Origin of the sequence: Georgenia satyanarayanai (assembly GCF_900116375.1) — a bacterium.
Classification (GTDB): Bacteria; Actinomycetota; Actinomycetes; order Actinomycetales; family Actinomycetaceae; genus Oceanitalea; species Oceanitalea nanhaiensis.
In genome coordinates this window covers 54,386-109,928 of sequence record NZ_UETB01000011.1, presented here as the reverse complement: position 1 = coordinate 109,928, position 55,543 = coordinate 54,386, and the positions used below count along the sequence as shown (strand labels likewise).

Sequence of the window (55,543 nt, the reverse complement as noted above, 5' to 3'; positions counted from 1 at the left end):
CGCCGATCCCCGGTTCGCCGTGGATCCCCACCCCGATGCCCATCCGTCCCTCGGGCACGGTGAACAACGCGCTGCCCTGGCCCGGCAGCGTGCAGCCGTCGAAGGCGACCCCGAGCGTGCGGGTGCGCTCGTTGGCGTGGCGGGCGAACCCCTCCACGGCGTCGAGGGGCTCGCCACGCTCCGCGGCGGCGGCCGCGACCTTGAAGACGACGAGGTCACCGGCGATGCCGCGGCGCCGGTCCTCCTCGCCGGCGGGGGCGCTGGCGAGGTCGTCGGTGACCACGAGGTAGCGCGCGTCGACCCCCTCGGCGCGCAGCTGGTCGCACGCCGTCGTGAAGTTCATGACGTCACCGGCGTAGTTGCCGGTGAGCATGAGGACCCCACCGCCGCGATGGGCCTGCCGGCCCACCTCGGCGGCGTCGGCCGCCGAGGGGGAGGTGAAGACGTTGCCGACCACCGCGCCGTCGGCCAGCCCCTCCCCCACGAGCCCGCAGAAGGCGGGGTAGTGCCCCGAGCCGCCCCCGACGACGACGGCGACCTTGCCCGGCGGGCCGGGGCGGCGGCGGACGACGCCGCCGGGCACCCGTCTCACCGTCGCGGCGTGCGCGTCGACGAAGCCGCGCAGGGCGTCCTCGGCGAAGTCGGCGGGGTCGTCGTGCAGGATGGTCATGGTCCCTCCTCGGGGCCTCGTGCCGAGAGCAGCGTCGTGGTCACGGAGTCGTCGGCGGCGCCCATGCCGGCGGCCTCGGCCAGCCGGTAGAGCTGGTCGGCCGCCGCGGCGACCGGTGTGGCGACCCCGAGCTCGTGGGCCAGCCGGGAGACGATCCCCATGTCCTTGGCGATGACGTCGAGCCGCGAGCGCAGCGGCGGGTCCGTCCCGTGGAGCTGCTGGGCCATGCGCGGGCCGCGGTCGGCCAGCATGAAGGACGCCGCGGCGCCGCGCCCGAGCACGTCGATCGTCTGGTCGAGGTCCAGGCCGAGCGCGTGCGCGAGCGCGAGCGCCTCCGCGGCCGCGGCCGTGTGGATGCCGCACAGGAGCTGGTTGACGGTCTTGAGCCGCTGGCCGTCGCCCTCGCGGGGACCGACGACGACGACCGAGGACGCCAGCGCGTCGAGCACGGGGCGCGACCTCGCGAGCGCGTGGTCGCTCGCACCGACGACGACGAGCAGGTCCCCGGCACCGGCGCGGACGGGTCCCCCGCTCACCGGTGCGTCGACGAGGAGCACCTCGTGCTCCTCGAGGCGGCGTGTGACGGCCTCGACGACGTCGGCGCCGACCGTGGAGGTCAGCACGACGACGCAGCCCGGGCGCAGGCGTCCGACCGCGCCGCCCGCCCCGAACAGGGTGTCCTCGAGCTGCCCGGCGTGCCGCACGCTGACGAGCACGGCGTCCGCGTCGGCGACGCACTCGCCGGGCGAGCGTGCGGGCCGCACCCCGGCCTCCCGGGCGAGGCGCAGCCGCTCCGCGCTCACGTCGAAGCCGGTCACCCGGTGCTCCTCGTCGAGGCGGGCGGCCATGGGCAGGCCCATCGCGCCGAGCCCGAGGACGGCGACGTCGAGCCCGCTCATCGCCCGTGCCCGCTCACGCGCCCGCCGGTGACGGCGGCGAGGAGACGGCGGACGTAGCGGTGGTTCTCCGCCATGACGGCGAGGCCGTCCCCGCCGTAGTGCTCCACGCAGACCGGCCCGGTGAAGCCCACCTCGACGGCGGTGCGGAAGGCGGCCCGGTAGTTCATCGACCCGGCGTACATCGGTGCGGGGACGGTGTGCGTCCCGCCGGTCAGCGGGTCCGTGCTGCGGAAGTAGCTCTTGACGTGCCAGTAGTTGGACACGGGCAGGCACCGGGCCGCCGCCTCGAGGAAGGGCTCGACCTCCCGGTGGAGCCGGTAGAGGTTGCCGAGGTCGGGGTTGAGGCCGACGGCGGGGTGGTCGATGTCCTCGAGGAGTCGGACCGCAGAGTGCGAGGAGCCGAGGAGGGTGTCCTCGTACATCTCCAGGGAGAGCGCCAGACCGACGGACGCGGCGTGCTCGCCGAGCTCGCGCAGACGCCCCACGGCCAGCTCCCAGGTCTCGGCGGTGTCGTCGTCCCGGGGCCCGTCGACGGTCCAGAACCACAGGGCCGCCCGCTGCGCCGCGGTGAGCGGGCGGTGCAGCCCGACACTCACCACCGAGCAGCCGAGCTCGGCGGCCGCGTCGATGGTCCGGTGGGAGTAGGCGAGGTTCTCGGCGCCGGTCTCGGGGTCGATGACGCTCCGGCGGATGGCCGAGACCGCCTCCGGCCGGAGGGCGGCGTCGTCGAGCACGCCGGACAGCTCCGCCAGCCGGGCGCTGTCGAGATCGCCCACGCGCAGCCAGGAGTCGGTGAGGTCGACACCGCTGAACCCCTCAGCGGCGACCTCGGCGAGCTGGCCCCGCCACACCGGTGCCGGACTGTCGTGGGACTCGGGGAAGGGCAGCATCGCGGCCACGACGGGCCAGGACTCGGGCGACGGTCGGTGCGCGCTCATCGGCGGCCCTCCTCGGGCGTGACGGTGACGGACATGAGACGGGTGCCGGCCGCGGCGGGGTCGGACACCTCGCCGGTGAGCGTGAGCGTGCGGCTCTCGAGCAGCTCGGCGCAGGACCGGCCGAGCGACACGGTGACCTCCCCCGGGCGGACGGCACGACGCAGGTCCGCGCCGGTCCACGCCAGCCGCACGGCCGGCACCCGCAGCTCCACCTGCGCCGCGGCGCCCGCCTCGAGGGGGACGCGTGCGAAGCCGAGGAGCTGGACGGTGGGGCGGGTGGTGCCCCGCGCCCTCGTGCGGGCGTAGACCTGGACGACGTCGGCTCCCGAGCGGTCCCCGACGTTGCGCACCGTCACGCGGGCGGTCACGGTGCCGTCCGTCCGGACCTGCTCCTCGACGAGGTGGAAGTCGCTGTGCTCGAAGGAGGTGTAGGACAGCCCGTGGCCGAAGGCGGCGACCGGGCGCGTGTCGAGGTTGCTCACCGAGCTCGGCCCACCGAGCGGCGGGTGCAGGTAGCTGTAGGGCTGGCTGCCGGGCGAGGCCGGCAGCGAGACCGGGAGCCGGCCGGACGGGTTGACCCGCCCGGAGAGCACACCCGCCAGGGCCCGCGCGCCCTCCTGCCCGGGGAAGAAGGACTGGACGACCGCCGCGCACCGCTCGGCGGCCCAGCCGACGGCGTAGGGCCGTCCGGTCACCAGCACGAGGACGACGGGCTTGCCGAGGTCGAGGAGCGCCTCGAGGAGGTGTCGCTGGACGCCGGGCAGCTCGAGGGAGTCGACGTCGCACCCCTCACCGGAGGTGCCGCGACCGAACATCCCGGCGAGGTCCCCCATGACGGCGACGACGACGTCGGCCTTCTCGGCGGTCGCGAGCGCCTCGGCGAAGCCGCCCGTGTCCTCCTCCCGGACGTCGCAGCCACGGGCGTAGCGCACCCGGTCCGCCCCGAGCTCGGCGACGAGAGCGTCGCGGACGGTCGCGACGTCGAGCCCGAGCTCCGCTTCCGGGTGCCGGGCCAGCACGTGGTTGGCGAAGCTGTAGCACCCGAAGAGCGCGTGCTGGGAGTCCGCGTTGGGCCCCACCAGCGCGACGGTCCCGTCGCCCAGCGGCAGGGCGCCGCCGTTGGCGACGAGGACGACCGACTCCTCGGCGAGCCGTGAGGCGATGTCGCGGCTGGCCGGCGGGTCGAGGTCCACCTCGGCCGGGGGCGTGGAACCGGCGTCCTCGTCGAGGAGGCCCAGCTCCCGCTTCTGCCGCAGGACGCGGAGCACCGCGCGGTCCACGTACCGCTCCTCGACCGCGCCCGAGCGCACCAGCCCGGCCAGCGGCCCGACGTAGCCGGCGCCGGTGGGCAGCTCGACGTCCACACCGGCGACGAGCGCCTGCGCGGCGGCGTCGCCGAGGTCGGCCGCGGAGCCGTGCAGCGTGTGGAGGAAGGCGACGCCGAAGTAGTCGGCGACGACGGTCCCGGGGAAGCCCCACTGCTCGCGGAGCAGACCGGTGAGCAGAGCGGCGTCCCCCGTGACGGGCACCCCGTCGATCTCGTTGTAGGAGCTCATCACCGAGCCGGCACCGCCGTCGCGCACCGCCATCTCGAAGGGCGGCAGGAGCACGTCGGCCACCTCGCGCGGCCCGGCGTGCACGGGGGCGAGGTTGCGGCCCGCCCGGGACGCCGAGTAGCCGACGAAGTGCTTGAGGGTCGCGACCACGCCCGCCTCCTGCAGGCCGCGGACGTACGCCGTGCCGAGCTCACCGACGAGGGACGGGTCCTCCGCGAGGCACTCCTCGACCCGTCCCCAGCGCGCGTCGCGGACGACGTCCAGGACCGGTGCCAGGCCCTGGTGGACCCCGAGCGCCCGCATCGTCCCCCCGATGGCCCGGCCCATCTCCTCGACGAGCGCACCGTCGAAGGTCGCGCCCCACGCGGGCGGGGCGGGGAAGGTCGTCGCCTGCCACGTGGCGAGGCCGGTGAGGCACTCCTCGTGGACGAGCGCGGGGATGCCGAGCCGGGTGCGGGTGCGCAGCCACCGCTGCTTCTCCGCCAGCGCCCGCGCCTGCTCCACCGGGTCGACCGGCCGCGTGCCGAAGACCCGCGTGAGGTGCCCGAGCCCGTGGGCGGCGAAGTCCTCGAGCCGGTCGACGTCGGACTGCATGGCGTCCTGCATCGGCGCGACCTCACCACCGCCGTCGCCCCCGCGGCCCTCCCACAGCCCGACGAGCTGGGCGAGCTTCTCCTCCAGGGTCATGGCCGCGAGGAGCTCGGCGTCGGTGAGCGTGCCGGGCGCGACCGTCCCCTGCTGCCCGGTCATGCCGGCCCGACCAGTGCGCGGGCCCACGACGCCGGCGGCAGCGTCAGGTGGAGCACCCCCTCCTCGAGGTCCGCGGCCAGGGGCTGGGGGCGGACGCGGTCGGGGTGGTCGGCGCTGTTGGCCGCGGTGAGGTCGTCGTCGTGCAGGACGACGGCGTCGACCGCACCCGCCGGGGACAGCTCGGCGATGTCGACGTGCACGGTCACCGGCTGGTCGGGGCTGCGGTTGACCGCGAAGACCGCCACCGTCCCGGCGTCGGCGTCGTGGGTGGCGACGCAGTCCACGACGGGGACCTGCCCGTACCGCTCGGTCGCCATGGTGGGGACGGTGGTGCGGGGCCGCAGCACGCGGCCACGGGCGTGACGTGCCGTCTCGGCGAAGGGGTGGAAGGTGGCCTGCCGCCAGGCCGGACCCCCGGCCTCGGCGCGGATCGGGCTGATCGTGTTGACCAGCTGCGCCTGGCAGGCCGCGGTCACCCGGTCGGCGTGCCCGAGCAGGGTGATGAGCAGGGACCCGACGACGACGGCGTCGACCACCGTGTAGTCGTCCTCGCTCAGCGCGGGCGCCTCCGGCCAGCCGGGCGGGATCTCCAGCTCACGCTGGTACCAGACGTTCCACTCGTCGAAGGAGATGGTGATCTTCTTCGACGAGTTCAGCCGCGCCCCGACGTGGTCGGCCGTGGAGGTGACGTCGTCGATGAACCGCGCCATGTCGACCGACGAGGCGAGGAAGCTCGCGTCGTCGTCCCCCACCCGCTGGTAGTACGCATGTGCCGAGATGAAGTCGACGAGCTCGTAGGTGTGCTCGAGGACCGTCGCCTCCCAGGCCCCGAAGGTCGCCATGCCGCGGCCCGAGCTGCCGCACGCGACGAGCTCGAGGTCCGGGTCGAGCTGGCGCATGGCACGGGCCGTCTCGGCGGCGAGCCGGCCGTACTCCTCGGCCGTCTTGTGACCCAGCTGCCAGGGTCCGTCCATCTCGTTGCCCAGGCACCAGAGCCGGATGCCGTGCGGCTCGGCCACCCCGTGCGCGACGCGCCGGTCGGACAGCTCGGTGCCCGCGGGGTGGTTGGCGTACTCGAGCAGGTCGAGCGCCTCCGCGATCCCTCGGGTACCGAGGTTGACGGCCATCATCGGCTCGACCTCGGCCACCCGCGCCCACGCCATGAACTCGTTGAGACCGAAGGCGTTGGTCTCCGTCGAGCGCCACGCGAGGTCGAGGCGGCGGGGGCGCTCCTCGACCGGCCCCACCCCGTCCTCCCAGCGGTACCCGGACACGAAGTTGCCGCCCGGGTACCGCACCATCGACACCCCCATCTCCCGCACGAGCGCGAGCACGTCCCGGCGGAAGCCGTTCTCGTCCGCCTCCGGGTGGCCCGGCTCGTAGATGCCCGTGTAGACGCAGCGCCCCATGTGCTCGGCGAAGGAGCCGAAGAGGCGACGGTTGACGGGCGCGACGACGTCGTCGCCGTGGAACTTAACGTGTGCGTCGAGCACGAGCCGGCCCTCCGGTCGTCGCGGTGCGGGCATGCCCGGTGACTCTCATTCCTTGCTCCGTTCGATGGGGGTGGTGGACGTCGGCCGGGGTCACCGGCCGAGCTGGTTCTCCAGGTCGCTCTGCGCCTGGGCGAGGGCGTCCGCGACGGGGACGCCGTTCTCGAAGATCTCCGTGAGGGTGACGGTGGTGAACATGCTGTCGACGGTCGGGAAGTCGGGGTGGGTGAAGCCCTCGAAGTGGCCGATGTCGTCGCGGACCTCGAGGAGGACGTCGAAGAGGTTCGTCTGGAAGTACTGGTTGAACTTGTTGTCCTCGTCGCGGGTGACCTCCTCGTCCTCCCAGACCGCCATGCTCACCGGGTCGAACCCGAGTGTCTCCCACACGGCGACGTTCGCCTCGGGGGAGAGCTTGGCGAAGGCGAGCCAGTCGGCGGCGATCTCGGCGTGCGGGGAGTCGGCGAGCACCGAGGTGCCCGTCCCACCGCCGCCGATGGTCGCGACCTCGCCGCCCTCGAGGACGGGGGCCGGGGCGATCGCGATCTTGCCGGCGAGGTCGGGCATGTAGTCGACGAAGCGCGAGGTGTACCAGGCGGGGTAGACGATGGCGGCGTACTCGCCGTCGTTGATGACGCCGAAGGCCTCCTCGGTGTCCGGGCTCCCGCCGGGGATCGTCGAGGTCGCCCCGGCCTCCTGGAGGCCGCTGAGCAGCTCGAGCGCCTCGGTCACCTCGGGGCTGTCGACGGCGACCTCCCCGTTCTCGTCGAAGAGGTTGCCACCCACCTGGGACAGGGCGAGCGAGGAGACGAAGGAGACCTCGGTGGGCGCCACGCCGAAGCTCTTGCCGGTGCTCTCGCTGTAGGACGCGCCCGCCTCCTCGAAGTCCTCCCACGTCTCGATCGTCGTGTAGTCGATGCCGGCGCCCTCGAGCAGCTCGGTGTTGTAGAACGCGACCATCGCGCCGACGTGCGTGGGGAAGCCGTAGACCACCCCGTCACGGCTGTAGAGGTCGAGCCGTGCCTGCACGACGTCCCCGGCGTACGGGTCGGCGGCGGCGGTGAGGTCGGCCAGCGGCGGGTTGGAGCCGCGCACGAAGTTGGAGAACTTGCTCACCTCGATGTCGACGACGTCGGGCAGCCCCGAGCCGGAGTTGACCGCCAGCTGCAGGTTGTTGTGCATGTCCTGGTAGGGGTAGACGGTGATGTCGAGGTCGATCTGCCGGTCGGGGTTCTCCTCGTTCCACCGCTCGGCCATCTCCTCGTAGTAGGTGCCGTGCAGCTCGGCGAAGACCCACATCTCGAGGGGAACCGGTCCGTCGCCGACGTCCGCGCCCTCGGTGTCCCCGTCACCACCGCCACCGCAGGCGGCGAGCATCATGCCGGCGAGGCCCGCAGCGGCCACCGTCCGCAGACTCTGTCGTGTGGTCATGTCATGACTCCTTGTGTTGGGTCAGCCCTTGAGGGCTCCGGCTGTCATCCCAGCGATGAAGAACCGCTGGAAGAGGATGAAGAGCACGAGGATCGGGAGCACCGAGACGAAGGCGCCGATGATCAGCAGCTCGTAGTTGTTCCCGTGCGGTGTGAGCAGGGTGTTGAGGCCGATCGGCAGGGTGAACTTCTCCGGCGAGCGCAGCACCAGGAGCGGCCACAGGAAGTTGTTCCACACGATCATCCCGTTGAGGATCGCCATCGCCGCGAATGCCGGCCGCGCGATCGGCAGCACGAGGCGGAAGAAGATCCCGAACTCCGTCACGCCGTCCACGCGCCCCGCCTCGAGCAGCTCGTGAGGGATCCCGAGGAAGTACTGACGGAAGAAGAAGATCGTCACCGCGGCAGCGAGGAAGGGGATGACGACGACGGCGTAGCTGTCGACGAGCCCGACGTCGTTCACGAGGATGTACAGCGGGAGCATCATGATCTCGAACGGCACCGTCATGAGGAGCAGGACGGCGACGAAGCCGACGTTCTTGCCCCGGAAGTCGTACATGGCGAAGCCGTACGCCACGAAGGAGCTGACGAGCAGCGTCCCGACGACCTGCACGACGGTGAGCACGAGGCTGTTGAGGAACCAGCGGAAGTACCCGCCGGAGTCGGTGAGGAGCATGACGTAGTTGTCGAGCGACAGGGAGCTGACGTCGATGCTGAAGGTGATGCCCTTGCGGATGACCTCGTTGCCGTCCTGGAACGTCCCCACGAAGATGGCGACGAGAGGGACGAGGACGATGACGGCCAGGGTGACGAGGAAGAGCGTCTGGATCGTCCGGTACAGGCCCCTGGGGAGCGGGTGCTTCTCTCTGCGCCGAGCCGGTGCACTCATCGGACCCGCTCCTTGCGGAACACGCCGGACAGCGTCAGGTTCGTCATGTTGATCGCCATGATGACGACGAGGAGCACGACCCCGACGGCGGAGGCGAAGCCGATGTCGTTCTCCTCGATGCCGCGCCGGTAGAGGTATCCGACGACCGTCAGGCCCTGGTTGTTCGGGGAGCCGTTGCCGGCGTAGAGCATGAAGCTCTCGAGGAACATCGCCAGGCCGCCGTAGATGCTGATCGTCGTGACGTAGACGAGGGTGGGCTTGAGGTTCGGGACGGTGATCCGGAAGAACTGCTGGACCTTGTTGGCGCCGTCGATCGACGCGGCCTCGTAGTACTCCGTGGGGATCGACTGCATCCCGGCGAGGAAGTACATGACGTTGACGCCGGTGTACCGCCACATCGCGAGCGACAGGAGGGCGACGAGGCCGGGAATGTCCTCTCGCAGCCACCGCACCGGCCCGAGGCCGAAGAAGCCGATGACCTGGTTCATCAGACCGGTCCCGGTCTCCGCGAACATGAGCCGGAAGATGATGCCGGCGACGACGACGGAGGTCAGTGCAGGGACGAACATCGAGGCCTTGAAGAACGACTTGACCCGAGGACTGCCGATCCTGGAGTTGATGACCGCTGCCAGCACCATCGGGATCGGGATGAGCAGGACGAGCGTGAGCACCATGTACCGCACGCTGTTGTACATGGCCTGCCAGAAGACGCGGTCCCCGAGGAGGCGCCGGTAGTTGTCGGCGCCGACGAAGGTGGTGTCCCCGTACAGCACCTCCTGCGTGCTCAGCGTGAACGCCCGCACGAGCGGCACCGTCCAGAACACCGCCAGGGTGATGACGAACGGGGCGATGAAGAAGTAGGGCGCCAGCTTCTGCGAGTACAGCAGGCGCTTGAGGCCGGCCAGCCCGCGTGGTCGCGGCGGGACCACCGCAGCCCGGCTCACCGGCGGCGCCGCCGGCGCCGTGCTGGTCGTGTCGGTGCTCATGCAGCACCCGCGCCCGGTCCAGCGACCCGCTGGTACGTGCGTACCACCTCGCCGCCCGTGCTGACGATCGTCGTCATCCCGCCGTCCTCCCCTGTGAGGTGGCCATTTCCGTGTCTACGACGTTGCAGGTCCGTCACCAGGCCTTTTACGACGTTGTAGAACTGTGTTGCCGAAATGCTGCCGGTCACACCCGAGCCTGTCAAGACCCTTGACACGGGGATGTGACCGCCACCATCCTGTGTCGCGGGGGCAATTTACGACGTTGTAGATCGGCCGACACCCACGGTTGCCGAATGACACGTGGCCCTCTCCAGCTTGGCGCCTCAGCGCCGTACCTGGCGCACGGCCCCGGGCGACACACGCGTGCAGCGCACGCGTCGACACTGCGTGCACCGACGCACGCATCGACCGATTGGGAGTAACCGTGAGACATCACGACGTGCGGCACCGTAGTCGCACCCGCAGAGGAGTCGGAGCACTGGCATCGGCCGCACTGGTCGGCGCGGGGCTCGTCGCGGCCGGCTCGGGGGCCGCCGCGGCCGAGGACCCGTGGATCTGGGAACCGGCCGAGGACCTGCACCGCTTCTCCATCCCCGACGCGGCCGTCCAGGAGGCGACCGGGCAGGCGACGCCGGACGTCGTCGCCGTCGCCGGCAACTTCGGCCCCGGCAAGACGTGGGCCCAGCTCAACACCGGCCTCAGCGGAGGCACGTGGAACGCGACGATCGGCCCGCTCGAGCCCGGCCTGTACTACTACCAGTACGAGGCCGTCGTCGACGGCGAGGTCATCGGCTTCGACAACCCCGACGTGCCGCAGCAGGTCACGTCGAAGCCGACGTGGAACACCTTCTTCGTCCCCGGGGAGTCAGCGCAGTGGCTCGCCGACGTCCCCACCGGCGGGCAGGTCGAGACGATCGGCTACGAGAGCACGGTGACCGAGGACGAGCGGTCCGCCCTCGTGTGGACGCCGCCCGGGTACGACGCCGAGCGCACCGAGCCCTACCCCGTCCTGTACCTGCTGCAGGACGAGGGCCAGAGCCACCGCGAGTGGGCCGAGCTCGGACGTGCCGTCCAGATCCTCGACAACCTCGCCGTCGAGGGCGAGATCGAGCCGATGGTCGTCGTCATGGGCGACGGCTCCGTGGGCGACGCTCGCGCCGAGGTCCTCGACAACCTCCTGCCGGCCGCCCGGGACGGCTTCAACGTGTCCGACGACCCGGCCGACCAGGCGATCGCCGGGATCGGTCGGGGGGCGTCCCAGGCCCTCAACCTCCTGCTCACCGACACCGGGGAGTTCTCCCACGTGGGTTCGCTGTCCGGCAGCCTGGTGAGCAGCATCAGCGCCCGCAAGGCCGAGCAGGTCAACGAGAGCACCGACCTCCTGCGCCTGTACGTCGGCAACACGACCGACCCGGCCTACAACCGGACGGTCAGTCTCCTCGACAAGCTCGACGCCGCCGGCGTCGACCACCAGTTCGACGGCGTCACGCCGGGGAGCGGCGGCACCTGGGACACGTGGCAGCAGAACCTGCACGACTTCGCGCCCCGGCTCTTCCAGGACGTCGCGGACGACGGCCCGAGCGAGGGCCACCTCCCCGTCGACGGGCTGCACTCCCTGCCGGAGCCGGGCACGACGCCCACACCCTGGATCGACGAGAACGGCATCGTCACCTTCGAGACGGGCACCGAGTTCGCCGACGCGAAGGACGTGCGGATCTGGGCGAACTGGGGCGCGCAGGGCAACTGGTTGCGCATCCCGCTCGTCAAGCACGGGGACCGCTGGCGTCTGACCCTCGGCCCCCTCGAGGGTGGCTCGTACTACTACAAGCTCATCGTCGACGGCGTGGACCACAAGGACACCGCGAACCCGACGAGCGTCGTCTCGGAGCCGAACTGGAGCACCTTCTACGTGCCGGGTGACGGCATCCGCGGCGAGTACACCGGCAACGTCCCCGCCGACCAGCGCGGCGACGTCGAGGTCATGACGTACACGAGCACCGCCGGTGAGCAGGAGCGCTCGGCCTACGTCTGGACCCCGCCGGACTACGACCCCGGCCGCGAGGAGCCCTACCCGGTCTTCTTCCTCCAGCACGGAGGCGGCCAGACGTGGGCGGACTGGGTCGAGGTCGGCTTCGCCCCCCAGATCCTCGACAACCACTACCGCAAGGGCACCATCGTCCCGATGGTCGTCGTCATGGCCAACGGCAACGGCGTCAACTACCCCAACGAGATCCTCCAGCGTCTCGTCCCGGCGGTCGAGTCCGAATACCACGTGAGCTCCGACCCCGAGGACCGCGCCCTGGCGGGGCTCTCGATGGGGTCCGGGCACGCGATGTCGACGCTGTACACCCACCCGGGCGAGTTCGCCTACATCGGCGCCTTCTCCGCGTTCAGCGCGCCGCCGGCGGACGCCGACGTCGAGGCCATCAACGCGGGCACGACGCTCCTGCGCGTCTACAGCGGTGACATCCAGGACTTCACCTACCAGGCCACCCTCGGGATGATCGCCGGGCTCACCGAGCGGGGCATCGACCACGAGTTCGCCTCGATCATCCCCGGCCCGCACAGCTGGGACGTGTGGCAGAAGTCCCTCATCGACTTCCTGCCCCGCCTCTTCGCCGCGGACACCAGCGCCGGGATCCCCGTCGAGGCGGAGATCCCCGAGCGGGAGGACGGCGTCCTGGCCCTCACCGTGGGCGACTACGGCGACGCCGTCGGGCTCTCGGAGCCGGACCACCGCGGTGACCGGCTGCGCCTGACGGGTGCGCTCCCCGACATCACGGTGAGCGACTCCCGCACCGCGCAGCAGGCCGGCGTGGGCGGCTGGTCCGTCACCGGGCAGGCGGACTCGTTCACCTCCGGCGGACGCTCCATCACGGCAGACCACCTCGGGTGGGTGCCCTCCGTGCTCACCCCGAGGCCCGGCGTGACGGCCGGCAGCCGGGTGGCCACGTCCCTCGACGACGGTCCCGGGCTCGCGGCGGCGGCGACGCTCGCGTCCGCCGACCGCGAGGGCCGCCACGGTTCCACCACCCTCGGTGCCGCGCTCGTGCTCGACACCCCCGTGGACACCGAGCCGGGTGCCTACACCAGCAGCGTGTACGTCTCCCTGTTCCCCGTGGACTGACGGCACCCGACCCGGCGCAGCCGGCCGGCCTGGCCGGCCGGCTGCGCCCTCGGAGCCCCGGTCGACGGCGCTCGTCCGGACCTGGGCCGGCGCGGCCGTCGCCGCGGCGGGACGCCGCCAGGTGGACATCCCCGCGGGACGGCAGGCATAGTCGACGCCACCTACAGCCGCCACGCCGTAGGGGCGGCAACGGCTCCAGGACCACGTCGTCGACGGTGCCCGACAGCCCGTCCCCGGCGGATTCGACCACAAGGGGCCCGACGTGAGTGTGACGATGCGAGAGGTCGCGCTGCTGGCCGGGGTCTCCATCAAGACGGTCTCGAACGTCGTCAACGACTACCCCTACGTGCGGCCCGAGACCCGGGCCCGGGTGCGGCACGCGATCTCCGAGCTCGGCTACCGCCCCAACCAGTCCGCCCGCGGCCTGCGCTCGGGCCGGACGGGGGTCATCGGGCTCGCCGTGCCGGAGCTGCGGCTCAACTACTTCGCCGAGCTGGCGGACGCCGTGATCAGCGCGGCCGAGGCCCGCAGCCTCAGCGTCATCATCGGTCAGCTCGGCGGTGACCGGGACCGGGAGATGGCGGTGCTCACCGAGGGGCTGCGCCAGGCGGACGGGCTGCTCTTCAGCCCCGAGCGCCTCGGCATCGAGGACCGCGACCTCCTGGGGCGGGTGAACTACCCGCTCGTCCTCCTCGGGGAGCGGATCTTCGGCGGACCGACCGACCACGTGTCGATCCACAACAGCACCGCCGCCCGGGCCGCCGTCGAGCACCTCCTCACGCTGGGGCGCCGCCGGATCGCGGTCGTCGGGACCCACCCGGACGGACGCGAGGACCAGATCCGGCCCGCGGACCTGCGCCTGGAGGGGTACCGGGAGGCCCTCGCGGCGGCCGGCATCGCGCGCGACCCGCAGCTCGAGCGTCCCGTCGCACCCTGGCACCCGCAGAACGGCGCGGAGGCCACCCGTGACCTCCTCGCGTCCGGCGTCGACTTCGACGCCGTCTTCGCCCTCAACGACATGCTTGCGCTCGGTGTCCTGCGGGCCCTGGGCGAGGCGCACCGACGCGTGCCCGACGACGTCGCCGTCATCGGCTTCGACAACGTCGACGCCGGACGGTTCACCGTGCCCTCCCTGACGAGCGTGGACCCGGGGCGGGAGGAGATCGCCCGGACCGCCGTCGACATGCTGCTGGAGCGGATGGACCCGGGCGCGCACGTCCGCCGCCCGCCACGCCTGCACAAGGCACGGTTCCGGATCGTCGTGCGCGAGTCGACCGGCGACGGTCCGCGACAGCCGTCCTAGCCCGCCTGGGCGGCCGTCAGCTCCTCCTGGTACGTCGGGGCGCGGTGCTTCTCGAGCGCGACGACGACGGCGGCCCGCCCCGGCCGTCGTCCGACGTGGACGACGAGCATCTCGGAGGTCTTGAGCCAGGGGTCGGACTCCGGCACCTGCTTCATGATCCGGTTGGGCGTGTTGATCGCGATCTGGTCCATGAAGGTCGGAAGCACCGGCCGGTGGGTGCAGATCGCCACGCCCGGTGCTCGCTGCTTGACCTCGACCTCGAGGAGGCGGCGCGCCCGTCTGGGCTTCTCGCGGTGGGCGTCCTCGGTGATCTCCGCGTGCAGCTCGACCTCGACACCGATGGTGTCCGCGTAGGGCGTCACCGTGTCCACGCAGCGGCGCCAGGGGCTGGAGAGCACCCGGTCGACGCCGTAGGCCGACAGCAGCGGGACGAGCCGCTGCGCCTGGGCCTGCCCCACCGTGGTGAGCGGGCGGGTGGACTCCCCGCCCTTCCAGGCCGTGCGCTTGCGCGCCCGGGCGTGCCGGACGACGAGCAGCGCCCAGGTGTTGAGCCGCTCGTCCTTCCACTGGTCCAGGAGCATGCCCAGCGGCTCGCGGTCGTAGGCGTGGGTGAGGAGCGCGCGGGCCTCCTTGGCCTCGACCCACCGCACCTCGTCGATCTCCCGCGTGCTCGCGGGGGAGGCGAGCGGGCGCGCGCGCAGGGACAGGTTGTCGGGCTGCGCAGGGCGCGCGGCCCAGTAGAAGACCTCCTTGCGCCGACCGTCACTCATCCGGTAGCTGACCTTCGGCAGCGGCTGGCCGAGGACGACGGCGACGCCCGTCTCCTCCGCCGTCTCCCGGACCGCGCAGGCGGCGAGCGTCTCGCCGCTGTCGAGCTTGCCCTTGGGCCAGGACCAGTCGTCGTAGCGGGGGCGGTGGACGAGGAGCACCTCGAGCTTCTTGCGGTCGTTGACCCGCCACACGAGCGTGCCGGCCGCGTACTGGGTCCGCGACGCGCTCATCGGCTGGCCGCCACGCGGCGCCGGGCGCGGGCGATGAGGAGCTCCTGGACGTCCTCGAGCGGCGTGCCGTCCTCGGTGACCTGGTGGCGCTCCCAGGTGCCGTCCGGGAGGAGGTGCCAGGACGACGTCGTCGGCGCGACGCACCGGTCGAGGAGGTCGGTGAGGAACTCCACCTGTTCCCTGTCCACGATCTGCACGAGCACCTCGACGCGGCGGTCGAGGTTGCGGTGCATGAGGTCGGCGCTGCCGATCCACACGTCCGGGAGCTCCTCGTCCCCGGCGAAGGCGAAGACGCGCGCGTGCTCGAGGAAGCGGCCCAGGATCGAGCGGACGCGGATGTTCTCGCTCAGGCCGGGGATGCCGGCGCGCAGCGCACAGATGCCGCGTACGACGACGTCGACCTGCACGCCCGCCTGGCTCGCCCTGTACAGGGCGTCGATGACGGTCTCGTCGACGATCGAGTTGACCTTGATCTTGATCCACGCGGGCCGGCCGGCGCGGTGCCCGGCGATCTCCCGCTCGATGCGGTCGACGAGCCCGGGCCGGATGGAGCGCGGCGCGACGAGCAGGCGGCGGAAGCGCGAGCGCGGCGCGTAGCCGGAGAGCTGGTTGAACAGGCGGGTGAGGTCCTGGCCGACGTCCGGGTCGCAGGTGAGCAGCCCGAGGTCCTCGTAGCCGCGGGCCGTCTTGGGGTTGTAGTTGCCGGTGCCCACGTGGCAGTAGCGGCGCAGCCCGTCCTTCTCGTTGCGCACGACGAGCGAGAGCTTGCAGTGGGTCTTGAGGCCGACGATGCCGTAGACGACGTGGACGCCGGCCTCCTCGAGCTTGCGCGCCCAGGAGATGTTGGCCTGCTCGTCGAACCGCGCCTTGATCTCGACGATCGCGAGCACCTGCTTGCCGGCCTCGGCCGCGTCGATGAGGGCGTCGACGATCGGGGAGTCCCCGGACGTGCGGTACAGGGTCTGCTTGATGGCGAGCACCTTGGGGTCCGCCGCGGCCTGCGCGAGGAACTCCTGGACCGAGGTCGAGAAGGAGTCGTAGGGGTGGTGGAGGAGGACGTCGCGGCGGCGGATCGCCTCGAAGATGTTCGTCGGCTGGGCGCTCTCCACCTCCGCCAGCGGGTGGGCCGTGACGGGCACGAACTTCGGGTACTTCAGCTCGGGCCGGTCGAGCTCGTGGATGACCTCGAGGCCGGTGAGGTCGAGCAGCGAGGGCAGCTCGTACACCTCGTGCTCGACGACGCCGAGCTCCCGGATGAGCAGGTCGCGCACGTGCGCGCTGATGCCCTGGGCGAGCTCGAGGCGGACCGCGGGCCCGAAGCGCCGGCGCATGAGCTCCTTCTCCAGGGCCTGGAGGAGGTTCTCGGCGTCGTCCTCCTCGACCTCGAGGTCCTCGTTGCGGGTGACGCGGAAGGTGTGGTGCTCGACGATCTCCATCCCGGGGAAGAGGTAGTCGAGGTGCTCGCCGATGATCTCCTCGAGCGGGACGAAGGCGGTGCGTCCGTCCTCGCGCGAGGAGGGGGTCTCCTCCGGGCGGTGGGGACGGCCCGCGGCGTCGACGGCGATGAACCGCGGCAGGAGCGGCGGCACCTTGACGCGGGCGAAGTGCTCCTTGCCCGAGCTCGGGTTGCGGGCGACGACGGCGAGGTTGAGGGAGAGCCCGGAGATGTAGGGGAAGGGGTGGGCCGGGTCCACGGCGAGCGGGGTGAGGACCGGGAAGATCTGCTTGCGGAAGTACTTGCGCAGGCGCAGCTGCTCGCTCTCGGCGAGGTCCGCCCAGTGGAGGATCTCGATGCCCTCGTCCGCGAGCGCCGGCTGGATGTCCTCGGCGAAGGTGCGGGCGTGCTCCTCCATGAGCTCGTGGGCGCGCACGCTGATGGCCTCGAGGACCTGCCGCGGGGAGAGGCCGGAGGCGGCCGGCACGGCGAGGCCGGTGGCGATGCGGCGCTTGAGCCCGGCCACCCGCACCATGAAGAACTCGTCGAGGTTGGAGGCGAAGATCGACAGGAACCACGCCCGCTCGAGGAGCGGCTGGGTGGTGTCCTGCGCCTGCTCGAGCACGCGCTGGTTGAAGGCGAGCCAGCTGACCTCGCGGTCCGCGAACCGCCCCTCGGGCAGCTCGACGTCGAGCGGGTCGGGCTCACGGCCGTCCTCGCCGGCCCCCTCGCCGAGCTCGTCGGTCTGCTCGGCGACCTCCTCCGCGACGTCCTCGGGGGGCGTCGCGGCCCCGGTCAGCGCGACGGTGTCGACGCCGTCGTCACCGGGCTCGGGTGCCTCGTCGACGGGTGCGTCGTCGAGGTGGCTGGGCGAGGTGACCTCAGACTCTGGCATGGGGCCAATGCTGCCACCTCAGCGCGCGTACTGAACGTCGAGTGACGAGCGGTCGTAACCGGCGCGCCGGTAGGTGCGGATCGCCGCCGTGTTCTCGCCCTCGACGTAGAGCGTGGTGCGGCGGAAGCCGCGGCGTCGCATCTCCGCGAGCGCCAGGGCGGTGAGGTGTCCGCCCAGCCCGCGGCCCTGGGCCTGCGGGGCCACCCCGAGGGCGTAGATTTCAGCGTCCTCGCCGTCGGGCTTGACCCACATCGAGGCGAGGAGCGCGTCCGGCCGTCCGGGCTCGTGCGCGAGCCACAGGAGGGAGGGGTCGAACCAGGGCTCGGCCTGCCGCTGGCGCAGGTCCGCCACGGTGAGGCGCCCCTGCTCGGGGTGGTCGGCGAAGGCGGTCCCGTTGAGCGCCACCCACGCCTCCTCGTCCTGCCCGACGGCGAAGGTCCGCACCTCCACGCCCGCGAGCTCCTCCACCGCCGGCGCGTCCGCCGCCGGGTCGAGGTCACGGGCCATCTGCCACAGCTCGCGGGTGACGCGCAGCCCGGCGGCGCGGGCCAGGCCCTGCGCGCCCGGCAGGTCGCCGTGCGCCCACAGCGCGACGGAGGGGACGTCGTCGAGCACGGCGTCCAGCAGCCGGCGTCCCAGGCCGCGCCGGCGGTGGGCGGGGTGGACGCACAGCTCGCCGCTGCCCTCGGCGTCGACGACGGCGTAGGCGAGGAGCTGCTCCCCCTCGCCGAGCCAGTGGTGACGGCACCCGTCCGTGCCGTGCCGCACGGCGAGGACGCTCTGCTCGTTCAGGGGCGCGACGCCGTCGGCGTCCGTCGCGGCGGCGGCGAGGCGCAGCACGGCGTCCGCGGAGGCGGGACCGGTGAGGCCGGTGCCCATCAGTCGAGCGTCCCCACGCGCCACATCTCGGCGGCCTGCTCGAGCTCCTCGGCGGTGCGCAGGAGCGCGGAGGCACGGCGGGTGAGGCGGGCGGCGAGCTCGTCGTCGTCGACCCAGTCGGCGTCGAGCGCCGAGCCGGTGGCGACGACGCGGATGAAGGCTGCGGCCCGGTCGAGGGCGACGTCGAGGTCGCCCTCGTAGACGCCCGCGAGGACGGCGTCGGCGAGCTGGGCGACGTCACCGGGGCCCGGCGGCTCGACGACGCCGGCGATGACCCCGGCGACCTCGGCCCGGTGGCGGCCGAGGGAGAAGCGGTCGGCGACCCGGGCCGGGTCGGCGCGCACCCACTCGCGCATGAGGTACAGGCGCCACAGCGCGCCCGGGAGGGTCGTCGAGGGGCTCTGCGACCACAGCGCGGCGATGGTGTCCAGACCCTCGGTGTCGACGAGCGAGACGAGGCGGGAGACGAGCTCGGGGTCCTCAGCTCCGGCGCGGCCGCGGCCGACGAGGACGGCGGCCGTCGTGTGGGCGGCCTGCGAGCGCAGCGCCGGGTCGACGTCGCCGACGATGCGCTCGGCGGTCTGCGCGTCGAGCATGGCCGGACGGCGGTGCTTGCGCTCCATCTGTCCCCCTCACGGTGGTCCGTCCCGGACGGACCGACCGGAACCTCCCCGATGCTACGAGACACCTCACCGGTCCGGCACGTGCGCGGCCGCTCTTCCGCGCGCCCCGCCGTCCGTGGTGTGCTTGGCGCGCCCACCCGAGGAGAGGCAGCACACCATGGACGAGACACCCGCGACCCGACCTGTCGAGACGGCCGGTGACGCGCTGCACGTGCGGCGCGTCTTCGGCGAGGCCTACGAGGTGGACGGCACGCTCGTCATCCCGGTCGCCCGGGTCGTCGGCGCCAGCGGCATGGGCTACGGCAAGGGCGCGCTCGGCAGCGCGGAGGAGGGCGGCACCGGCGAGGGCTCCGGAGGCGGGGGCGGCTTCGGTGTCCACGCCAAGGCGGTGGGCGTCTACGCGGTGCGGGACGGGGTGGTGCGCTGGCACCCGGCGCTCGACCTCAACCGGGTGATCCTCGGCGGGCAGGTGGTCGGCGCGATCGCGGTGCTCGCACTCGCCCGGGCTCTGCGCGCCCGGCGCCGGTAGTCAGTCGAGCCTGCGGGCCCTGGCTCGGGAGGCCGCGGCGTCGAGCTCGTCGGCCGTCGCCGCGAGCGCGTGGGGGCGGCGTGTCACCGGTCCGGCGGCGGCGTCGTCGTGCGTGTGCCAGCGGGGGTCGCTCGCCGCGCCGTCGGACAGGACCCGCAGGAACGCGGCGGCCTGCTCGAGGACGTCCGCGAGCTCGGTCTCGCTCGTCCCGCCGAACAGCTGGGCGAGCCGCTCGTCCAGGACGGGCGGCTGGGGGGCGGCGACGGCGTCGCGGGGCTCCCCGTCCGACGTCGTCTCCCCCGGGCCGGTCTGCGCGGTGCCGGCGCGGAAGCGCATCGTGATGGTCTCGGGGTCGCGCTCGAGCCAGGCGCGCACGAGGTAGAGACGCCACAGCGCACCGGGGAGGGTGGTGGCGGGGCTGCGCGACCACAGGCCGGCGATCTCGTCCAGCCCCTCGGCGTCGATGATCGCGCCGACACGCTCGGCGAGCCGCTCGTCCTCGGCCAGGTGGCTGGGCCCGTAGAGGACCGCGTTGGCCGTGGAGTGGGCGGCCTCGGACGCGAGCGCCGGGTCGGAGTCGCCCCAGATGAGCTCGGCGTCCTTGTTGTCGAGGATGGCGGGCCGTCGGGGCCGCTCGCGACCGTCCACTGCTCTGCGTCAGCTCGCCCTGCGGAGCGCGAAGCCCACGCCCTCGGGTCCGGTCTCCGCGTCGAGCAGGTGCTCGGCGAGCAGCGGCGAGGCGGCCTCCTCGACGAAGACGCGGGCACCGTCCTCCTCGATGACGTCGTCACCCGTCTCGGGCTGCGGCGACAGGCTCATCTCCACCTGGTCCGCGTCCGGGGCCAGCGAGATGCGCACCCCGCCGGACTTCGGCAGACCCGACTGGGAGGTGATGCCGGTGATCGCGGCCTTGGCGTTGTCGGTGAGGCTCAGCATGACTCCCCCTCTGAGGTGGTGGCGGTGCCTCGCAGCACCCCTATTACGGTGCGGCCCGATCCCGCTCCGCGCAACCGCAGCGGGGCCGCCGCGTACCCTGGTCCCTGGCGACGCCGGCCCCCAGCGGCCCGTGTCCCGGGCCTCTAGCTCAATGGGCAGAGCAGCGGACTTTTAATCCGTAGGTTGTGGGTTCGAGTCCCACGGGGCCCACGGCTTGGCGCGACGGCCGGTCCTGCCACATCCTGGGTGGGCGGGGTTTCACGAACCTGGCCCCGCCCGAGACCGCAGACAAGGGGCAGGGACGGGTCCATGGAGACGTACGACAGCACGGTGAAGCTCGCCCGGGCGTTGCGCCCGGGCGACGTGCTCGTCGGTGTCGGGCCGCGCGGTGAGCGGCTGGTCCCGGTCCGCGAGGCCAGCCGGACGGGCGGGGAGGTCGTCGTCGTCACCGACGAGCAGACCCTGCGGCTGCGGCCACGCGACGAGGTTCGTGTCGCGCACCCCGACGTGGCCGGGCCGCCCGCCCCCGAGGGGACGGACCCCGCTCGCGGGGAGGCGGACGCCACCGCACCGACGAGCACGGCGTAGCTCCCGCCCGTCTCGGCTGGCGCCCCCGACCGTCCACTCGTACCTTCGACGGCACGCCGACGAGACCCGCCGGCCGCGGAGACGAGGAGGCACGATGGGATTCCTGCGCAAGGCCATCCGTGGTGGCATCGCCATGAAAGCGCTTCAGATCGTCCAGCGCGAGGCTGGCAAGCCCGAGAACCAGCGCAAGGCCAAGGAGATGGTCGCCAAGGTGCGCAACGGCCGGAAGCAGCGCTGACGCGAGTACGCACAGACGGTCACCACGGACGCACGTGATGTGCGTCGAGGTGACCGTCTGTGCGTACTCGGGGGGAAGAGAGGGGCGTCAGACGCTGCGGACGCCGGACGTCGCACGCCGGCCGCCGCGGCTGCGGCCCTGGCCGCCGCCCTGCGCCGGGCGCGAGTCGACCGAGGCCTGCCCGGTCGTGGAGGAGTAGACCGAACGCGACCCGGCGCCGCGGCCGGCGCCGCCGCCGGTCCTGGCCCCGCCACCGGTCTTGGCGCCCCCACGGCCGCCGCCGCGGGGCGCGCCGGAACCGCCGGACCGGCCGCCGCCCTGGGGCGCGCGGCCGGTGGTAGCGGCGGAGCCGGAGCGGCCACGGCCGCCGCGACGACGGCCACTGCCGCCACCGGCACCGGCGCGCTGCTGCTGAGGCGCGCTCGGCACGGTCGCCGCGGCCTCGGCCGGGGACACGAGCGGCGCGAGCTCGCCGACGAGCTCGGAGACGACGCGGTCACCCGGGCGCACGCTCACCGGCTTCGCCGAGATCTTCGCCTGGCGGGTGAGGGTGCGCATGTCGCCGGCCTGCTCGGGGAGCATGATCGTCACGACGTCGCCGCCGGAGCCGGCGCGGGCGGTACGCCCGGAGCGGTGCAGGTAGGCCTTGTGCTCGGCGGGCGGGTCGACGTGGACGACGAGCTCGACGTCGTCGACGTGGATCCCGCGCGCGGCGATGTCGGTGGCGACGAGCACGCGGACGGTACCGGTGGAGAAGGCCGCGAGGTTGCGCTCACGGGCCGGCTGGGTGAGGTTGCCGTGCAGGTCGACGGCGGGCACGCCGGCCGCCGTCAGCTGCTTGGCCAGGCGCTTGGCCTGGTGCTTGGTGCGCGTGAAGAGCACGCGCTTGCCCGTGCCGGAGGCGAGCGCCTGGACGACGTCCTTCTTGTCGTCGGCGCCGGAGACGGCGAGGACGTGGTGGGTCATCGCGGCGACGGGCGACTCGGCGCTGTCGACGGCGTGGTGCAGCGGGTCGGTGAGGTAGCGCTTGACGAGGACGTCCACGCCGTTGTCCAGCGTGGCGGAGAAGAGCATCCGCTGACCGGTGCGCGGCGTGCGGTCCATGATCCGCTTGACCCCGGGCAGGAAGCCGAGGTCGGCCATGTGGTCGGCCTCGTCCAGGACGGTGACCTGCACGTCGTCCAGGGAGAGCATGCCCTGGCCGAGCAGGTCCTCGAGGCGGCCGGGGCAGGCGATGACGATGTCGACGCCGGAGCGGAGCGCGTTGACCTGGCGGGTCTGGTTGACGCCGCCGAAGATCGTCGTCGTCACCATGCCGAGCGACGTCGCGAGGGGCTCGACGACGGCGTTGACCTGGTTGGCGAGCTCACGCGTCGGGACGAGGACGAGGCCGCTGGGGCGCTTGGGGACGCGGCGGCGGCCGGCGAGCCGGGTGACGAGCGGGAGGGCGAAGGCGAGGGTCTTGCCCGAGCCGGTCCGCCCGCGGCCGAGGACGTCCCGGCCGTTGAGGGTGTCGGGCAGGGTCGCCGACTGGATGGGGAAGGGGGCCGTGATGCCGGTGTCGGTGAGGTGCTGGACGACGGGCGCGGGCAGGTCAAAGGACGCGAAGGAGGTCAAGGGTGCCTTTCAGGCTTCGAAGATCGGTCGGAGTTCGCCGTAACGGGATCCGCAGCGATGACCGCTGCCTCGAACTCGACGACGCCGGGCTCGCGAAGACGCGGTGCCCACCGCACCAGGGTAACCCCACGGGCGCGGTCCGTGCCCGGAAGGGACGTGTGACCTGCCGCGCGGTGGGCGGCGGTCGCAGTGGACTCCGGACACGACGACGCCGGCCGGCCCCCGAGGGGACCGGCCGGCGCAGGGTCGGACTCAGCGGCGCTTGGCGCCCTTGTTCGTGATGCCGAGGTAGATGCTGATGAAGAGGACCGCGGCGACGATCGAGATCGCCCAGCGGATCCAGTCGATACCGCCGGTGTCCTCCACGCCCAGCACGCCGGCCAGCCAGTAGCCGGCCAGGGCGCCCAGCACACCGAGGATGATCGTCCACAGGATGCCGAGGTTCTGGTCGCCCTTCATGAAGAGCCGAGCGAGCGCGCCGATGACGGCTCCGAAGATGATGAGACCAATGATCTCCATGGCATTCCTTCCTCTCACGGGGCGCCACCATCGGGGTGACGCCGGGTGTTCGTCCGGAATCGTGGCACGCGCCCGCAGTGCCCGCACTCCGAGAAGTGTCAGGCCGGTTCGACGTCGACGGCGAGGGCCAGGTGGTCCGACACGGGCAGGCGCACCGTGCTCGCCCCGCTGACGGCGCGCAGCCCGGGGCCAGCGAGCACGTGGTCGAGCTGCCGCCGGGGCCGGCGGGCGCTGAAGGTGGGTGCGTGGGCCAGCCCGCGCATGCCCGTCACGCGGGCGGCGTCGTCGGGGCCCATGTTGAGGTCACCGAGCAGGAGGTGGGGGCCGGGCAGCGCGCGCAGCGCCCACGCCGACTCCGCCAGCTGGCGCCGGGCCACGGGCGGGGCGACGGACAGGTGCGTGCAGCCCACCGTCACCGGCCCGGAGGGGGCCTGGACCACGGCGGCGAGCAGCACCCGCGGCTGGTCGAGCCGCACCTGGAAGCCGAGGCGGGTGTCCGCGGGCGCGATCCGCACCGGGCCGGGCCGCAACGGCCGCACGTGCCAGGAGCTCACCGGCCAGCGGCTGAGGAGGGCGACGCCGTAGCCGGAGTCGTCCGGGACGTCGGACGGCTCGGGGCGCCGGCGCAGCCCCCGGGTGGAGCCGGCGAACGCCGCGGCGAAGCGGTGCCAGCGGTAGCCGAGCGACTCGGCGATCACCGCCGTCTCGTCGATGCGGCCGCTGCGGGCCTGCCCCTTGTCGACCTCCTGCAGGGCGAGGAGGTCACCGGGCAGGTCCCGGAAGGCGGTGGCGAGGCGCTCTGCGGAGCTCGGGTCGCCCACGAGCGGGTGCCCGTGCTGGATGTTCGACGTCACCACCAGCACGGGCAGCCTCTCAGCGCTCCTCGAAGGTGAGGGCCACGGAGTTCATGCAGTAGCGGTCCCCGGTGGGGGTCTGCGGCGCGTCGGGGAAGACGTGGCCGAGGTGGGAGTCGCAGCGGGCGCAGCGCACCTCGGTGCGGACCATGCCCAGGGTGCGGTCCTCGAGGAGGGTGACCGCGTCGGACTCCTGCGGGGAGAAGAAGCTCGGCCAGCCGCAGTGGGCGTCGAACTTCGTGGTCGAGCGGAACAGCTCGGCCCCGCAGCCGCGGCAGCTGTACACGCCCTCGCGGTTCTCGTGGAGGAGCTCGCCGGTGCCCGGCCGCTCCGTGCCCGCCTCGCGCAGGACGTGGTACTCCTTGGGCGAGAGGCGCTCGCGCCACTCCTCCTCGCTCAGCGCCACCTTGGTGAACGCCACGCGCTGGTTCTCGGTGCTCATGGCTCCATCTTGCGCCTGCTCGGGGCGGGAAGTCACGTCGAGGGCTCGATGAGCTGCTTGCCGAAGACGTGCGTCACGTAGGGGTTGTCGTCGTACCGCTCGACGGGCTCGTAGCCGCTGGCCCGGTAGAGCCCGCAGGCCTCGACGAGGGACTCGTTGACGCCGAGGAGCACCCGGCGCCCGCCGAGCGAGCGCGCCCGGTTCTCCAGGGACGACAGGAGGAACCTGCCGAGCCCCCGGCCCCGGACGTCGGGCTTGAGCCACATCCGCCGGATCTCGACGACACCCGGTTCGAGCACGTGCACCGCCCCGAAGCCGACCACGGCTCCCGTCGCGACCTCGCTGACGAGCATGAAGTCCCCGCGCGGCGGGGTGACCTCGGCGGGGTCCGCGGCATGCGCGAAGGAGGGGTCGATGTCGACCCGGTCCCGCAGCTCGGCGAGGTAGGCACGCACCGCGTTCGCCGCCGCGTCACTGCCCGCCTGGCCCTCGAGGACCCGCACGGGCGGGGCTCCCGTGGCGCGACGCGTCCGGCCTGCCGTTGCCTCCATCGCCACAGTGTGCACCTATCCCCTGCGCCCTGTCCTGCGCGGTCCTAGGCTCTCGCCATGGAGCAGCAGGCGGCGCACCGACCCCGGCTGTGCGTCCTCGCGCCCACGCCCCTGCTCATGGTCGAGGTCGAGCCGGGCGAGGAGGAGGACTACGAGCACTCCGCCGACCTCCACCTGCACCCGGGCGGCCAGGGGCTGTGGGTGGCGCGGATGGCGGTCTCGCTCGGCGCGGAGGTCACCGTCTGCGGACCCTTCGGCGGCGAGGTGGGCGCCGTGCTCGCCCACATGCTGTCGGAGGAGAAGCTCACCGTGCGGGCCGTGCCCTACAACGCGGGCAACGGCGCCTACGTCCACGACCGCCGGGGCGGGGACCGCGCCACGCTCGCGCACATGGTGCCCCCGCAGCTGACCCGTCACGAGCTCGACGACCTCTACGGCACGGTCCTCGTCGAGGCGCTCGAGTCCGACGTCCTCGTCCTCACCGGCGCCGAGCCGGACAGGGTGCTGCCGGCCCGGTTCTTCTCGCGCCTCGTGCGGGACGTGCGCAGCGTCGACAAGCCGATCGTCGCGGACCTCTCGGGCGACGCCGCCCGGGCCGCGGCCGCCGAGGGCCCCACGGTCCTCAAGATGAGCCACGAGGAGCTGCAGGCAGCCGGCCTCACGAGCGGGGACTCCGTCGTGGAGCTGCAGGCGGCGGGGCGGCGGCTGGTGGACCAGGGCGTCGGCGCGATGCTCATCTCGCGCGCCGGGGAGCCGACGCTCCTCGTGACGGCGGAGTCCACCCGGCTGCTCGTCGGGCCCGTCGTCACGCCCCTGGACCACCGCGGCGCCGGTGACTCGATGACCGCCGGGGTGGCCGTCGCGCTGGGCCGCGGAGCCAGCATGGGCGAGGCCGCCCGCCTGGGAGCCGCGGCCGGCGCGCTCAACGTCACGCGCCGCGGGCTGGGCACCGGCCGGCGCGAGCAGATCGAGCGCTTCGCGGGCCGCATCGGCATCGAGGTCGTGACCCCCGGCGTGGAGGGCTGAGGCGTGCGGGTACTCATCACCAACGACGACGGCATCCAGTCACCGGGGCTCGTCGTGCTCGCGCAGGTCGCCCTCGAGGCGGGCTGCGACGTCGTCGTCGCCGCTCCGCACCGGCAGTACTCGGGTGCCAGCGCATCCCTGACGGCGAAGGAGGTCGACGGGCGCCTCGCCCTCGTCGACGCCCGCCCACCCGGCCTGCCCGACGGCGTCCTGGCCTTCGGGGTCAAGGCGGCTCCCGCGCTCATCACCTTCGTCGCGGCCTACGGCGCCTTCGGCGAACGCCCCGACCTCGTGCTGTCGGGGGTGAACCTCGGCGCCAACACCGGCCGGGCCACCCTCCACTCCGGCACGGTGGGTGCCGCGCTGTCCTCCGCCACCCAGGGAATCCCGGCGCTGGCCATGTCGATCGCCTCGGCCGAGCCGCAGCACTGGGAGACGGCCCGGCTCGTCACCACGCACGCCTTCGCGTGGCTGCGCGAGCAGGGCGCGGACGAGGAGCGGGTGCTCAACGTCAACGTCCCCGACATCCCGGTCGAGCAGCTGCGCGGCCTGCGCCCCGCCCGGCTGGCGAGCTTCGGTGCCGTCCAGGCCCGGGTGCGGGAGAAGGGCCAGGACTACGTCACCCTCACCTACTCGGGCGTCGACGCCGAGGACGAGCCGGGCTCGGACCACCACCTGCTCGCGCGTGGCTGGGCCACCGCGACCCTGCTCACCGCCCCCTACGACGAGCCGGGTGACACCGAGCTGCCGAGCTTCACCGGCCGCGGCGACGCACCGGTGTCCGTGGACGTCGGCTCCGGGACCGTGATGAGCGCGGGCGACGACCGACCCAGCGGGGAGATCGCCGAGGAGCACGTCGAGGACCCTGCGGCGCACTGACTCCTCGGGCGGCTGAGTCCTCGGGCGGTCAGTCCTCCTCGGGTGTGTCCTCCTGCGCCGGCGCGCCGCCGCGGGTCCGGCGGTGGTTCTGCACCGCCATCGCCACGGCCGCCACGAGGAGCCCACCGGCACCGCCGACGACGCCCCCCTTGACCATCGAGCCGAGCGCACCGGAGGTGTCGAGGGCGGGCAGCTCGAGCAGTCCGTGGCCCGTGAAGACCGTGACGGCCAGGGCCGCCAGGACGAGCGCGAAGCCTCCGAACGTCAGGGCACCGACCGTGCGCTTGATCCGCGGCTCGGCACGGAAGGCGAGCTCGGTGACGTCCACCCCGCGGCGCCCGGAGTACCAGATCGCCGACCAGCTCGGCAGGCCGACGAGGAGGAGGACGACGACCGGCAGCAGGAGCTGGCCGAACAGGGCCGCGACGAGCGCGACGGCGATGGAGACGTACGTCGTCACCATGTAGCCGAAGGTGGTGGCGGCCATGAAGACGGCCCGCTCGCGCTCGTCGCCGTAGCTCGCGCTGCCCAGTGCCATGAGTCGGTCGGCCGCGCGATCGAGCGCCCCGTTGGTGGTCCTCATCGTCGTGCCTCTCCTGTGGTGGTGTCCTCGTCCTGGCCGAACAGCTCCTCGACGGTCGCGCTCAGCGCGCGGGCGATCCGCAGCGCGAGGTAGACCGACGGTGCGTAGTCGCCCTGCTCGACGGCGATGACCGTCTGCCGGCTCACGCCGACGGCGGTGGCGAGCTCGGCCTGGGTCAGGCGCTGCTCACGGCGGCGTCGCCGGACGGGGTTGCCCGTGTCGCTCGGTGCGACGGCTCGTGGCGTCATGGCTCGATGTTAAGGATCGTTGACACGATATGTCAAGCCGCATTGACATTTTTGGTCAAGCCCCGTTGACATCCCGCTCGCTCAGTCGTGGAGCCGCACCTCGGTCGCCTTGTGGTCACGCGGTTCCAGCTGGAGCGTGGAGTGCTCGACGTCGAAGTGGCCCTCGAGGCACCGCTGCAACGCGTCGAGGACCGTGCAGAAGCGCTGGGGGTGGAGCACGTCGTCCTCGACGACGACGTGCGCGGACACCACCGGCACGCCGGAGGTGATCGTCCAGGCGTGGAGGTCGTGGACCGTGACGACGCCCTCGACCTCGCACATGTGCTCCCGCAGCCGGGCGAGCGACATGTCCTCGGGCGCCCCCTCGAGCAGCACGCGGGCGACGTCGCGCAGCAGGAGCAGCGCACGAGGGACGATGAACACCCCCAGTGCCACCGAGGCGACGGCGTCCGCCTCGGTCCACCCGGTCACCGCGATGACGGCCGCGGCGAGGAGGACCGCCACCGAGCCGAGCAGGTCCCCGAGCACCTCGAGGTAGGCACCACGCACGTTGAGGCTCTCCCCGCGCCCGCCGCCGAGCAGCCACAGGGAGACGAGGTTGGCGACCAGGCCGACGGCACCGACGGCGACCATGAGGCCGGTGCGGATCTCCGGCTCGGTCCCGAACCTGCCGACGCCCTCGACGATGACGACGACGCCGACGACGAGCAGGATGACGCCGTTGACGAGGGCGGCGAGGATCTCCGCCCGCTGCCAGCCGAAGGTCCACCTGCCCCGCGCGGGGCGCGAGGCGATCCACGTGGCCGCGAGCGCCAGGCCGAGCGCGGCGGTGTCGGAGAGCATGTGCCCGGCGTCCGCAAGGAGGGCGAGGGACCCGGCCAGCCACCCGCCGACGGCCTCGACCACCATGACGGTGGCCGTGACGAGGAACGCCGCGAGGAGCCGGGAGCGGTGCGCCGCGGCAGCGGTGCGGTGGTGGTCGTGGCCCACGTCAGCCCCAGCCGAGCTCGTGGAGGCGTTCGTCGTCGATGCCGAAGTGGTGGGCGATCTCGTGGACGACCGTCACGGCGACCTCCTCGATGACCTCCTCGCGGCTCTCGCAGAAGCGCAGCGTCGGACCGCGGAAGATGGTGATCCGGTCGGGCAGCGAGCCGGCCGCCCACCACGAGTCCCGCTCGGTGAGCGGGGTGCCCTCGTAGAGGCCGAGCAGGTCCGGGTCCTCCGCGTCGGCCGGTGGCTCGTCCTCGACGAGCACGACGACGTTGTCCATCTGCGCCGCCAGCTCGGGCGGCACGAGGTCCAGACCGTCACTGACGGCCTCCTCGAACTCGGCGCGGGACATCTCGACCATGGCCCCATCATCACCCACGCCCCTGACGGCCCGGCGGGCGTTCCACGGACGTGCCGCAGACCACACCGAGGCGTTTTGCTCCTACGCCGTTCTTCCCCCTATGCTTATGGAGGTCTTGGGGCGCCTCGGCGTCACGGGCGTCCGAACGGGCCCCCATCGTCTAGCGGCCTAGGACCCCGCCCTTTCACGGCGGTAGCACGGGTTCGAATCCCGTTGGGGGTACGAACCAGCACGACACGATGTACAGCAGGAAGCCTTACCACAAGGCCCCGTAGCGCAGTTGGTTAGCGCGCCGCCCTGTCACGGCGGAGGTCGCGGGTTCAAGTCCCGTCGGGGTCGCGGCGGAAGGCCCGGTCAGAGTTCTGGCCGGGCCTTCGCACACCAGGCTCTGTAGCTCAGTTGGTAGAGCGTTCGACTGAAAATCGAAAGGTCACCGGATCGACGCCGGTCGGAGCCACACCGAGAGACCCCCGCCTCGCGCGGGGGTCTCTCTTTTCTCCGTCGTCGCAGCCGCAGGCCGCAACGGGCGAGGGCCCCGCACCTGGTCGGTGCGAGGCCCCCGCTCGTGGGCTACCCGGTCAGGAGACCGGGGTGCGGCGCACGCCCAGGGTGTCCTTGCCGTCACCGTTCCAGTCACCGACGTACACGTCGTCACCGGAGCGGCCGTAGAGGATCGCGAAGTCGGCCGGGCCCCCACGCAGGGAGTTCTTCACGTGGAACTCGCGGTCCCGTCGGATCGCGAAGGTGTCCGTGCCGTTGCCGTCCCAGTCACCGGCGAGGGTGACGTCGCCCGGGCGGCCGTAGGTGAGGACCACGTCGGCGTCACCGCCGGCGATGCGGTCCTTCACGTGGTACGTCGCGCCACGGCGCACCGCGAAGGTGTCCGTGCCGTTGCCGTCCCAGTCCCCGACGAGGACGTCGTCGTTCGCGCGCCCGTAGGTGATGACGCGGTCCGCGTCACCGCCGCGCAGGGAGTTCTTCACGTGGTACTGCGCGCCACGGCGCACCGCCAGCGTGTCGACGCCGTCACCGTCCCAGTCACCGACGAGGACGACGTCGCCGTCCCGGCCGTAGGTGAAGACGCTCCTCGCGGGCCCACCCTGGGGCGCGTCGTTGACGAAGTACTGCTTCCCGCGACGCACGGTGATGGTGTCCGTGCCGTTGCCGTCCCAGTCACCGATGAGCACCTCGTCGGTGTGCCGGCCGTACTGGAAGGCGTAGTGCGCGATCCCGGACCAGTCGTTGGACAGGAAGAAGCCGTACTGCTGGGCCGGGGTCCGGCCCTCGACCGTCACCGGCACCTGGACGGTGGTGCCGCTGGGGGCGGCCTCCATCTCCAGGGTGTACTCGCCGTCGAGGTCGCTCGGCACGGTGAAGGTGACCGTGGCGGCGCCGTCGGTGACGGGAGCGGTGTGCGCGGCCTCGCCGCGCTCGCCGTCCTCCCCGACGAGGTAGACGGCCAGCTCGGTGTTGTCCGGGCTGCCCAGCGAGGTGAGGTCGAGCCCGCTGACCTCGAAGGAGACCTCCTCGCCCGCCACGAGCTGCGCGGGCAGCGGCGTGACCACGGTCGACTGCCGCGCGAAGTCCGGCGACAGCGGAGAGTTGGTCTCGATGTAGCTGATCCACGCGTCGCGGTCGAGCAGACCGGTCTGCTGGACGTCCGTCGCGTCCTCGAAGGCGGTGAAGTTGTCGCCGCCCTCCGCGAGGAAGGAGAACGTCCCGATCCGGTACTCGGCCTCCGGGTCGAGCGGCCGGCCGTCGACGGTCACCGAGGTGATGTGCTCACCGCGGTCGGCCTCCGGGTCGTAGGTGTAGGTGACGTTGTCCGACAGGCTCAGCTGGAGGTAGTCGCGCGAGGCGCTCTCCGGCTGCCACTGCTGCTCGAGCAGCTGGAGGAACTGCTCACCCGTGAGGGTGACCGTCCACAGGTCGTTGAGGAACGGCAGGACGGCGTTCGCCTCCGCGAAGGTGATGTCCCCCTCGTAGAGCTCGGCACGCAGGCCGCCGGGGTTCGCCACGCCGATCTCCGCGCCGCCGAAGTTCTCCGCGCTCAGCTCGGCGAGCAGTGCGTCCGCCACGAGGTTGCCCAGCGTCGACTCGCTGCCGCGGTCGTCGCGGACCTGCTCCCCCTCGTCGTCGGTCGTGTGCGCGGTCGTGATGTCGGCGGTCGCCGAACCGATGACCTCGCTGCCGATCTCCTCCGCCTCGGCGAGCGCGTCGTCGAGGATGTCCTTCACCTCGGCCACCCGCGGGTAGGTCTCCACGAGCTCGCCGAACGGCGTCTCGGTGACGGCGACGTTGCGGGCCGTGTAGTCGACGACGTCCCCGCCGTCCCGCTCCACGGTGAGGACGACCTGGGAGACGTACTCCCCGTAGCTCTCCCCCTGGATCACCGGGCGGAACTCACCCTCGGCACCCGGGACGGGACCGTCCCACGCGTAGACCTTGTGGGTGTGGCCGTTGAAGATGGCGTCGACCTCGGCAGTCGTGTCGTTCACGATGTGCGCAAAGACCTCGCTCGAGGCCACCTCCTCCTCGAGGGTCGAGGAGTCCTCGGCGAAGCCGGCCCCCTCGTGGTACGCCGCCACGATGACGTCGGCCTCGCCGTTCTCCGCGTCGCTGTCGCTGAGCTGGGCCGCGACGCGGTTGACCGCCTCCACCGGGTCACCGAAGGTCAGGCCCTCGATGCCGCCGGGGCGCACGAGCGTCGGCGTCTCCTGCGTGACCGCCCCGATGACGGCGACCGTGAGGCCGTCGACCTCGACCGTCTCGAACTCCTGGAGCACCGGCTCGCCGTCGGCGCCGTAGACGTTCGCCCCGAGGTACTCGAAGTCGGCCCAGTCGCTCACCTGGCCGGTGAGGTTGTCGAGACCGCCGTCGAACTCGTGGTTGCCGACCGCCGAGGTGGCGAGGTCGAGGGCACCCAGGATGTCGATCGTCGGCCTGTCCTCCTGCAGGGAGGAGGTGAACAGCGAGGCACCGATGTTGTCACCGGAGGAGAACAGCACGGTGTTGTCCTCGCCCTGCTCCGCGCGCAGCTCCTCGATCGTGCCGGCGAAGGCGAGAGTCGCGTTGCCGGTGACGTTGCCGTCGTCGTCGGTGTCGTAGTCGAACAGGCGGCCGTGGAAGTCGTTGAAGGCCAGCAGGTTGATGTCGACGGTCGGCTCCTCCACGAGGTCGAGCCCGGCGATGATCGGGTCGTGGTCGCTGGACCGGTACGGGGAGTCGTCGTGGAAGTCGGTGACGTTGTAGTTGTACCGGCTGTACTCGAAGGCGATCGACTCGTAGGCGTTGATGTTCCAGACGTCCGCGCCGGTCACGGCCGCGGTGGCCGCCTCGCTGGCGAGGACGTGGTCGAGCGAGCCGACCATCGAGCCGAAGGAGTACGTCGACTTCTCGGTGAGCTCGTCCCCGAGGTCCGTGTAGCCGCTGTCGTAGAAGACCTGCATCGGGTCTTCCCGGGTGTAGGAGTTGAAGTCACCCGCGAGGAGGACCAGCTCGGTCCCGGCGTCGGCTGCGACGTCGTCGGCGAAGGCGACAAGGGCCTGGGCCTGCTCGATGCGGTCGGGGTTCGAGGCGCCCTGGCCGTCGCCCTGGTCGGCGTTCTCGCCGGAGCCCGAGCCCTTGGACTTGAAGTGGTTGTTGATGACGACGAAGGTGTCGGCGTCCGCGACGACCTCGCCCGCCTCGTCGACCAGGGCGAACTCCTGCGCCATCGGCTCGCGCGCGTTGTCGAACGCGTCGCTGCCGAGGAGGATCTCGGTGCCGCCCACCGGGGCGACGGCGTCGGCCTGGTAGATGAAGGCGTTGCGGATGACGTCCTCGTCCGCGGGGAACTCGGTGGCGGACTCCACGTACTCCCAGCGCTCTTCGCCGGCTCCCGCGTTGAGGGCGTCGACGAGGTCGGACAGGGCGTGGTCGCGGTCCGCGGGCGCGGTGCCCGGGACGAAGGAGAAGGAGTTCTCGATCTCCTGGAGGGCGACGACGTCGGCGTCCAGCGCAGTGATCGCCGAGACGATCTTCTCGGTCTGGCGCGCGAGGTTCTCGGCGTCGAAGGCGCCGCGGACGTCGCAGTTGCGGGCCGTGGTCGGCTCGCCCGCACGGTCGCCGTAGAAGCCGCAGCCGTCCTCGCCCTCGCCCAGGCTGGTGAAGTAGTTGAGCACGTTGAAGGTGGCGACGGTGACGTCGCCGCCGACCTCCGCCGGGCCCTCGGCCGACGGCCGGGTGTTCTCCCAGCTGATCGGCTGGACGTCGCCCGCGTCGGCGCCGGTGAGCCGCGTCTGCGGCTGGAGGTTCCAGGTCGAGTCCTGGTTCGCGATCGTGCGCCGGTAGTCGAGGATGACCGGCCGCTCGAACTCGACCGGCGCCCCGACCCGCACCGGGTCCTCCGGGTCGAGGTAGGCGACCGGCGTCTCGTGGTTGTCGAAGTCGAAGTTCGTCCAGTCGTGGCTGGAGCCGTCATCCATCCGGATCTCGCGGTCGGCGTTCGCGGCCACGAGCGTGTCGTACTCCGCGGTGCGCGGGCGGACGACGTCGGTCGGCTGACGCAGCGGCTCGTCGCCCGCGGCCAGACCAACCCAGCCGAAGCGGTTGGTGTGGTACGTGTCGGTCACCGTGAAGTCACCCTGCGGGGCGAGGAGCATGCCCTCGAAGGCCTCCCGCTCGTCGACCGCGGGCAGCGCGGTCTCGGCCGGCACGACGGGCTCGACGGCCTCGTCCACCGCGACGTAGGACTGCGCCTCGACCTGGGTCAGCCCGAAGTACTCGCCCGCCGTACCGACGACCTCGACGTAGTCGCCGATCGCCACCTCGGTCGCGAGGTCGGTGTCACCACCGAAGACGAAGACGCCGTGCGAGGCCTCGTGCCCCGCGAGGTCCGCGCCGGTGCCGGGCGTCTGGATGTAGGCGCCGTTGAAGCCGCCCTCGGGGTAGACGCCCGTGACGACGCCGCGGGTCCGGACGACGTCGCCGTCCAGCGGCGTCTCCGCGCCGGTCCCCTGGATGGCAGCGATCGGGGTGACCTCCTCCGGCACCGGCTCGGGGTCCGGGTCAGGCTCGGTGTCCGCCGAGTTCACGGTGCCGAAGCTGCTCGCGGCCGGACCGGTCCACTCGCCGTCGATGCGCTGGAGGGACTGCCCCGCCGGCGTGCTGCCCGGCTCGGAGACGCCGATGTCCGTGCTCTCCACGCCGTCGGCGGGCCCGCCGACGGCGGTCATCACGCCCTCGTAGGAGAGGAGCTCGACGACGGCGCCCTCGGCGTCGACCAGGGCCACGCCGTCGGGGCCGCCGTTCTGGATGCCGTTGGACGGGTAGTCGAGGACGACGACGCCCGCCTCGGGCACCACCTCGTCGATCGCCGTCGTGCTGTACACGGTGCCGTCGCTGCCGTTGTGGAGAACGACCTGCCACCCGGCGAGGTCGGTGCCGACCGGGGCCTGGACCTCGATCGCCTCCCCCTCGTCGGCGCCGTCGTTGTCGTAGTGGATCTCGCTGACGAACACCGGCCCGTCGCTCATGACAGCAGCGGCAGGGGCGACGGCCACGAGAGGGGTGAGGATGAGGGAGGCGACTCCCACCGCGGCCACACCCCCTCTGCCACGAGTGGTGGACCTGCGGGGAACTCGGCTCACGGGTGCTCCTTCTCCGGTGGTTCAGGCCGGCATCTTCGTGCGCACGACATCGCGCGCAGTGGAGGGGTAGGCCCACTCATCATGTGGCACGGGCCACTCCGTCGTCAACGTCTCACACTCCGAGACACCGCCCGTTCACCCGCCCGTCGTCGGACCGACACCTGCCCGCTCGGCACGCGTCGGGACGGTTCGCGGGACGGCTCGCGGGGGTGAGGACGTGCACGGTGGGCCGATCCCCGCGATCATGGGGCAGCACACGACGACAGCAGGTCAACGGCGCTTCGGCGCGGAGAAGAGGGAGACGCGTGAGCACTGCGGGACCGCAGCACCTCGGGACCGGCCAGCAGCCGCCCGGACGCCCGACGGTCGGCGAGCTGGTGGCCAGGATCTCCGACCAGTTCTCGCGCATCCTGCGCGGCGAGCTCGAGCTCATCCAGGTCAAGGCGGCCGCCAAGGCCAAGAAGGTGGGGGCGGGTGCGGCGATGTTCGCCGTCGCCGGCCTCCTCGGCTTCTTTGCCCTCGCCCTTCTCATCACCACCGCGGTGCTGGGTCTGGCCGAGGCGCTTCCGGCGTGGTTGTCCGCGCTCATCGTCGCGGTCGTCCTCCTCGTCATCGCCGGCATCATCGCCCTCGTCGGCAAGAAGATGCTCCAGTCGGGCGAGGCGCCCTCCGCCGAGGAGACCAAGGCCAACCTCAAGGCCGACCTCGACGCCGTGAAGAAGGGGCTCAGCTCATGAGCGACCAGGACAAGCGCACCCCCGAGCAGATCCAGGCGGACCTCGCCCGTACCCGCCAGGAGCTGGCCGGCTCCGTCGACGAGCTCAGCTCGATGCTCGACCCGCGCGAGCAGATCAAGGAGGCGAGGTCGAGCCTCAAGGCCGCCGTCGGACGCACCGGCGAGTCCGCCAGGCACGCGGCGAAGGCCGCCGAGGCCAAGGCCCAGTCGCTCCTGGACGACGCCAAGGGCGGCGACCCCAAGGCCATCGGGATCGTCGGGGCGGGTGTGGCCGCGCTCGCCGCCGTCCTCACGGTGGCCGCTCGCCGCTCCCGCTGACCACGCCCACGCGCGCGGGGCCCTGACAGGGGCCCTGCGTGCGTGCTGCTCTCAGCCCGTGGGGCGCTCGGCCTCCATCCCGCTCGCGACGAGCAGCTCGTCGACCTCGCTGCGCCGGTAGCGCCGGTGCCCGCCGAGGGTGCGGACCGCGGTGAGCTTGCCCGCGTTCGCCCACCGGGTCACGGTCTTGGGGTCCACCCGGAACCGGGCAGCCACCTCACCGGGGGTCAGCAGCGTCTCCTCGCGGAGCTTCTCGTCCATGGTGCACCTCAGTTCCGTCGCGGCCCGGGCAGGCTCACCCGCCCGATGAACCACGCTAACCCGCCCGATTCGGGCGAAAAGCGGACGAAGGTCCCATGTCACCCAGCACCACCACGCCGCTGGCCGGCCGCCGGAGTGAGCCGCCGCACGTGCGCTGGATGGTCGAACCGCCGCTCGACCATGTACCGTGGGGCTCACGAACCATGACCACATAAATGGGGCCGCACTGACACCGTCGGTGCCTGCCCCTCTTCTACGTTGGAGGGGGTCGACGCCATGGGGCGCGGCCGTCAGAAGGCCAAGCAGACGAAGGTCGCTCGCCGGCTGAAGTACTACAGCCCGGAGACCGACTACCAGGCTCTCGAGAGAGAGCTGGCGTCTCAGAGCCATGACCGGGACATGCACGACTTCGAGATCCCCTCCGCAGAGGATGACGACGACTGGCGTCTCCGCTCGGACTAGGTTCACCGTCGCCCACGGCGACGGCGTGACAGCGATCCTCAGGTCGCCGCTCCCCGACGGGGACGCGGCGACCTGACCTGCTCGCGACGCTCAGCTGCGGTAGTCGCCGTGCATCCGCACGGCGCCGCCCCGCATGCCCTTCGTCCCGGTGACGACGTCGCCGTCGCGGTCGGTGAGGCGCTCGACCGCGCCCAGCTGCCACGCGTCGATACCGGCGGCCTGCGCTGTCCGCACCGCCTGCTCCGCCGCGGACGGCGCGAGGACCGCCACCATGCCGACGCCGAGGTTGAGCGTCTGCTCGAGGTCGGTCCACTCGACCGGGCCCAGTCGTCGGACGACGTCGAAGACGGCGGGCACCTGCCAGGACCCGCGCTCCACGTGCCCGACGAGCCCCGCGGGCAGCACGCGGGCGAGGTTCGCGGCGAGCCCCCCGCCGGTGACGTGCGAGAGGGCGTGCAGCCCGTCGTCCTGCGCGAGCTCCAGGCACAGCCGCGTGTAGAGGCGGGTGGGCTCGAGGAGCTCCTCCCCGACCGTGCGACCGAGCTCGTCGACCTCCCGCTCCAGCGACCAGCCGCTGAGCTCGAGGACGCGGCGCACGAGGGAGTAGCCGTTGGCGTGCAGCCCCGAGGAGGCGAGCGCGACGAGGACGTCCCCCTCGGCCACCCGTTCGGGGCCGAGGACCCGGTCGGCCTCGACGACGCCCGTGGCGGCGCCCGCGACGTCGTACTCGTCCGGGCCGAGGAGGCCGGGGTGCTCGGCCGTCTCCCCGCCCACGAGGGCCGTGCCGGTCAGCGCGCAGGCCTCGGCGATGCCGCGGACGATGTCGGCGATGCGCTCGGGCACCACGCGCCCGCAGGCGATGTAGTCCGTCATGACGAGCGGCCGGGCCCCGACGACGACGATGTCGTCGACGACCATGCCGACGAGGTCGTGGCCGATGGTGTCGTGGACGTCCATGGCCTGGGCGATGGCGACCTTGGTGCCGACGCCGTCGGTGGAGGTGGCCAGGAGCGGGCGGCGGTACTCGCGCAGCGCGGAGGCGTCGTAGAGGCCGGCGAAGCCGCCGGCGCCCCCGACCACCTCGGGCCCGTGGGTGGCGCGCAGGGCGCCCTTCATGAGCTCGACGGCGCGGTCACCCGCCTCGGTGTCGACGCCGGCCGCGGCGTAGCTGATGGGGGTTCGGCTCTCGGTGCTCACTGCGCTCCAGCGATCGTCAGGGACCCCGGGTGCCGGGGCGGGAGGACCTGGTAGTCACGCCGCTCGGCCGCGGACTCGGCGTCCTCGACCGGCACGGGGTACTCGCCGGTGAAGCACGCCGTGCACAGGCGTGCGCGGGGCACGGCCGTGGCCTCGATCATCCCGTCGGTCGAGATGTAGCCGAGGCTGTCCGCTCCCAGGGAGGCTCGGATCTCCTCGATGCTCATGCCGTTGGCGATGAGCTCGGCCCGGGTGGCGAAGTCGATGCCGTAGAAGCACGGCCACTTCACGGGCGGGGAGGAGATGCGCACGTGGATCTCCGCGGCCCCGGCCTCGCGCAGCATGCGGACGAGGGCGCGCTGGGTGTTGCCGCGCACGATGGAGTCGTCGACGACGACGAGCCGCTTGCCGGCGATGACCTCGCGCAGCGGGTTGAGCTTGAGCTTGATGCCGAGCTGGCGGATCGTGTCGGTCGGCTGGATGAACGTGCGCCCGACGTAGGCGTTCTTCACCAGGCCCTGCGCGAAGGGGATGCCGGACTCCTGGGCGTACCCGATCGCGGCGGGCGTCCCGGAGTCCGGCGTGGGGATGACGAGGTCGGCGTCGACGGGGTGCTCGCGCGCCAGCACCCGGCCCATCTCGCTGCGTGCGGCGTTGACCGAGCGGCCGGCGATCTGCGTGTCCGGGCGGGCGAGGTAGACGTACTCGAAGACGCAGCCGCGCGGACTGGGCTTGGCGAAGTGCTGGGAGCGCAGCCCGTCCTCGTCGATGACGACGAGCTCACCGGGCTCGATCTCCCGGACGAAGGTGGCGCCGACGATGTCGAGGGCCGCCGTCTCCGAGGCGATGGCCCAGCCGCGCTGCAGCCGGCCGAGCACCAGGGGCCGGAAGCCGTGCGGGTCGCGGGCGGCGTAGAGGGAGTGCTCGTCCATGAAGACGAGGGAGAAGGCCCCCTCGAGCAGCGGCAGCACGCTCATCGCCGTCGCCTCGAGGGAGCGCGCGTCCTCACCGGCGGTCCCGGCCAGCAGGGCGGTGATGACGGCGGTGTCGGTGGAGCTGCCGCGACCGAGCTCCCCGGACAGGTCCGTCCCGGACCTCTCACGCACGAGCTCCATGAGCCGGCGGGTGTTGGTGAGGTTGCCGTTGTGGCCGAGCGCGACGGTGCCGGCACCCGCGGGGCCGAGGGTGGGCTGGGCGTTCTCCCACGCGCTGGCGCCCGTCGTCGCGTAGCGCACGTGCCCGACGGCGATGTGTCCCTGCAGCGCGGACAGCGTCTGGTCGTCGAAGACCTGGGAGACCAGGCCCATGTCCTTGTAGACGAGGAGCTGCTCACCGTTGCTCGTGGCGATGCCGGCGGACTCCTGGCCGCGGTGCTGCAGGGCGTAGATGCCGAAGTACGTGAGGCGGGCGACCTCCTCACCGGGTGCCCAGACCCCGAAGACCCCGCACTCGTCCTGGGGAGGAGCCTCCCCCGGGAGCAGGTCGTGACTCAGCCGTCCGTCTCCGCGTCGCACGTGTGTCATGGTCCCACACCCGCGCCCCGGTCGGCGGGTCGGGTCAGGCCGGTGAGAAGCGCACCGTCCGCCCGGGGACGTCGACCTCCTCCAGCCGCACGGTCACCTGCTCGCCGAGCGGCAGCTCCGGCGCCCGCACGGACGCCTCGACGGCGGGCTCGGCGATGACGACGGTGCCGCGCACGCCGTCGTCGTCCTCGTCGACCTCGACGACGATGCCGCGGAACTCCTCCCCCACCCTGCTCTCGAGGACGAGGGCCTCGACGGCGTCGACGGCACCGCGCTCGTAGCGCCCGGCCCGCTGGGTGCTGCGCGCCATGACGCGGGGCAGCTCGGGCAGCGCGTCGTGCACCCACCCGGGCACCGGCTCCCCGGCGCAGACGGCGCGGCAGACCTCGAGGCCGGCGCGGTCGACGAGGCGGCGCAGCGGCGCGGTGACGTGGGCGTAGTGGGCGGCGATGGCGGCGTGGCGGGTGTCGCCGTCCTCGTCCTGGCCCAGGACGGCGTACCCAGCACCGCGGAAGAGGGTGGTCGCCTCGGTGAGGAAGGCGGCGTGGGCGGGGACGGCGGAGTCGAGGGTGGGGAGGAGGTCCTGGTAGGAGACGTCCTCGGGCCACGCGATGCCCAGGCCGCGGGCGGTGCGGCGCAGGCGGGCGAGGTCGCGGGGGTCGGCCGGCGGCAGGGTGCGCAGGATGCCCACCCCGGCGCCGCGCATGAGCCCGGCGGCGCAGATGCCGGTGAGGAGGGAGATCTGGGCGTTCCACTCCTCCACGGGCAGGGTGGCGCGGAAGGCGAGGGCGTAGCCGCCGTCGCGGGCGACGACCTCCTGCTCGGGGATCTCGAGGGAGACGCCGCCGCGTGCCCGCTCCTGCGCGAGGCGCAGCTCGCCGACCCGGCGCAGCAGCCCGGGCAGGGTGGGCGGGACGGACGGGTCGCTGCCGCCGTCGACGACGTCCTGGACCTGGGCGTAGGTGAGCTGGGCGCGGCTGCGGACCAGCGCCCGGCGCACGGTGGCCTCGCGGACCGCGCCGTCGGCGGCGAGCGCGATGCGCCACAGGTAGGCGGGGCGGTCCTGGCCCGCCAGCAGGCTCGCGGCGCCGGCGCTGAGGACCTCCGGGTGGAGGGGCGTGGAGCCGGTGGGGCCGTAGACGGTGACGCCCCGCTCGTGGACGGCGGCGTCGAGGGCGCCGCCGGGCGTGACGAAGGAGGCGACGTCGGCGATGGCGTAGTGGACGAGGAACCCGTCGCCGTCCTCCTCGAGGTGGACGGCCTGGTCGAGGTCCCGGGCACCGGGCGGGTCGACGGTGACGAGGGGGAGGTCGCGCGCGTCCGGCAGCGTGGGCAGCGGGCGGCGGGCGGCCTCCTGCGCCTCCCGCAGCGCCGCGGGCGGGAGGTCGACGGGGATGTCGAGCTCGGCGCGGAGCCGGTCGAGGGACTCCGCGACGCGCGCGGGCAGTGCCGGCAGGTGGAGCTGGCGGGTGGGCACGCCGCGGTCAGCCCCGACCACGGCGACGCAGGGATCGACGGTCGGCCACCAGCGCCCAGGTGAGGCCCGCGAAGACACCGCCCGTGCCGAGGGCGAGGAGCAGGAGGAGGAAGAGGGTGCCGCGCGGGAGGTCCGCCCCGCCCACGGGCACGAAGGTGAGGGCGAGGGAGAGGAGGGCTCCGAGGAGGAAGCCGAGGAACCCGAACCGCCCGTATCGGGGGGCGCGCCGCACGCGGCTCGCGTCGGCGACGTCGATCGCCCGGGCCACGGGGCCGTCCTCGGCGGGCGGTGCCGGCTCGGTGGCTGCCGCACGCGGTGCGGCGAGGTCGGGTGACGCGGCGGAGGCGGGGTCGGGCGTGCTCACGCGGTCCAACGTACCCCGCGCCCCGCGCGCTCACTCGCCCGCGCCGTCCGCTCAGCGGGTGATGAGCGGGAGCACGCCGGACAGGTCCGCGCGGATCCCGGAGGCCATCACCGCGCCGGACCTGCGGGCCTCGTCCCAGGACAGCCGGCCGGTCGCCAGACGCAGCCACGTCTGCATGTCGGTCTCCACGACGTTGGGCGGGGTACCGCGGGTGTGCCGTGGCCCCGCGATCGCCTGGACGGCCGCGGCGGGCGGCACCCGCACCTCCACGGAGTTCCCGGGCGAGCTCACCGCGAGCTCCTCGAGGGTGAAGCGGACGGCGGTGCGCACGACGGCTGCCGGCACCTGCTCCCCCGCGTCCTGCGCGGCACGCCACTGCCGCAGTGCCGCCATGCCCTCGTACGGGTCGGTGCGTCGTCGTGCCACGGGGCCACCGTAGCCGGGAGACCGACCGTGCTGCTCAGGGGCGGCCGAGTGCGGCCGTGACCGCCGCGAGCACCGACGCGTCCGTGACGTCGTACCCCGGCCGCCCGCCTCCCGGGCCGGAGGGACCGCCGTCGGGCACGTGCCGTCGAGCGGACAGGTGGACGGCGTCGACCCCGGCGTCCACGAGCGCCGCGACGTCCTCGGTCCGTACGCCGCCGCCCGCCATCACCTCCAGGCGCCCGCCCGCGGCCGCCGTCATCCGGCGCAGCGTCGGCAGGCCCTGCGCGACGGTCGCCGCGCCCCCGGAGGTGAGGACCCGCGTGAAGCCGAGGCCGGCGAGGTCCTCGAGGACGGCGCCCGGGTCGTCGAGCACGTCGACGCAGCGGTGGACGGTGACCTCGAGCCCCTCGGCGGCGTACTGGAGCGCCTCCAGGGCGTGCCGGTCCAGGGTGTCGCGCGCCGTGAGTGCGCCGACGACGACGCCCGCGGCCCCGGCGTCGACGATCGCCTCGATGTCCCGCACCATGAGGGTCACCTCGCTCGCCGAGTACCGGAAGCCCCCGGGGCGAGGACGGACGAGCACGTGGACGGGGATGCCCGTGGCCACCACCGCCCCGACCATGGCGATGCTGGGGGTGAGCCCGCCGACGTCGAGGGCCGAGCACAGCTCGACACGGTCCGCACCGGCGTCGCGGGCCACGGCGGCCCCGTTCGCGTCCTGGACCGCGACCTCCAGCTGCACCTCATCCATGCCCCCACGATCCCGCATCGGGCGGGCGGGCGCCGCACGCGTCCGGCGTGACGGCGGCCTCAGCGCGGGCTCACGCCTCCGCGGGCTCGACCCGGAGCGTGGCCGCGCGGGCCTCCACGCTGCGCGTCGGGTCGATCGAGGACCGGGGCGCGTGGGCGTACTTGCGCTCGAGCTCCTCGTCGATGCGGTCCTGCACGGGGTCGTCCGCGGGGACGTGCGTGACGCGGACCTGCGTGCGCGGCAGGCTCAGCGCGGCGTCCCGGTCGCGCTCCGCGACGGCACCGTCGCCCAGGGCGATCGCCACCGGGCGCCCGGACACGGCGTGCCGGTACCACCACGAGCCGGCACCGTAGGCGGACCGCAGGTACGGCACGCCGTCGACCACCATCGCCCAGATCGGTGTCGCGACCTGGCTGCCGCCGGCGCGCGTCGTCACCACCGCGACGACCTCGGTGCGGTCGAGCAGGTCCCTCACGTCGTCGAAGCTCATGACGTACCGAACCGCGGGAACCCCGAAGGTGTTCCCGCGGCCCGGTGACGACGTCGGTCGGATGACGCCCTGGGTCAGATGACGCCCTGGGCGAGCATCGCGTCGGCGACCTTGATGAAGCCGGCGATGTTCGCCCCGACGACGTAGTCGCCCGGACGGCCGTACTCCTCGGCGGTGGCGGCGCAGCGCGCGTGGACGTCCCGCATGATGTCGGCGAGCCGCTCCTCGGTGTACTCGAAGGTCCACGAGTCGCGGCTGGCGTTCTGCTGCATCTCCAGGGCGGAGGTCGCCACGCCGCCGGCGTTGGCCGCCTTGCCCGGGGCGAAGAGCGTGCCGGCCTCCTGGAAGAGCCGCAGCGCCTCGGGGGTGGTGGGCATGTTGGCGCCCTCGGCGACGGCCACGGCACCGTTCTTCAGCAGGGTGCGGGCGTCGTTCTCGTCGAGCTCGTTCTGGGTGGCGCAGGGCAGCGCGACGTCGGTGGGGACGTCCCAGATGGAGCCGTCCGTGACGAGGCGGGCGCCGGGGCGGCGGTCGACGTAGTCCTTGGCGCGGCCGCGGTCGACGAGCTTGACCTCCTTGAGGAGCTCGAGGTCGATGCCCGCCTCGTCGACGACGTAGCCGGAGGAGTCGGAGAACGCGACGGCCGTGGCGCCGAGCTGCGTGGCCTTCTCGATCGCGAAGATCGCGACGTTGCCGGAGCCGGAGACGGTGACACGCCGGCCGTCGAGGTCCTGGCCCTTGGTCCCGAGCATCTCGTTGGCGAAGAGCACGGTGCCGTACCCGGTGGCCTCGGTCCGCACGAGGGACCCGCCCCAGCTGATGCCCTTGCCGGTGAGGACGCCGGACTCGTAGCGGTTGGTGATGCGCTTGTACTGGCCGAAGAGGTAGCCGATCTCGCGCTGGCCCACGCCGATGTCACCGGCGGGGACGTCGGTGTACTCACCGATGTGCCGGTACAGCTCGGTCATGAAGGACTGGCAGAAGCGCATGACCTCCTGCGTGCTCCGGCCGCGGGGGTCGAAGTCGGAGCCGCCCTTGCCGCCACCGATCGGCAGGCCGGAGAGCGCGTTCTTGAAGATCTGCTCGAAGCCGAGGAACTTGACGATCCCGAGGTACACCGAGGGGTGGAAGCGCAGGCCGCCCTTGTACGGGCCGAGGGCGGAGTTGTACTCCACGCGGAAGCCGCGGTTGATGCGCACCCGGCCGGCGTCGTCGACCCACGGGACGCGGAAGATGATCTGCCGCTCGGGCTCGCACAGGCGCTCGAGGACGGCGGCGTCGACGTACCGGGGGTTCTTGCGCAGCACCGGCCCCAGGGAGTCGAAGACCTCGCGGACGGCCTGGTGGAACTCGGCCTCCCCGGGGTTGCGGCGGAGGACCTCCTCGTAGGCGTGCTCGAGCTGCTGTTCCATGGACCACTCCTTCATCTCAGACGTACGGGGCCCGGCGGTCTCGCCGGGGGTGGGCTCAGCCGAAGTGGGAGGGCAGGGGCGCCGTGGCGGCCTCCCGCAGCTCGCTGAGCGGGAACGTGCCGACACCCTCGATGTCGAGCACGGGACGGCCCTCGTGGGACTCAGGGCCGGTGTCGTCGGTGGTGCCGATGCGCAGGAGCGCGACGCCGCGGGCGGTGCACAGGTCCTGGAGGTGGACCTCCTGGCTGCGCGGGACGGACACGACGGCGCGTGCACCGGTCTCGGAGAACAGGGCGGTGGCGAGGTCGACGCCGTCGCGCTCGCACAGCCCGGTCAGGTCGACCCGGGCGCCGACGTCGAAGCGCAGGCAGGAGTCGACGAGTGCCTGGAGCAGGCCACCGGCCGACAGGTCGTGCGCGGACTCGACGATGCGGTCGCGGGAGGCGTTGACGAGCACCTCCGCGAGACGGCGCTCGGCCGCGAGGTCGACGGCGGGAGGCCGTCCACCGAGGTGGCCGTGGACGACGTCGGCCCACGCGGAGCCGGACAGCTCCTCGGCCGTCGTGCCGAGCAGGTAGACGGCGCGTCCGGGCGCCGCCCAGCCCGAGCGCGTGGCGCGGCTGACGTCGTCGATCACGCCGAGGACGCCGACGACGGGCGTCGGGTTGATCGAGGAGTCGATCCGGCCGGGCTCACCCGTGCCGTTGTACAGGGAGACGTTGCCGCCGGTGACGGGCACGCCGAGCTCGGCGCACGCGTCGGCCAGGCCGGTGATCGCCTGGACGAGCTGCCACATCGCGTCCGGGTCCTCGGGGGAGCCGAAGTTGAGGCAGTCGGTGACGGCGGTGGGGTGGGCGCCCACGGTCGCGACGTTCCGGTAGGCCTCGGCGAGCGCCTGCTGCGCCCCGGTGTAGGGGTCGAGCTTGGTGAAGCGGCCGTTGGCGTCGGTGCTGATCGCCACGCCCAGGCCGGTGGCCTCGTCGACGCGGACCACGCCGGCGTCGTCGGGCTGGGCCAGCGCGGTGTTGCCCTGGACGTAGCGGTCGTACTGGTCGGTGACCCACGACTTGCTCGCGAGGTTGGGCGAGGTGACCAGGCGCAGCGCCTGCTCGCGCAGGTCCTCGGGGGTGCCGGGACGGGGCAGCCGCTCGGCGGCGTCGTCGTTGAGCGCGTCCTGCCAGGCGGGACGGGCGTACGGGCGGTCGTAGACGGGGCCCTCGTGGGCGACGGTGCGGGGGTCGACGTCGACGATCCGCTCGCCGTGGTGGTCGATGACGAGGCGGCCGGTGCCGGTGACCTCGCCGATGACGGAGGCCTCGACGTTCCAGCGGCCGGTGATCGCGAGGAACTCCTCGAGACGGTCGGGCCGCACGACGGCCATCATCCGCTCCTGCGACTCCGACATGAGGATCTCCCCGGCCGTCAGCTCCTCACGGAGCAGGACGTTCTCGAGGTGGACGTGCATGCCGCCGTCGCCGTTGGAGGCGAGCTCGGAGGTGGCGCACGAGATGCCGGCCGCGCCGAGGTCCTGGATCCCCTCGACGACGCCGGCCGCGAAGAGCTCGAGGCAGCACTCGATGAGGACCTTCTCCATGAAGGGGTCCCCGACCTGGACGGCGGGCCGCTTGGTGGGGCCCTCGCCGGTGAAGGTCTCGCTCGCGAGGATCGAGGCGCCGCCGATGCCGTCGCCGCCGGTGCGCGCCCCGAAGAGGACCACCTGGTTGCCGACGCCGGAGGCGTTGGCGAGGTGGATGTCCTCGTGGCGCAGCACGCCCACGCACAGGGCGTTGACGAGCGGGTTGGTCTGGTAGGAGGCGTCGAACTCGGTCTCGCCGCCGATGTTGGGCAGGCCCAGGCAGTTGCCGTAGAAGCCGACGCCGGAGACGACGCCGTGGACGACGCGCGCGGTGTCGGGGTGGTCGATCGCCCCGAAGCGCAGCTGGTCCATGACGGCCACGGGCCGCGCACCCATGGAGATGATGTCGCGGACGATGCCGCCGACGCCGGTGGCGGCGCCCTGGTGGGGCTCGACGAAGCTCGGGTGGTTGTGGGACTCGACCTTGAAGGTCACCGCCCAGCCGTCCCCGATGTCAACGACGCCGGCGTTCTCGCCGATCCCGACGAGCAGGTGCTCGCGCATCGCCTCGGTGGTCTTCTCACCGAACTGCCGCAGGTGGGTCTTGGAGGACTTGTACGAGCAGTGCTCGGACCACATCACCGAGTACATGGCGAGCTCGGCGGCCGTGGGGCGGCGGTCGAGGATCTCCACGATCCGGGCGTACTCGTCGTCCTTGAGGCCCAGGTCCCGGTAGGGGAGGGTGTGGTCCGGTGTGGCCGCGGCGTGCGCGACGGTGTCGGACCGCTGCTCGTCAGACATCGGTGCCCCGTAACAGGACGGTAAAGGCATGCACGGCGGACAATCTACAGCCCCTCAGGGAGCGCGGCGCAGGTGGCCACCTGGCGGACCTGCCGGTGTGGGCGGGGGGCAGGTTGCTCCACAGGCTTGGCCCGGGGGCGCCCCGCCCACAGCCTGAGGGGAACTTTTCAGCGGTATGTCGCGGGAATGTCGGTGGTCGCACCTAGCCTGGAACCATGTCCAGCACCGACCCGTCCGGCCCCGGCACACCGCCCGTGGCGGCGCTGCGCGCGGCCGACGTCGGCGCGATGAGGCGCCTGCTCGAGGGGCTGGACCCGGCCCTGGTGGTGGCGGACCGGGTGGACGGCGAGCGGCCCGGGCTCACCGAGGCCGAGTGCATCGACCTGGTGCGCGAGCTGGAGGACCTCAAGGCTGCGACGGCGGGGGCGCAGGTGGCGGTCACGGCCCACCTGTCGCGCCTGCGGCTGGACGCCGAGCAGACGGCCGGCGTCGCAGCCGACCGCCGGGGCCGCGGGCTGGCGAGCGAGGTGGCCCTCGCCCGCCGCCTGTCCCCGCACCACGGTGGCCGCCACCTCGGCATGGCGCGGGCGTTGCGGGAGGACATGCCGTGCACCCTCGCGGCGCTCCGCCGCGGCGAGCTCAGTGAGTGGCGGGCCACCCTCCTCGTGAGGGAGACCATCTGCCTGGGGGCCGAGGAGCGCCGCGCGCTCGACGCCGAGCTGTGGGAGGACCCGTCCCGGGTGGCCGAGATGGGCGACCGTCAGCTCGTCGCCGAGGCCAAGCGCCTCGCCTACCGGCTCGACCCGCACAGCGTCGTGGACCGCGCGGCCCGGGCCGAGCGTGAGCGCTTCATCAGCATCCGGCCCGCACCGGACACGATGGCCTACCTCACCGCCCTGCTGCCGGTCGCCCAGGCGGTGGCCGCACACGCCTCGCTCGGCGCCGCGGCGGACTCCGCACGCGCGGCGGGGGACGAGCGCGGGCGCGGGCAGGTCATGGCGGACACGCTCGTCGCGCGCCTCACCGGCAGTGACGCCCAGGTCCCCGCACGGGTCGAGCTCCAGCTCGTCATGATCGACCAGTCCCTGGCCGGGAGCGACGAGCCCGCCTCCGTGCCCGAGCACGGCACGGTCCCCGCGGGCTGGGCCCGGGACCTCCTGCGTCGCACCCTCACCGACGAGGGTGGCTGCGGGGCGTGGGTCCGCCGTCTGTTCACCGATCCGGCCGGCCACCTCGTCGCCATGGAGAGCCGTGCCCGCCACGCCCCACCCGGACTGGCGCGCTACGTCGCCACCCGGGACGCGGGTCGGTGCCGCACCCCGTGGTGCGACGCACCGGTGCGGCACATCGACCACGTCGTCGACCACGCCACGGGCGGGGAGACCGCGGAGGAGAACCTCGGCGGCCGGTGCGAGCGGTGCAACCAGGACAAGGCGGCGCCCGGCTGGAGCTCACTCCCCCTCAGCCGGGGCAGTCCGGGCGCTCCCCGGGCCGGGCCGGTCATCCGCACCCGCACACCCACCGGTCACGTCTACGACTCGGCACCGCCGCCGCTTCCCCACGCGGGGTGAGGTTCTCGTGGACCGTCGGTCCACTGCACGCCCGGTCGCGCGGGCGCGCAGTGGACCCCGACGCTCACGCTGGCGGCTCGTCTCAGCCGAGCCGCTCCGGCAGGGCGCGGCGGCGACGCTGGAGCGCCTCGGCCTCCTCCTGGCGGGCACCCTCCACGCCCGAGGCGATCGGCGCCCGCAGGTGCTCGGGGGTGTAGCCGAAGGCGTCGACGAGGTCGACGGCGTACGGCCGCAGCCGGGTGAGCAGCCGGTTGATGTAGCCGGTCACCACCCGGGCCCGCTGGGCGGTGATCCGCCCGTTGACGAGGTACCAGGCGAGGTTCCGCTCGATGCACTCCAGGCCGTAGAGGTCCCGCAGCCAGGTGAGCACCTGCCGCGTGGTGCCGGCGGGCACCTGGTCGAGCGCGGCGGTGAAGGCCTCCCACTGGAGCAGCTCCGCGTGGGCACGGGCGGCACCGATGAGGGCGTCCTGGTGCTCGTTGAAGACGGCGGCGGCCTTCTCGGGAGGCGCGTCCTTGACCTCACGCAGGGCGCCGGCGATCTCCGCGACCATCGTCTCGACGCGGTCCTCGAGCAGCTCGCGCTGCGCCTCGGGGTCACGCAGCTGGCCCGCGGAGCGGGCCTTGGAGCCGGAGTCGAGCACCGACTGCGCGGCCCGCCGCAGCGGGGTGCGGTGCAGGGCCATGTCCCCCGCCCGGGCGGCGACGAACCGGGCTGCGCCCGCGATGTCGATCTTCGCCATCGCCCGGCCGTAGTCGGTGAGGAGCCGCTTGCCCACGAGCTGGAGCAGGACGTTGTTGTCCCCCTCGAAGGTCGTGTAGACGTCGAAGTCCTGCCGCCAGGTCACGAGCCGGTTCTCGGCCATGTACCCGGCCCCGCCACAGGCCTCCCGGGACTCCTGGATCGCCTCCATCGCCAGCCACGTCGACGTCGGCTTGAAGGCGGCGGCGAGCGTCTCGAGGTCCTGGCGTGACTCGTCGTCGTCGTGCTCCCCGTTGAAGACCCCGTGGAAGCGCTCGAGGAGGACACCCTGGGCGAGGGCGGCGGCGTAGGTCCGCGCGACGAGCGGGAGGAGCCGGCGCTGGTGGCGCTGGTAGTCGAGGAGGGTGACCTCGCGGTGCTCGTCGGCGCCGGTGAACTGGCGTCGCTCGTCGCCGTAGCGGACCGCGATGGACAGGGCCGCCTTGCTCACGCCGACGGCGGCCCCACCGAGGGAGACACGGCCCTGCACGAGCGTGCCGAGCATGGTGAAGAAGCGCCGCCCCTTGCTCTCGATCGGCGAGGAGTAGGTGCCGTCCGGGGCGACGTCGCCGTAGCGGCGCAGGAGGTTCTCGCGCGGCACGCGCACCTGGTCGAACCACAGCTGGCCGTTGTCGACGCCGTTGAGCCCACCCTTGGGGCCGTCGTCCTTGCCGCCGATCCCGGGCAGGAAGCGCAGCCCGCCGTCCTCGTCGTGCTCGCGGATGGGCACGTAGAAGGCGTGGACGCCGTGGTTGCGGCCCTGCGTGGAGAGCTGGGCGAAGACGACGGCCGCGATGCCGTGCAGGGCGGCGTTGCCGATGTACTCCTTGCGCGCCGAGGGGAAGGGGGTGTGGAGGACGAACTCCTCGGTGGCGGGGTCGTAGGTGGCGGTGGTGGCGATGGAGGCGACGTCCGAGCCGTGGCCCACCTCGGTCATCGCGAAGCAGCCCGGCACCTCGAGCTGCATGATCGGCGGCAGCAGGCGCGCGTGCTGCTCCGGCACGCCGAGGTGCTGCACGGCCGAGCCGAACAGTCCCCACTGCACGCCGCCCTTGATCTGGAGTGAGGGGTCGGACAGGAAGAGCTCCTCGAAGCCGGCGAGGTTGCCGCCGGGGTCTCCCCCGCCGCCGACCTCCCGCGGGAAGCCACGCAGCACCTCGCTGCGCCCCACGAGCTCGCGCAGCTGCCACATGACGCGCTCGCGGTGCTCGGCGACGGTCTGGTCGGGCAGGCGCTGGAAGTCCGGCTCCAGGGCGAGGTCGCGTGACGCGCGGCGCTGCTCGCGCCAACGGCCGTCGAGCAGGTCCCCGACGGCACCCCGGTCGAAGGCCTCACCGGGGGGCGCCGCGGTGTCGGGGCTCATCGCCGACGTCACGGTGCCGACGGACGCCGGCTGTGCGGCGTCGGACGTGTCGGGCAGGTCCGGCGCCGCCGGGCGGGCCGAACGCTCGCGGTAGACGGCGTCGTCCTCGCGGTGGGTGGTCGTGGTGGTCATGACGGGTCTCCGATCGCGTCGTCGGTCTCGGTGCGGGTGCTGGCGTTACGGGAACGGCGGGCGACGCCCATCGCTCCCGTCCAGAGCCAGTCGGTGATGTGGGCGGCGAGCGCCGCACGGTCCAGGGCGGCGATGCCGCCCTCGACGGCCGGGGCGCCGTCGTCGGCGGGAAGTCCCGTGCTGCGGGCGGCGATCCAGCGCTCGGCGACGCTGCGGACGTGACCGACGACGCCGGCGCCCCACAGGGCGGCGAGCGCGTGGTCCTCCTCCGCCGCCCCGCCGCCGTGACGGAGCACGGGCAGCAGCGCCTCGGCGACGATGTCCTCGATCTCCGCGACGAAGCCGCGCAGCGCCCCCGCGGTGGCGGTGGCCTCGGGCTGCGTGACGAAGGCGTAGACACCGGCGGAGGACTCGACGATGCCGAGGTAGACGTCGACCATCGCGGCGATGCGGTCCCGCGGCCGGGTCACCCGCTCGCCCACCTCGCCCAGCGCGGCGCGCAGGTCGTCGATGACGGCGGCACCGACGGCGCCCTGCAGGCCGGACTTGTCGGTGAAGTAGCGGTAGATGATCGACTTCGAGGTGCCGATCTCCGCGGCGAGGTCGTCCATGGACAGGTCCGGCCCGCGGTGGTGCACCGCGCGGCGGGCGGCGCGCACCAGCTCGGCGCGCCGCGAGCTGCGGTGCTCCGCCCAGCGGGCGTCACGGCCGTCCACGCGCACGTCGGCCTCCGGAGGTGTGCTCGGCATCACGGAACCGAGAGTATCAGGTACTCTGAGTTTCACGATGGCCAGGGACCTTCGTCCCCACCCGATCCGAAGGAACAACGCCGTGACCTCATCCATCCGCCCGGCAGTCGTCGTCGGGGCGAACCGCATCCCCTTCGCCCGCGCCGGTGGCCGCTACGCCGCGTCGTCCAACAAGGACATGCTCACCGCCGCCCTCGAGGGTCTCGTCGCGCGCTTCGGCCTCGCCGGTGAACGCCTCGACGAGGTGAGCGCCGGCGCCGTCCTCAAGCACTCGCGCGACTTCAACCTCACCCGCGAGGTCGTGCTCGGCTCCTCCCTCGACCCGCACACGCCGGCCTACGACGTCCAGCGCGCCTGCGCCACCGGCCTGGAGGCGATCGTCGGGGTGAGCAACAAGATCGCCCTCGGCCAGGTCGAGGTGGGCGTCGGCGGCGGTGTCGACTCCGCCTCCGACGCCCCGATCGTCGTCTCCGACCGCCTGCGCCGCACCATCCTCCGTGCCTCCCGCGCCAAGAGCCTGCCCGAGCGGCTCAAGGCCCTCGCCGCGATCCGGCCGGGTGACCTGACCCCGGTCGCGCCGGACACCGCCGAGCCGCGCACCGGGCTGAGCATGGGCCAGCACCAGGCCATCACCACCGAGCGCTGGGGCATCACCCGCGAGCAGCAGGACGAGCTCGCGCTGCGCTCCCACCAGAACCTCGCCGCCGCCTACGACCGCGGCTTCTTCGACGACCTCCTGACCCCATACCGGGGCGTCACCCGCGACGAGTTCCTCCGCGCCGACACCTCCCTGGAGAAGCTCGGCAAGCTCCGCACCGCCTTCACCGCCCCCGGCAGCGACAACCCGACGATGACGGCGGGCAACTCCACGCCGCTGTCCGACGGCGCCTCCGCCGTGCTGCTCGCCACCGAGGAGTGGGCCACCGAGCGCGGCCTGCCCGCCCTGGCCCGCGTCGTCGACGCCCAGACCGCGGCGGTCGACTTCACCAGCGGCGCGGAGGGGCTGCTCATGGGCGGCTGCTACGCCGTGCCACGCCTGCTCGAGCGCCAGGGCCTCACGCTCGAGGACTTCGACTTCGTCGAGATCCACGAGGCCTTCGCCAGCACCGTGCTGGCCACCCTCGCCGCGTGGGACGACGCCGAGTTCTGCCGCGAGCGCCTCGGCCGCGGGCCGCTCGGCACCGTCGCACCGGACCGGCTCAACGTCACCGGCTCCTCCCTCGCCGCCGGGCACCCCTTCGGCGCCACCGGCGGGCGGATCGTCGGCACGCTGGCCAAGCTCCTCGCCGAGAAGAAGGCCGCGACCGGCGCCCCCGTGCGCGGCCTCGTCTCCGTGTGCGCCGCCGGCGGGCAGGCCACCGCGATGATCCTGGAGGCGTGATGAGCGACCGCTACCTCGACCTCGTCTCCGGCGGCCCGGGGAGGTCCGCCGCCAAGAAGCTCGGGCTGCCCCAGCCGGTGCGCCTGCGTCGCACCGACCCCGCCAGCGTGGACCAGCCGCTCGTCCCCGGCCCGGTGCTCGTCCTGGACGACGGCGTCTCCCAGCGCGCCGCCGACGAGCTCGCCGAGACCCTCCTCGGCTGGGACCTCGACGTCCGGCGCGACCCCCAGGAGCTGGCCAAGGGCCGCCGCTGGGGCGCCGTCGTCCTCGTCCTCACCGAGGCCACCTCCCCCGCCGACCTCGCCGGGCCCGCCCTCACGCTCGGCGGCGTCCTGCGCCGCCTGGCGCCCGGCGGCCGGGTCGTCACCGTCTCCCGACGTGCCGACGACGCGGGCGAGCCCGCCGTCGTCGCCGTCCGGCAGGGCGTGGACGGCTTCCTCCGCTCCCTGGCCAAGGAGCTGCGCGCCGGGGCGACCGCCAACGGCGTCGTCCTGGCCCAGGACGTGCCCGTGGGCGCGCCCTCCGCCGTCGGTGCGCTGCGCTTCCTCCTCTCGGCGCGCTCGGCCTTCGTCGACGGGCAGCCCGTCCACGTCACCTCCGCCGACGGCGTGACCCCGGCCGACTGGACCCGTCCCCTGGAGGGCATGGTCGCCGTCGTCACCGGCGCCGCCCGCGGCATCGGCGCGGCCATCGTCTCGGTCCTCGCCCGTGACGGCGCCCGCGTCGTCGGTGTCGACGTCCCTGCGGCCGGCGACGCGCTGAGCCGGGTGATGAACGAGGTCCGCGGCAGCGCGCTGCAGCTCGACATCACCGCGGAGGACGCCGCCGACCGGATCCTCGCGCACGTGCGCGAGCGCTACGGCCGCCTCGACGTCGTCGTCCACAACGCCGGGATCCTGCGCGACAAGCTGCTCGCGAACATGACCGACGACCGCTGGAACGACCTGCTGGCCGTCAACGTCCTCGCCCCGCTGCGGATGAACGAGACCTTCGCCGAGGAGCTCGGCGCGGGCGGGCGGATCATCTCCCTGGCCTCGACGTCCGGGATCGCCGGCAACCGCGGCCAGACCAACTACGCGGCCGCGAAGGCCGGGATCATCGGGATGACCCGCGCACTGGCGCCGGTCGTCGCCGCGAGCGGTGCCACGGCCAACGCGGTCGCACCCGGGTTCATCGAGACCGACATGACGGCGAAGATCCCGCCGCTGCCGCGGCAGGTGGCCCGCCGGGCGAACTCCCTGCAGCAGGGCGGCCGGCCGGTGGACGTCGCGGAGGCGATCGCCTTCCTCGCCTCGCCGCAGGCCGGCGGGGTCAACGGGCAGACGCTGCGGGTGTGCGGCCAGAACCTGGTGGGCCAGTGATGCGCGAGCAGCGTCTCGAGCCGGTCCCCAGCCTCGGCTCGCTGTACTCACGGGCGCTGGCGGCCACGGCGCGCACGACGATGCGCCGCGGCCCGGCCGCGGACCGGCTCCCGGACGTCGCCTACGTCGCGGGCGGCCTGCGCGCCGACCCCGCGACCCTCTCGGCCTACCAGGAGCTGCTCGGCGAGCCCGGCACCGACGAGCTGCCCGCCGGCTACGTCCACGTGCTCGCCTTCCCGCTCGCCATGGCGCTCATGGTCCGGCCCGACTTCCCGCTCCCGGTGCTCGGCATGGTCCACACCGCCAACCGGGTCGAGCAGCACCGGCCGGTGCGGCTCGGGGAGGAGCTGAGCGCCCGGGCCGAGGCCCGCTCCCCGCGCGCCCACCGCAAGGGCACCCTCGTCGACCTCGCCGTCACGGTCGAGGCCGGCGGGGAGACGGTCTGGGAGTGCGTGTCGACCTACCTGGCCCGCGGCACCCGCCTCCCGGGCGTGACCGAGGAGGCGCCGCCGTCGTCCTCCGAGGAGCCGGGAGGCGAGGTCGTCGCCGTGTGGTCGCTGGGGGCGGACACCGGCAGGCGCTACGCGGAGGTGTCCGGCGACCGCAACCCCATCCACGTGTCCCGGTTGGGGGCGAGGGCATTCGGCTTCCCCCGGCCCATCGCTCACGGGATGTACACCGCCTCCCGCGCGCTGGCGCAGCTGGCCCGCTTCCGCGGTGACGCCTTCACCTGGGAGGTGGAGTTCGCGAAGCCGGTGCTGCTGCCCGGGAAGGTCGCGCTGAGCGTCGACCCGGCCGGGGACGGCGTGCGGTACGCCGGTCACCACCCGCGGTCAGGCCGGCTCCACCTCAGCGGCACGGTCACCCCGCGCACCTGACGGTGCGGCGCCGGTCCCGGCGGGCCGGCGCCGCCCGAGGGCGACGACCATCGCCACGAGGATGAGCAGTGCCCCGACCGCCGCGAGCGGCGAGACCGCCTCGCCGTAGACGGCGGCTCCCAGGAGCATCGCGACGACGACCTCCCAGTAGGACAGCGCCGAGAGCTCCACCGAGCGCAGGTGCATCCCCGCGACGACGAGCAGCCCGAGGGCGAGGAAGCCGCACACGACGAAGAAGGTGCCGGCCCAGACCCAGTTCTGCGCCGTCATCCCCGACATGTCCGGGCGCGTGACGGCGACCATCCCCGCCGCGCCGAGCGCGCCGAAGGTGAAGTTCCAGAAGTTGCGCACGTCGGCCGGCATGTCCGCGCGGTAGCGGTAGCACAGCAGCGCCGCGCCGTAGAGGAGCCCGGAGACCGCGGCGAGGACGTCCCCGAGGAGCTGGTCGCCGTCGGGCACCGTCGGGGCGCCGTCGACGAGACCGGTGGCGAGCACCATCCCGGCGAAGCTGATCCCCAGGGTGAGCAGCTCGGTGCCGCGGGCGCGCTCCTTGAGGACGAGGCGCGCGAGGACGGTGGCGACGACCGGGCCCAGGTAGTGGAGGGCGACGGCGCGGGAGAGCACGGTGAGGACCGTCGCGGACAGGTAGGTGGCCAGGGACAGGCCGAGGAAGACGCCCCCGAGGACGACCGACCACGAGACGCGGGTGCGGCG

51 protein-coding genes and 4 tRNA genes (2 of these 55 cut by a window edge) are annotated in these 55,543 nt (G+C 73.1%); 18 read left to right on the top strand and 37 right to left on the bottom strand.

The genetic code is table 11. The annotated features are described in order from the left end of the window. The 8 genes in view from DSZ44_RS13725 to DSZ44_RS13690 are tightly spaced (at most 57 nt apart) and all read right to left on the bottom strand, a layout consistent with a single transcriptional unit that may run on beyond the window. Window positions 1-670 carry the 5' portion of a dihydroxyacetone kinase family protein gene (locus DSZ44_RS13725; protein ID WP_110853193.1) on the bottom strand. It extends 1,070 nt beyond the left edge of the window, so 670 of the gene's 1,740 nt are visible here — the first part of the coding sequence; its start codon is at window positions 668-670; its stop codon lies beyond the left edge, outside the window. Continuing rightward, window positions 667-1,569, bottom strand: a complete 903-nt coding sequence (locus tag DSZ44_RS13720) for an NAD(P)-dependent oxidoreductase (RefSeq protein WP_110853192.1) — start codon at window positions 1,567-1,569, stop codon at window positions 667-669. Before DSZ44_RS13720 ends, DSZ44_RS13725 begins: the two co-directional genes overlap by 4 nt. Next, window positions 1,566-2,507: a sugar phosphate isomerase/epimerase family protein gene (locus DSZ44_RS13715; protein ID WP_110853191.1), complete on the bottom strand. Its 942-nt coding sequence runs from the start codon at window positions 2,505-2,507 to the stop codon at window positions 1,566-1,568. The genes DSZ44_RS13720 and DSZ44_RS13715 overlap by 4 nt, the downstream gene beginning before the upstream one ends. Then, entirely contained in the window at window positions 2,504-4,813 is a 2,310-nt protein-coding gene (locus tag DSZ44_RS13710) for a beta-xylosidase/alpha-l-arabinosidase (protein ID WP_220035200.1), read from the bottom strand. Before DSZ44_RS13710 ends, DSZ44_RS13715 begins: the two co-directional genes overlap by 4 nt. Further along, complete coding sequence (gene arfA, locus DSZ44_RS13705; RefSeq protein WP_110853190.1) at window positions 4,810-6,339, bottom strand: arabinosylfuranosidase ArfA; 1,530 nt, start codon at window positions 6,337-6,339, stop codon at window positions 4,810-4,812. Before arfA ends, DSZ44_RS13710 begins: the two co-directional genes overlap by 4 nt. A gap of 57 nt (window positions 6,340-6,396) precedes the next feature. Continuing rightward, the gene (locus tag DSZ44_RS13700; protein ID WP_110853189.1) at window positions 6,397-7,731 is read right to left on the bottom strand and encodes an ABC transporter substrate-binding protein; all 1,335 of its coding nucleotides are present in this window, start codon (window positions 7,729-7,731) and stop codon (window positions 6,397-6,399) included. A gap of 21 nt (window positions 7,732-7,752) precedes the next feature. After that, window positions 7,753-8,619 carry a carbohydrate ABC transporter permease gene (locus DSZ44_RS13695; protein ID WP_110853188.1) on the bottom strand — a complete coding sequence of 289 codons (867 nt, stop codon included), beginning with the start codon at window positions 8,617-8,619 and terminating at the stop codon, window positions 7,753-7,755. Continuing rightward, window positions 8,616-9,605 (bottom strand): carbohydrate ABC transporter permease, encoded by a 990-nt coding sequence (locus DSZ44_RS13690; protein ID WP_110853187.1) that lies wholly within the window; start codon window positions 9,603-9,605, stop codon window positions 8,616-8,618. Before DSZ44_RS13690 ends, DSZ44_RS13695 begins: the two co-directional genes overlap by 4 nt. Before the next feature lie 424 nt (window positions 9,606-10,029). Between DSZ44_RS13690 and DSZ44_RS13685 the strand changes: the two genes are divergently transcribed. Together DSZ44_RS13685 and DSZ44_RS13680 are read left to right on the top strand one after the other, a co-directional pair. After that, entirely contained in the window at window positions 10,030-12,732 is a 2,703-nt protein-coding gene (locus DSZ44_RS13685; RefSeq protein WP_146237560.1) for an alpha/beta hydrolase-fold protein, read from the top strand. 262 nt (window positions 12,733-12,994) lie between these two features. Beyond that, the gene (locus DSZ44_RS13680) at window positions 12,995-14,035 is read left to right on the top strand and encodes a LacI family DNA-binding transcriptional regulator (RefSeq protein WP_181424646.1); all 1,041 of its coding nucleotides are present in this window, start codon (window positions 12,995-12,997) and stop codon (window positions 14,033-14,035) included. On the opposite strand, the gene DSZ44_RS13675 is transcribed toward DSZ44_RS13680, so the two are convergent. Genes DSZ44_RS13675 through DSZ44_RS13660 form a run of 4 tightly spaced genes read right to left on the bottom strand, consistent with a single transcriptional unit; the run spans window position 14,032 to window position 18,868 of the window. Beyond that, window positions 14,032-15,036, bottom strand: a complete 1,005-nt coding sequence (locus tag DSZ44_RS13675; RefSeq protein WP_110853185.1) for an NUDIX hydrolase — start codon at window positions 15,034-15,036, stop codon at window positions 14,032-14,034. The two genes, DSZ44_RS13680 and DSZ44_RS13675, sit on opposite strands and share 4 nt — an antisense overlap. Beyond that, window positions 15,033-17,366, bottom strand: coding sequence for an RNA degradosome polyphosphate kinase (locus DSZ44_RS13670; protein ID WP_110853184.1), 2,334 nt, complete (start codon window positions 17,364-17,366; stop codon window positions 15,033-15,035). Before DSZ44_RS13670 ends, DSZ44_RS13675 begins: the two co-directional genes overlap by 4 nt. Before the next feature lie 18 nt (window positions 17,367-17,384). Next, window positions 17,385-18,245: a mycothiol synthase gene (gene mshD, locus DSZ44_RS13665; protein WP_110853183.1), complete on the bottom strand. Its 861-nt coding sequence runs from the start codon at window positions 18,243-18,245 to the stop codon at window positions 17,385-17,387. After that, window positions 18,245-18,868, bottom strand: coding sequence for a hypothetical protein (locus tag DSZ44_RS13660; RefSeq protein ID WP_258369512.1), 624 nt, complete (start codon window positions 18,866-18,868; stop codon window positions 18,245-18,247). The genes mshD and DSZ44_RS13660 overlap by 1 nt, the downstream gene beginning before the upstream one ends. 157 nt (window positions 18,869-19,025) lie before the next feature. Between DSZ44_RS13660 and DSZ44_RS13655 the strand changes: the two genes are divergently transcribed. Continuing rightward, on the top strand, window positions 19,026-19,397 hold the full coding sequence (locus DSZ44_RS13655) for a spore germination protein GerW family protein (RefSeq protein WP_110853182.1): 372 nt from the start codon (window positions 19,026-19,028) through the stop codon (window positions 19,395-19,397). Here DSZ44_RS13655 and DSZ44_RS13650 read toward each other — a convergent pair whose 3' ends face one another. Both DSZ44_RS13650 and DSZ44_RS13645 read right to left on the bottom strand, forming a co-directional pair. Further along, window positions 19,398-20,045: a hypothetical protein gene (locus DSZ44_RS13650; protein ID WP_110853181.1), complete on the bottom strand. Its 648-nt coding sequence runs from the start codon at window positions 20,043-20,045 to the stop codon at window positions 19,398-19,400. Window positions 20,046-20,054: 9 nt separating this feature from the next. After that, entirely contained in the window at window positions 20,055-20,333 is a 279-nt protein-coding gene (locus DSZ44_RS13645; RefSeq protein ID WP_110853180.1) for a hypothetical protein, read from the bottom strand. Window positions 20,334-20,470: 137 nt separating this feature from the next. Here DSZ44_RS13645 and DSZ44_RS13640 point away from each other — a divergent pair. From DSZ44_RS13640 to DSZ44_RS18360, 3 genes are all read left to right on the top strand, one after another. Then, window positions 20,471-20,543 (top strand) — tRNA-Lys (locus tag DSZ44_RS13640). 99 nt (window positions 20,544-20,642) lie between these two features. After that, window positions 20,643-20,921: a hypothetical protein gene (locus tag DSZ44_RS13635; RefSeq protein WP_110853179.1), complete on the top strand. Its 279-nt coding sequence runs from the start codon at window positions 20,643-20,645 to the stop codon at window positions 20,919-20,921. A gap of 94 nt (window positions 20,922-21,015) precedes the next feature. Beyond that, window positions 21,016-21,159 carry a hypothetical protein gene (locus tag DSZ44_RS18360; RefSeq protein WP_181424645.1) on the top strand — a complete coding sequence of 48 codons (144 nt, stop codon included), beginning with the start codon at window positions 21,016-21,018 and terminating at the stop codon, window positions 21,157-21,159. A gap of 87 nt (window positions 21,160-21,246) precedes the next feature. Here the strand turns inward: DSZ44_RS18360 and DSZ44_RS13630 are convergent, their stop codons facing one another. The 5 genes from DSZ44_RS13630 to DSZ44_RS13610 form a co-directional block, all read right to left on the bottom strand. Further along, window positions 21,247-22,776 carry a DEAD/DEAH box helicase gene (locus DSZ44_RS13630; protein ID WP_110853178.1) on the bottom strand — a complete coding sequence of 510 codons (1,530 nt, stop codon included), beginning with the start codon at window positions 22,774-22,776 and terminating at the stop codon, window positions 21,247-21,249. Window positions 22,777-23,028: 252 nt separating this feature from the next. After that, the gene (locus DSZ44_RS13625) at window positions 23,029-23,295 is read right to left on the bottom strand and encodes a GlsB/YeaQ/YmgE family stress response membrane protein (protein WP_110853177.1); all 267 of its coding nucleotides are present in this window, start codon (window positions 23,293-23,295) and stop codon (window positions 23,029-23,031) included. A gap of 98 nt (window positions 23,296-23,393) precedes the next feature. Continuing rightward, window positions 23,394-24,158 (bottom strand): endonuclease/exonuclease/phosphatase family protein, encoded by a 765-nt coding sequence (locus DSZ44_RS13620; protein ID WP_181424644.1) that lies wholly within the window; start codon window positions 24,156-24,158, stop codon window positions 23,394-23,396. A gap of 10 nt (window positions 24,159-24,168) precedes the next feature. Next, entirely contained in the window at window positions 24,169-24,591 is a 423-nt protein-coding gene (gene msrB, locus DSZ44_RS13615; RefSeq protein ID WP_110853175.1) for a peptide-methionine (R)-S-oxide reductase MsrB, read from the bottom strand. 32 nt (window positions 24,592-24,623) lie between these two features. Beyond that, a complete protein-coding gene (locus DSZ44_RS13610; RefSeq protein ID WP_110853174.1) occupies window positions 24,624-25,142 on the bottom strand; it encodes a GNAT family N-acetyltransferase in 519 nt (172 codons plus the stop codon). A gap of 57 nt (window positions 25,143-25,199) precedes the next feature. On the opposite strand from DSZ44_RS13610, the gene DSZ44_RS13605 reads away from it, so the two are divergent. Continuing rightward, the gene (locus DSZ44_RS13605; protein ID WP_110853173.1) at window positions 25,200-26,168 is read left to right on the top strand and encodes a 1-phosphofructokinase family hexose kinase; all 969 of its coding nucleotides are present in this window, start codon (window positions 25,200-25,202) and stop codon (window positions 26,166-26,168) included. A 3-nt stretch (window positions 26,169-26,171) separates the two neighbouring features. Continuing rightward, a complete protein-coding gene (gene surE / locus DSZ44_RS13600) occupies window positions 26,172-27,047 on the top strand; it encodes a 5'/3'-nucleotidase SurE (RefSeq protein ID WP_110853172.1) in 876 nt (291 codons plus the stop codon). 28 nt (window positions 27,048-27,075) lie between these two features. On the opposite strand, the gene DSZ44_RS13595 is transcribed toward surE, so the two are convergent. The 4 genes from DSZ44_RS13595 to DSZ44_RS13580 form a co-directional block, all read right to left on the bottom strand. Beyond that, a complete protein-coding gene (locus tag DSZ44_RS13595) occupies window positions 27,076-27,630 on the bottom strand; it encodes a hypothetical protein (RefSeq protein WP_110853171.1) in 555 nt (184 codons plus the stop codon). Next, a complete protein-coding gene (locus DSZ44_RS13590; protein ID WP_110853170.1) occupies window positions 27,627-27,878 on the bottom strand; it encodes a helix-turn-helix transcriptional regulator in 252 nt (83 codons plus the stop codon). Before DSZ44_RS13590 ends, DSZ44_RS13595 begins: the two co-directional genes overlap by 4 nt. Before the next feature lie 81 nt (window positions 27,879-27,959). Beyond that, window positions 27,960-28,868, bottom strand: coding sequence for a cation diffusion facilitator family transporter (locus DSZ44_RS13585; protein ID WP_110853169.1), 909 nt, complete (start codon window positions 28,866-28,868; stop codon window positions 27,960-27,962). Between the two features lies 1 nt (window position 28,869). After that, complete coding sequence (locus DSZ44_RS13580) at window positions 28,870-29,229, bottom strand: metallopeptidase family protein (protein WP_110853168.1); 360 nt, start codon at window positions 29,227-29,229, stop codon at window positions 28,870-28,872. A gap of 149 nt (window positions 29,230-29,378) precedes the next feature. Here DSZ44_RS13580 and DSZ44_RS13575 point away from each other — a divergent pair. The 3 genes from DSZ44_RS13575 (at window position 29,379) to DSZ44_RS13565 (ending at window position 29,686) form a co-directional block, all read left to right on the top strand. Continuing rightward, window positions 29,379-29,451 (top strand) — tRNA-Glu (locus DSZ44_RS13575). A 43-nt stretch (window positions 29,452-29,494) separates the two neighbouring features. After that, window positions 29,495-29,568 (top strand) — tRNA-Asp (locus DSZ44_RS13570). 45 nt (window positions 29,569-29,613) lie between these two features. Then, a tRNA-Phe gene (locus tag DSZ44_RS13565) sits at window positions 29,614-29,686 on the top strand. A gap of 121 nt (window positions 29,687-29,807) precedes the next feature. Here DSZ44_RS13565 and DSZ44_RS13560 read toward each other — a convergent pair. Beyond that, on the bottom strand, window positions 29,808-34,859 hold the full coding sequence (locus tag DSZ44_RS13560) for an ExeM/NucH family extracellular endonuclease (RefSeq protein ID WP_146237559.1): 5,052 nt from the start codon (window positions 34,857-34,859) through the stop codon (window positions 29,808-29,810). Window positions 34,860-35,164: 305 nt separating this feature from the next. Between DSZ44_RS13560 and DSZ44_RS13555 the strand changes: the two genes are divergently transcribed. Together DSZ44_RS13555 and DSZ44_RS13550 are read left to right on the top strand one after the other, a co-directional pair. After that, window positions 35,165-35,596 carry a phage holin family protein gene (locus tag DSZ44_RS13555; protein ID WP_110853166.1) on the top strand — a complete coding sequence of 144 codons (432 nt, stop codon included), beginning with the start codon at window positions 35,165-35,167 and terminating at the stop codon, window positions 35,594-35,596. Continuing rightward, complete coding sequence (locus DSZ44_RS13550) at window positions 35,593-35,913, top strand: DUF3618 domain-containing protein (protein ID WP_110853165.1); 321 nt, start codon at window positions 35,593-35,595, stop codon at window positions 35,911-35,913. The genes DSZ44_RS13555 and DSZ44_RS13550 overlap by 4 nt, the downstream gene beginning before the upstream one ends. Before the next feature lie 51 nt (window positions 35,914-35,964). Here DSZ44_RS13550 and DSZ44_RS13545 read toward each other — a convergent pair whose 3' ends face one another. After that, entirely contained in the window at window positions 35,965-36,174 is a 210-nt protein-coding gene (locus DSZ44_RS13545; protein ID WP_110853164.1) for a BldC family transcriptional regulator, read from the bottom strand. Between the two features lie 276 nt (window positions 36,175-36,450). Between DSZ44_RS13545 and DSZ44_RS13540 the strand changes: the two genes are divergently transcribed. Then, window positions 36,451-36,636 carry a DUF3073 domain-containing protein gene (locus DSZ44_RS13540; RefSeq protein WP_110853207.1) on the top strand — a complete coding sequence of 62 codons (186 nt, stop codon included), beginning with the start codon at window positions 36,451-36,453 and terminating at the stop codon, window positions 36,634-36,636. 90 nt (window positions 36,637-36,726) lie between these two features. On the opposite strand, the gene purM is transcribed toward DSZ44_RS13540, so the two are convergent. From purM to purL, 9 genes are all read right to left on the bottom strand, one after another. Further along, window positions 36,727-37,833, bottom strand: coding sequence for a phosphoribosylformylglycinamidine cyclo-ligase (gene purM, locus DSZ44_RS13535; protein WP_110853163.1), 1,107 nt, complete (start codon window positions 37,831-37,833; stop codon window positions 36,727-36,729). Further along, window positions 37,830-39,347: an amidophosphoribosyltransferase gene (gene purF, locus DSZ44_RS13530; RefSeq protein WP_258369504.1), complete on the bottom strand. Its 1,518-nt coding sequence runs from the start codon at window positions 39,345-39,347 to the stop codon at window positions 37,830-37,832. Before purF ends, purM begins: the two co-directional genes overlap by 4 nt. Window positions 39,348-39,390: 43 nt before the next feature. Then, entirely contained in the window at window positions 39,391-40,833 is a 1,443-nt protein-coding gene (locus DSZ44_RS13525; protein ID WP_110853206.1) for an RNB domain-containing ribonuclease, read from the bottom strand. A 7-nt stretch (window positions 40,834-40,840) separates the two neighbouring features. Next, window positions 40,841-41,197, bottom strand: a complete 357-nt coding sequence (locus DSZ44_RS13520; protein WP_110853161.1) for a hypothetical protein — start codon at window positions 41,195-41,197, stop codon at window positions 40,841-40,843. Between the two features lie 51 nt (window positions 41,198-41,248). Beyond that, window positions 41,249-41,623, bottom strand: a complete 375-nt coding sequence (locus tag DSZ44_RS13515) for a sterol carrier family protein (RefSeq protein ID WP_258369503.1) — start codon at window positions 41,621-41,623, stop codon at window positions 41,249-41,251. A 34-nt stretch (window positions 41,624-41,657) separates the two neighbouring features. After that, window positions 41,658-42,374, bottom strand: coding sequence for a copper homeostasis protein CutC (locus DSZ44_RS13510; protein WP_110853160.1), 717 nt, complete (start codon window positions 42,372-42,374; stop codon window positions 41,658-41,660). A gap of 70 nt (window positions 42,375-42,444) precedes the next feature. Then, window positions 42,445-42,864 carry a DUF2255 family protein gene (locus tag DSZ44_RS13505; protein ID WP_110853159.1) on the bottom strand — a complete coding sequence of 140 codons (420 nt, stop codon included), beginning with the start codon at window positions 42,862-42,864 and terminating at the stop codon, window positions 42,445-42,447. Window positions 42,865-42,938: 74 nt separating this feature from the next. Further along, window positions 42,939-44,276 carry an NADP-specific glutamate dehydrogenase gene (gene gdhA / locus DSZ44_RS13500; protein WP_110853158.1) on the bottom strand — a complete coding sequence of 446 codons (1,338 nt, stop codon included), beginning with the start codon at window positions 44,274-44,276 and terminating at the stop codon, window positions 42,939-42,941. 55 nt (window positions 44,277-44,331) lie between these two features. Next, the gene (gene purL, locus DSZ44_RS13495) at window positions 44,332-46,653 is read right to left on the bottom strand and encodes a phosphoribosylformylglycinamidine synthase subunit PurL (protein ID WP_258369501.1); all 2,322 of its coding nucleotides are present in this window, start codon (window positions 46,651-46,653) and stop codon (window positions 44,332-44,334) included. Window positions 46,654-46,868: 215 nt separating this feature from the next. Between purL and DSZ44_RS13490 the strand changes: the two genes are divergently transcribed. Continuing rightward, a complete protein-coding gene (locus DSZ44_RS13490; RefSeq protein WP_110853156.1) occupies window positions 46,869-48,224 on the top strand; it encodes an HNH endonuclease in 1,356 nt (451 codons plus the stop codon). Between the two features lie 82 nt (window positions 48,225-48,306). Here DSZ44_RS13490 and DSZ44_RS13485 read toward each other — a convergent pair whose 3' ends face one another. Together DSZ44_RS13485 and DSZ44_RS13480 are read right to left on the bottom strand one after the other, a co-directional pair. Beyond that, on the bottom strand, window positions 48,307-50,460 hold the full coding sequence (locus DSZ44_RS13485) for an acyl-CoA dehydrogenase family protein (RefSeq protein WP_373681253.1): 2,154 nt from the start codon (window positions 50,458-50,460) through the stop codon (window positions 48,307-48,309). Continuing rightward, window positions 50,457-51,209: a TetR/AcrR family transcriptional regulator gene (locus DSZ44_RS13480; protein WP_110853155.1), complete on the bottom strand. Its 753-nt coding sequence runs from the start codon at window positions 51,207-51,209 to the stop codon at window positions 50,457-50,459. The genes DSZ44_RS13485 and DSZ44_RS13480 overlap by 4 nt, the downstream gene beginning before the upstream one ends. A gap of 37 nt (window positions 51,210-51,246) precedes the next feature. On the opposite strand from DSZ44_RS13480, the gene DSZ44_RS13475 reads away from it, so the two are divergent. From DSZ44_RS13475 to DSZ44_RS13465, 3 genes are read left to right on the top strand one after another with little or no spacing between them, the layout of a single operon-like run. Further along, entirely contained in the window at window positions 51,247-52,590 is a 1,344-nt protein-coding gene (locus tag DSZ44_RS13475) for an acetyl-CoA C-acetyltransferase (protein WP_110853154.1), read from the top strand. Next, a complete protein-coding gene (locus DSZ44_RS13470; protein WP_110853153.1) occupies window positions 52,590-53,951 on the top strand; it encodes a 3-oxoacyl-ACP reductase in 1,362 nt (453 codons plus the stop codon). The genes DSZ44_RS13475 and DSZ44_RS13470 overlap by 1 nt, the downstream gene beginning before the upstream one ends. Then, window positions 53,951-54,829, top strand: a complete 879-nt coding sequence (locus tag DSZ44_RS13465) for a MaoC/PaaZ C-terminal domain-containing protein (RefSeq protein WP_110853203.1) — start codon at window positions 53,951-53,953, stop codon at window positions 54,827-54,829. Before DSZ44_RS13470 ends, DSZ44_RS13465 begins: the two co-directional genes overlap by 1 nt. On the opposite strand, the gene DSZ44_RS13460 is transcribed toward DSZ44_RS13465, so the two are convergent. Further along, window positions 54,785-55,543 carry the 3' portion of a DMT family transporter gene (locus DSZ44_RS13460; RefSeq protein ID WP_220035199.1) on the bottom strand. The gene runs 258 nt beyond the window's last position, so 759 of the gene's 1,017 nt are visible here — the last part of the coding sequence; its start codon lies off the right edge, out of view — the gene reads right to left on this strand; it ends in the stop codon at window positions 54,785-54,787. The genes DSZ44_RS13465 and DSZ44_RS13460 overlap by 45 nt on opposite strands.

Excerpts from the sequence above, each read along its gene's own strand:
- DSZ44_RS13720 (WP_110853192.1), bottom strand. The coding sequence starts at position 1,569 with ATGAGCGGGCTCGACGTCGCCGTCCTCGGGCTCGGCGCGATGGGCCTG.
- DSZ44_RS13715 (WP_110853191.1), bottom strand. The coding sequence starts at position 2,507 with ATGAGCGCGCACCGACCGTCGCCCGAGTCCTGGCCCGTCGTGGCCGCG.
- DSZ44_RS13710 (WP_220035200.1), bottom strand. The coding sequence starts at position 4,813 with ATGACCGGGCAGCAGGGGACGGTCGCGCCCGGCACGCTCACCGACGCC.
- arfA (WP_110853190.1), bottom strand. The coding sequence starts at position 6,339 with ATGCCCGCACCGCGACGACCGGAGGGCCGGCTCGTGCTCGACGCACAC.
- DSZ44_RS13700 (WP_110853189.1), bottom strand. The coding sequence starts at position 7,731 with ATGACCACACGACAGAGTCTGCGGACGGTGGCCGCTGCGGGCCTCGCC.
- DSZ44_RS13695 (WP_110853188.1), bottom strand. The coding sequence starts at position 8,619 with ATGAGTGCACCGGCTCGGCGCAGAGAGAAGCACCCGCTCCCCAGGGGC.
- DSZ44_RS13690 (WP_110853187.1), bottom strand. The coding sequence starts at position 9,605 with ATGAGCACCGACACGACCAGCACGGCGCCGGCGGCGCCGCCGGTGAGC.
- DSZ44_RS13675 (WP_110853185.1), bottom strand. The coding sequence starts at position 15,036 with ATGAGCGCGTCGCGGACCCAGTACGCGGCCGGCACGCTCGTGTGGCGG.
- DSZ44_RS13670 (WP_110853184.1), bottom strand. The coding sequence starts at position 17,366 with ATGCCAGAGTCTGAGGTCACCTCGCCCAGCCACCTCGACGACGCACCC.
- mshD (WP_110853183.1), bottom strand. The coding sequence starts at position 18,245 with ATGGGCACCGGCCTCACCGGTCCCGCCTCCGCGGACGCCGTGCTGCGC.
- DSZ44_RS13660 (WP_258369512.1), bottom strand. The coding sequence starts at position 18,868 with ATGGAGCGCAAGCACCGCCGTCCGGCCATGCTCGACGCGCAGACCGCC.
- DSZ44_RS13655 (WP_110853182.1), top strand. The coding sequence starts at position 19,026 with ATGGACGAGACACCCGCGACCCGACCTGTCGAGACGGCCGGTGACGCG.
- DSZ44_RS13645 (WP_110853180.1), bottom strand. The coding sequence starts at position 20,333 with ATGCTGAGCCTCACCGACAACGCCAAGGCCGCGATCACCGGCATCACC.
- DSZ44_RS13635 (WP_110853179.1), top strand. The coding sequence starts at position 20,643 with ATGGAGACGTACGACAGCACGGTGAAGCTCGCCCGGGCGTTGCGCCCG.
- DSZ44_RS18360 (WP_181424645.1), top strand. The coding sequence starts at position 21,016 with ATGGGATTCCTGCGCAAGGCCATCCGTGGTGGCATCGCCATGAAAGCG.
- DSZ44_RS13625 (WP_110853177.1), bottom strand. The coding sequence starts at position 23,295 with ATGGAGATCATTGGTCTCATCATCTTCGGAGCCGTCATCGGCGCGCTC.
- msrB (WP_110853175.1), bottom strand. The coding sequence starts at position 24,591 with ATGAGCACCGAGAACCAGCGCGTGGCGTTCACCAAGGTGGCGCTGAGC.
- DSZ44_RS13610 (WP_110853174.1), bottom strand. The coding sequence starts at position 25,142 with ATGGAGGCAACGGCAGGCCGGACGCGTCGCGCCACGGGAGCCCCGCCC.
- DSZ44_RS13605 (WP_110853173.1), top strand. The coding sequence starts at position 25,200 with ATGGAGCAGCAGGCGGCGCACCGACCCCGGCTGTGCGTCCTCGCGCCC.
- DSZ44_RS13595 (WP_110853171.1), bottom strand. The coding sequence starts at position 27,630 with ATGAGGACCACCAACGGGGCGCTCGATCGCGCGGCCGACCGACTCATG.
- DSZ44_RS13590 (WP_110853170.1), bottom strand. The coding sequence starts at position 27,878 with ATGACGCCACGAGCCGTCGCACCGAGCGACACGGGCAACCCCGTCCGG.
- DSZ44_RS13580 (WP_110853168.1), bottom strand. The coding sequence starts at position 29,229 with ATGGTCGAGATGTCCCGCGCCGAGTTCGAGGAGGCCGTCAGTGACGGT.
- DSZ44_RS13550 (WP_110853165.1), top strand. The coding sequence starts at position 35,593 with ATGAGCGACCAGGACAAGCGCACCCCCGAGCAGATCCAGGCGGACCTC.
- DSZ44_RS13545 (WP_110853164.1), bottom strand. The coding sequence starts at position 36,174 with ATGGACGAGAAGCTCCGCGAGGAGACGCTGCTGACCCCCGGTGAGGTG.
- DSZ44_RS13540 (WP_110853207.1), top strand. The coding sequence starts at position 36,451 with ATGGGGCGCGGCCGTCAGAAGGCCAAGCAGACGAAGGTCGCTCGCCGG.
- DSZ44_RS13510 (WP_110853160.1), bottom strand. The coding sequence starts at position 42,374 with ATGGATGAGGTGCAGCTGGAGGTCGCGGTCCAGGACGCGAACGGGGCC.
- DSZ44_RS13505 (WP_110853159.1), bottom strand. The coding sequence starts at position 42,864 with ATGAGCTTCGACGACGTGAGGGACCTGCTCGACCGCACCGAGGTCGTC.
- gdhA (WP_110853158.1), bottom strand. The coding sequence starts at position 44,276 with ATGGAACAGCAGCTCGAGCACGCCTACGAGGAGGTCCTCCGCCGCAAC.
- purL (WP_258369501.1), bottom strand. The coding sequence starts at position 46,653 with ATGTCTGACGAGCAGCGGTCCGACACCGTCGCGCACGCCGCGGCCACA.
- DSZ44_RS13490 (WP_110853156.1), top strand. The coding sequence starts at position 46,869 with ATGTCCAGCACCGACCCGTCCGGCCCCGGCACACCGCCCGTGGCGGCG.
- DSZ44_RS13485 (WP_373681253.1), bottom strand. The coding sequence starts at position 50,460 with ATGACCACCACGACCACCCACCGCGAGGACGACGCCGTCTACCGCGAG.
- DSZ44_RS13480 (WP_110853155.1), bottom strand. The coding sequence starts at position 51,209 with ATGCCGAGCACACCTCCGGAGGCCGACGTGCGCGTGGACGGCCGTGAC.
- DSZ44_RS13475 (WP_110853154.1), top strand. The coding sequence starts at position 51,247 with ATGGCCAGGGACCTTCGTCCCCACCCGATCCGAAGGAACAACGCCGTG.
- DSZ44_RS13470 (WP_110853153.1), top strand. The coding sequence starts at position 52,590 with ATGAGCGACCGCTACCTCGACCTCGTCTCCGGCGGCCCGGGGAGGTCC.
- DSZ44_RS13465 (WP_110853203.1), top strand. The coding sequence starts at position 53,951 with ATGCGCGAGCAGCGTCTCGAGCCGGTCCCCAGCCTCGGCTCGCTGTAC.